54 protein-coding genes and 6 tRNA genes (1 of these 60 running past the window's edge) are annotated in these 55,979 nt (G+C 71.3%); 41 read left to right on the top strand and 19 right to left on the bottom strand.

The genetic code is table 11. The annotated features are described in order from the left end of the window. A protein-coding gene (locus ACIBNA_RS28480; RefSeq protein WP_399168046.1) for a hypothetical protein crosses the window boundary here: on the bottom strand, nt 1–1,851 show its 5' portion. The gene continues 150 nt to the left of window position 1, outside the view; the window shows 1,851 of its 2,001 coding nt (coding positions 1–1,851); it begins with the start codon at nt 1,849–1,851; its stop codon lies off the left edge, out of view. 111 nt (nt 1,852–1,962) lie between these two features. Between ACIBNA_RS28480 and argC the strand changes: the two genes are divergently transcribed. The 5 genes from argC to ACIBNA_RS28455 are packed head-to-tail and all read left to right on the top strand — an operon-like array spanning nt 1,963 to nt 6,808. Next, nucleotides 1,963–2,991 (top strand): N-acetyl-gamma-glutamyl-phosphate reductase, encoded by a 1,029-nt coding sequence (argC, locus tag ACIBNA_RS28475; protein ID WP_399168045.1) that lies wholly within the window; start codon nt 1,963–1,965, stop codon nt 2,989–2,991. Beyond that, nucleotides 2,988–4,139, top strand: a complete 1,152-nt coding sequence (gene argJ, locus ACIBNA_RS28470; RefSeq protein ID WP_399168044.1) for a bifunctional glutamate N-acetyltransferase/amino-acid acetyltransferase ArgJ — start codon at nt 2,988–2,990, stop codon at nt 4,137–4,139. The genes argC and argJ overlap by 4 nt, the downstream gene beginning before the upstream one ends. Further along, nucleotides 4,136–5,059, top strand: a complete 924-nt coding sequence (gene argB, locus ACIBNA_RS28465) for an acetylglutamate kinase (protein WP_274815099.1) — start codon at nt 4,136–4,138, stop codon at nt 5,057–5,059. The genes argJ and argB overlap by 4 nt, the downstream gene beginning before the upstream one ends. Further along, nucleotides 5,056–6,255, top strand: a complete 1,200-nt coding sequence (locus ACIBNA_RS28460; protein WP_399168043.1) for an acetylornithine transaminase — start codon at nt 5,056–5,058, stop codon at nt 6,253–6,255. Before argB ends, ACIBNA_RS28460 begins: the two co-directional genes overlap by 4 nt. Before the next feature lie 7 nt (nt 6,256–6,262). After that, entirely contained in the window at nt 6,263–6,808 is a 546-nt protein-coding gene (locus ACIBNA_RS28455; protein ID WP_399168042.1) for an arginine repressor, read from the top strand. A gap of 165 nt (nt 6,809–6,973) precedes the next feature. On the opposite strand, the gene ACIBNA_RS28450 is transcribed toward ACIBNA_RS28455, so the two are convergent. The 6 genes from ACIBNA_RS28450 to ACIBNA_RS28425 form a co-directional block, all read right to left on the bottom strand. Then, nucleotides 6,974–7,777 carry an FAD:protein FMN transferase gene (locus ACIBNA_RS28450; protein WP_399168041.1) on the bottom strand — a complete coding sequence of 268 codons (804 nt, stop codon included), beginning with the start codon at nt 7,775–7,777 and terminating at the stop codon, nt 6,974–6,976. Beyond that, the gene (locus ACIBNA_RS28445) at nt 7,770–8,828 is read right to left on the bottom strand and encodes an FMN-binding protein (RefSeq protein WP_399168040.1); all 1,059 of its coding nucleotides are present in this window, start codon (nt 8,826–8,828) and stop codon (nt 7,770–7,772) included. The genes ACIBNA_RS28450 and ACIBNA_RS28445 overlap by 8 nt, the downstream gene beginning before the upstream one ends. A gap of 40 nt (nt 8,829–8,868) precedes the next feature. Continuing rightward, a complete protein-coding gene (locus ACIBNA_RS28440; RefSeq protein ID WP_399168039.1) occupies nt 8,869–10,251 on the bottom strand; it encodes a ferric reductase-like transmembrane domain-containing protein in 1,383 nt (460 codons plus the stop codon). Between the two features lie 134 nt (nt 10,252–10,385). After that, nucleotides 10,386–11,084 (bottom strand): L,D-transpeptidase, encoded by a 699-nt coding sequence (locus ACIBNA_RS28435; protein WP_399168038.1) that lies wholly within the window; start codon nt 11,082–11,084, stop codon nt 10,386–10,388. A gap of 3 nt (nt 11,085–11,087) precedes the next feature. Then, entirely contained in the window at nt 11,088–11,675 is a 588-nt protein-coding gene (locus ACIBNA_RS28430) for a pyridoxamine 5'-phosphate oxidase family protein (RefSeq protein ID WP_399168037.1), read from the bottom strand. 129 nt (nt 11,676–11,804) lie between these two features. Beyond that, nucleotides 11,805–12,752 carry a hypothetical protein gene (locus ACIBNA_RS28425; protein WP_399168036.1) on the bottom strand — a complete coding sequence of 316 codons (948 nt, stop codon included), beginning with the start codon at nt 12,750–12,752 and terminating at the stop codon, nt 11,805–11,807. Between the two features lie 219 nt (nt 12,753–12,971). Here ACIBNA_RS28425 and ACIBNA_RS28420 point away from each other — a divergent pair, with 219 nt between their 5' ends. From ACIBNA_RS28420 to ACIBNA_RS28390, 7 genes are all read left to right on the top strand, one after another. Then, nucleotides 12,972–14,168 (top strand): argininosuccinate synthase, encoded by a 1,197-nt coding sequence (locus ACIBNA_RS28420; RefSeq protein WP_399168035.1) that lies wholly within the window; start codon nt 12,972–12,974, stop codon nt 14,166–14,168. Nucleotides 14,169–14,238: 70 nt separating this feature from the next. Beyond that, nucleotides 14,239–15,672: an argininosuccinate lyase gene (gene argH, locus ACIBNA_RS28415; RefSeq protein ID WP_399168034.1), complete on the top strand. Its 1,434-nt coding sequence runs from the start codon at nt 14,239–14,241 to the stop codon at nt 15,670–15,672. Nucleotides 15,673–15,836: 164 nt separating this feature from the next. After that, complete coding sequence (locus ACIBNA_RS28410; protein ID WP_399168033.1) at nt 15,837–16,808, top strand: aldo/keto reductase; 972 nt, start codon at nt 15,837–15,839, stop codon at nt 16,806–16,808. A gap of 85 nt (nt 16,809–16,893) precedes the next feature. Beyond that, nucleotides 16,894–17,445: a TetR/AcrR family transcriptional regulator gene (locus ACIBNA_RS28405; protein ID WP_399168032.1), complete on the top strand. Its 552-nt coding sequence runs from the start codon at nt 16,894–16,896 to the stop codon at nt 17,443–17,445. Further along, entirely contained in the window at nt 17,442–18,974 is a 1,533-nt protein-coding gene (locus ACIBNA_RS28400) for an MFS transporter (protein WP_399168030.1), read from the top strand. The genes ACIBNA_RS28405 and ACIBNA_RS28400 overlap by 4 nt, the downstream gene beginning before the upstream one ends. Before the next feature lie 157 nt (nt 18,975–19,131). Continuing rightward, entirely contained in the window at nt 19,132–19,749 is a 618-nt protein-coding gene (locus tag ACIBNA_RS28395; RefSeq protein ID WP_399168029.1) for a hypothetical protein, read from the top strand. A gap of 16 nt (nt 19,750–19,765) precedes the next feature. Next, complete coding sequence (locus ACIBNA_RS28390; protein ID WP_399168099.1) at nt 19,766–20,143, top strand: sensor histidine kinase; 378 nt, start codon at nt 19,766–19,768, stop codon at nt 20,141–20,143. Nucleotides 20,144–20,327: 184 nt separating this feature from the next. On the opposite strand, the gene ACIBNA_RS28385 is transcribed toward ACIBNA_RS28390, so the two are convergent. Further along, nucleotides 20,328–21,002, bottom strand: coding sequence for a 1-acyl-sn-glycerol-3-phosphate acyltransferase (locus ACIBNA_RS28385; RefSeq protein WP_274815076.1), 675 nt, complete (start codon nt 21,000–21,002; stop codon nt 20,328–20,330). Nucleotides 21,003–21,405: 403 nt separating this feature from the next. Between ACIBNA_RS28385 and ACIBNA_RS28380 the strand changes: the two genes are divergently transcribed. The 3 genes from ACIBNA_RS28380 to ACIBNA_RS28370 all read left to right on the top strand — a co-directional run bounded on the left by ACIBNA_RS28380 (nt 21,406) and on the right by ACIBNA_RS28370 (nt 23,713). Then, nucleotides 21,406–22,575, top strand: coding sequence for a glycerophosphodiester phosphodiesterase (locus tag ACIBNA_RS28380; RefSeq protein WP_399168028.1), 1,170 nt, complete (start codon nt 21,406–21,408; stop codon nt 22,573–22,575). Between the two features lie 88 nt (nt 22,576–22,663). Continuing rightward, nucleotides 22,664–23,158 carry an RNA polymerase sigma factor gene (locus ACIBNA_RS28375; protein WP_399168027.1) on the top strand — a complete coding sequence of 165 codons (495 nt, stop codon included), beginning with the start codon at nt 22,664–22,666 and terminating at the stop codon, nt 23,156–23,158. Nucleotides 23,159–23,215: 57 nt separating this feature from the next. Continuing rightward, nucleotides 23,216–23,713: a GNAT family N-acetyltransferase gene (locus ACIBNA_RS28370; RefSeq protein WP_399168098.1), complete on the top strand. Its 498-nt coding sequence runs from the start codon at nt 23,216–23,218 to the stop codon at nt 23,711–23,713. Between the two features lie 68 nt (nt 23,714–23,781). On the opposite strand, the gene ACIBNA_RS28365 is transcribed toward ACIBNA_RS28370, so the two are convergent. Together ACIBNA_RS28365 and ACIBNA_RS28360 are read right to left on the bottom strand one after the other, a co-directional pair. Continuing rightward, nucleotides 23,782–24,210, bottom strand: coding sequence for a hypothetical protein (locus ACIBNA_RS28365; RefSeq protein WP_399168026.1), 429 nt, complete (start codon nt 24,208–24,210; stop codon nt 23,782–23,784). Beyond that, the gene (locus tag ACIBNA_RS28360; RefSeq protein WP_399168025.1) at nt 24,191–24,550 is read right to left on the bottom strand and encodes a hypothetical protein; all 360 of its coding nucleotides are present in this window, start codon (nt 24,548–24,550) and stop codon (nt 24,191–24,193) included. Before ACIBNA_RS28360 ends, ACIBNA_RS28365 begins: the two co-directional genes overlap by 20 nt. 69 nt (nt 24,551–24,619) lie before the next feature. On the opposite strand from ACIBNA_RS28360, the gene ACIBNA_RS28355 reads away from it, so the two are divergent. The 10 genes from ACIBNA_RS28355 (at nt 24,620) to ACIBNA_RS28310 (ending at nt 37,631) form a co-directional block, all read left to right on the top strand. Further along, complete coding sequence (locus ACIBNA_RS28355) at nt 24,620–25,270, top strand: HAD family hydrolase (protein ID WP_399168024.1); 651 nt, start codon at nt 24,620–24,622, stop codon at nt 25,268–25,270. Nucleotides 25,271–25,655: 385 nt separating this feature from the next. Beyond that, nucleotides 25,656–26,690: a methionine ABC transporter ATP-binding protein gene (locus ACIBNA_RS28350; RefSeq protein WP_399168023.1), complete on the top strand. Its 1,035-nt coding sequence runs from the start codon at nt 25,656–25,658 to the stop codon at nt 26,688–26,690. After that, nucleotides 26,687–27,394 (top strand): methionine ABC transporter permease, encoded by a 708-nt coding sequence (locus ACIBNA_RS28345; protein ID WP_399168022.1) that lies wholly within the window; start codon nt 26,687–26,689, stop codon nt 27,392–27,394. Before ACIBNA_RS28350 ends, ACIBNA_RS28345 begins: the two co-directional genes overlap by 4 nt. A gap of 62 nt (nt 27,395–27,456) precedes the next feature. Then, nucleotides 27,457–28,275, top strand: coding sequence for a MetQ/NlpA family ABC transporter substrate-binding protein (locus tag ACIBNA_RS28340; protein ID WP_399168021.1), 819 nt, complete (start codon nt 27,457–27,459; stop codon nt 28,273–28,275). A 140-nt stretch (nt 28,276–28,415) separates the two neighbouring features. Continuing rightward, complete coding sequence (locus ACIBNA_RS28335; RefSeq protein WP_399168020.1) at nt 28,416–29,048, top strand: GNAT family N-acetyltransferase; 633 nt, start codon at nt 28,416–28,418, stop codon at nt 29,046–29,048. Nucleotides 29,049–29,202: 154 nt separating this feature from the next. Continuing rightward, nucleotides 29,203–30,423, top strand: a complete 1,221-nt coding sequence (cbiE, locus tag ACIBNA_RS28330) for a precorrin-6y C5,15-methyltransferase (decarboxylating) subunit CbiE (RefSeq protein WP_274815067.1) — start codon at nt 29,203–29,205, stop codon at nt 30,421–30,423. A 367-nt stretch (nt 30,424–30,790) separates the two neighbouring features. Continuing rightward, the gene (gene cobT, locus ACIBNA_RS28325) at nt 30,791–34,945 is read left to right on the top strand and encodes a nicotinate-nucleotide--dimethylbenzimidazole phosphoribosyltransferase (protein ID WP_399168019.1); all 4,155 of its coding nucleotides are present in this window, start codon (nt 30,791–30,793) and stop codon (nt 34,943–34,945) included. A gap of 159 nt (nt 34,946–35,104) precedes the next feature. Then, nucleotides 35,105–36,346: a uroporphyrinogen-III C-methyltransferase gene (gene cobA / locus ACIBNA_RS28320; protein ID WP_399168018.1), complete on the top strand. Its 1,242-nt coding sequence runs from the start codon at nt 35,105–35,107 to the stop codon at nt 36,344–36,346. Nucleotides 36,347–36,410: 64 nt separating this feature from the next. Further along, on the top strand, nt 36,411–37,229 hold the full coding sequence (locus ACIBNA_RS28315; protein WP_399168016.1) for a TrmH family RNA methyltransferase: 819 nt from the start codon (nt 36,411–36,413) through the stop codon (nt 37,227–37,229). A gap of 9 nt (nt 37,230–37,238) precedes the next feature. Further along, nucleotides 37,239–37,631 (top strand): NUDIX domain-containing protein, encoded by a 393-nt coding sequence (locus tag ACIBNA_RS28310; RefSeq protein WP_399168015.1) that lies wholly within the window; start codon nt 37,239–37,241, stop codon nt 37,629–37,631. Between the two features lie 16 nt (nt 37,632–37,647). On the opposite strand, the gene ACIBNA_RS28305 is transcribed toward ACIBNA_RS28310, so the two are convergent. Continuing rightward, a complete protein-coding gene (locus tag ACIBNA_RS28305; protein ID WP_399168014.1) occupies nt 37,648–39,123 on the bottom strand; it encodes a protein kinase in 1,476 nt (491 codons plus the stop codon). A gap of 195 nt (nt 39,124–39,318) precedes the next feature. On the opposite strand from ACIBNA_RS28305, the gene ACIBNA_RS28300 reads away from it, so the two are divergent. From ACIBNA_RS28300 to ACIBNA_RS28285, 4 genes are all read left to right on the top strand, one after another. Continuing rightward, nucleotides 39,319–39,558, top strand: a complete 240-nt coding sequence (locus ACIBNA_RS28300) for a hypothetical protein (RefSeq protein ID WP_399168013.1) — start codon at nt 39,319–39,321, stop codon at nt 39,556–39,558. 234 nt (nt 39,559–39,792) lie between these two features. Further along, the gene (locus tag ACIBNA_RS28295; RefSeq protein WP_086565651.1) at nt 39,793–39,999 is read left to right on the top strand and encodes a hypothetical protein; all 207 of its coding nucleotides are present in this window, start codon (nt 39,793–39,795) and stop codon (nt 39,997–39,999) included. A 356-nt stretch (nt 40,000–40,355) separates the two neighbouring features. After that, a complete protein-coding gene (locus ACIBNA_RS28290; RefSeq protein WP_399168012.1) occupies nt 40,356–41,297 on the top strand; it encodes a phosphotransferase family protein in 942 nt (313 codons plus the stop codon). A 79-nt stretch (nt 41,298–41,376) separates the two neighbouring features. Beyond that, nucleotides 41,377–41,667, top strand: a complete 291-nt coding sequence (locus ACIBNA_RS28285) for a zf-TFIIB domain-containing protein (protein WP_351416600.1) — start codon at nt 41,377–41,379, stop codon at nt 41,665–41,667. Between the two features lie 92 nt (nt 41,668–41,759). Here the strand turns inward: ACIBNA_RS28285 and ACIBNA_RS28280 are convergent. The 5 genes from ACIBNA_RS28280 to ACIBNA_RS28260 all read right to left on the bottom strand — a co-directional run bounded on the left by ACIBNA_RS28280 (nt 41,760) and on the right by ACIBNA_RS28260 (nt 42,228). Then, nucleotides 41,760–41,831 (bottom strand) — tRNA-Val (locus ACIBNA_RS28280). 43 nt (nt 41,832–41,874) lie between these two features. After that, nucleotides 41,875–41,946: transfer RNA gene (locus ACIBNA_RS28275), tRNA-Val, on the bottom strand. A 25-nt stretch (nt 41,947–41,971) separates the two neighbouring features. Continuing rightward, nucleotides 41,972–42,043, bottom strand: a tRNA-Val gene (locus ACIBNA_RS28270). Nucleotide 42,044: 1 nt separating this feature from the next. Further along, nucleotides 42,045–42,118 (bottom strand) — tRNA-Cys (locus ACIBNA_RS28265). A 37-nt stretch (nt 42,119–42,155) separates the two neighbouring features. Continuing rightward, nucleotides 42,156–42,228: transfer RNA gene (locus tag ACIBNA_RS28260), tRNA-Gly, on the bottom strand. 178 nt (nt 42,229–42,406) lie between these two features. Here ACIBNA_RS28260 and ACIBNA_RS28255 point away from each other — a divergent pair. From ACIBNA_RS28255 to ACIBNA_RS28245, 3 genes are read left to right on the top strand one after another with little or no spacing between them, the layout of a single operon-like run. Next, a complete protein-coding gene (locus ACIBNA_RS28255; RefSeq protein ID WP_399168011.1) occupies nt 42,407–43,450 on the top strand; it encodes a chorismate-binding protein in 1,044 nt (347 codons plus the stop codon). Further along, entirely contained in the window at nt 43,447–44,268 is an 822-nt protein-coding gene (locus ACIBNA_RS28250; protein ID WP_399168010.1) for an aminotransferase class IV, read from the top strand. Before ACIBNA_RS28255 ends, ACIBNA_RS28250 begins: the two co-directional genes overlap by 4 nt. Nucleotides 44,269–44,322: 54 nt before the next feature. Beyond that, nucleotides 44,323–45,147, top strand: coding sequence for a GNAT family N-acetyltransferase (locus ACIBNA_RS28245; protein WP_399168009.1), 825 nt, complete (start codon nt 44,323–44,325; stop codon nt 45,145–45,147). Nucleotides 45,148–45,190: 43 nt separating this feature from the next. Here the strand turns inward: ACIBNA_RS28245 and ACIBNA_RS28240 are convergent, their stop codons facing one another. Next, nucleotides 45,191–45,715, bottom strand: a complete 525-nt coding sequence (locus ACIBNA_RS28240) for a DsbA family protein (protein ID WP_399168008.1) — start codon at nt 45,713–45,715, stop codon at nt 45,191–45,193. Between the two features lie 163 nt (nt 45,716–45,878). On the opposite strand from ACIBNA_RS28240, the gene ACIBNA_RS28235 reads away from it, so the two are divergent. Continuing rightward, nucleotides 45,879–46,316, top strand: coding sequence for a hypothetical protein (locus tag ACIBNA_RS28235; protein ID WP_399168007.1), 438 nt, complete (start codon nt 45,879–45,881; stop codon nt 46,314–46,316). A gap of 153 nt (nt 46,317–46,469) precedes the next feature. Next, a complete protein-coding gene (locus ACIBNA_RS28230) occupies nt 46,470–46,646 on the top strand; it encodes a hypothetical protein (RefSeq protein ID WP_020272479.1) in 177 nt (58 codons plus the stop codon). A gap of 83 nt (nt 46,647–46,729) precedes the next feature. Here the strand turns inward: ACIBNA_RS28230 and ACIBNA_RS28225 are convergent, their stop codons facing one another. Further along, nucleotides 46,730–47,290, bottom strand: a complete 561-nt coding sequence (locus ACIBNA_RS28225; RefSeq protein ID WP_399168006.1) for a CGNR zinc finger domain-containing protein — start codon at nt 47,288–47,290, stop codon at nt 46,730–46,732. Nucleotides 47,291–47,625: 335 nt separating this feature from the next. After that, nucleotides 47,626–48,039, bottom strand: coding sequence for an SsgA family sporulation/cell division regulator (locus ACIBNA_RS28220; protein ID WP_004002642.1), 414 nt, complete (start codon nt 48,037–48,039; stop codon nt 47,626–47,628). Between the two features lie 191 nt (nt 48,040–48,230). Here ACIBNA_RS28220 and ACIBNA_RS28215 point away from each other — a divergent pair, with 191 nt between their 5' ends. From ACIBNA_RS28215 to ACIBNA_RS28185, 7 genes are all read left to right on the top strand, one after another. Further along, nucleotides 48,231–48,689: a TIGR02611 family protein gene (locus tag ACIBNA_RS28215; protein ID WP_399168005.1), complete on the top strand. Its 459-nt coding sequence runs from the start codon at nt 48,231–48,233 to the stop codon at nt 48,687–48,689. A gap of 78 nt (nt 48,690–48,767) precedes the next feature. Further along, a tRNA-Val gene (locus ACIBNA_RS28210) sits at nt 48,768–48,839 on the top strand. A gap of 414 nt (nt 48,840–49,253) precedes the next feature. Continuing rightward, nucleotides 49,254–50,543, top strand: a complete 1,290-nt coding sequence (locus ACIBNA_RS28205) for an ABC transporter substrate-binding protein (protein ID WP_399168004.1) — start codon at nt 49,254–49,256, stop codon at nt 50,541–50,543. Beyond that, nucleotides 50,543–51,544, top strand: a complete 1,002-nt coding sequence (locus tag ACIBNA_RS28200) for a carbohydrate ABC transporter permease (protein WP_399168003.1) — start codon at nt 50,543–50,545, stop codon at nt 51,542–51,544. Before ACIBNA_RS28205 ends, ACIBNA_RS28200 begins: the two co-directional genes overlap by 1 nt. Continuing rightward, complete coding sequence (locus tag ACIBNA_RS28195; protein WP_399168002.1) at nt 51,541–52,422, top strand: carbohydrate ABC transporter permease; 882 nt, start codon at nt 51,541–51,543, stop codon at nt 52,420–52,422. The genes ACIBNA_RS28200 and ACIBNA_RS28195 overlap by 4 nt, the downstream gene beginning before the upstream one ends. Nucleotides 52,423–52,434: 12 nt before the next feature. Next, nucleotides 52,435–53,025 (top strand): hypothetical protein, encoded by a 591-nt coding sequence (locus ACIBNA_RS28190; RefSeq protein ID WP_399168001.1) that lies wholly within the window; start codon nt 52,435–52,437, stop codon nt 53,023–53,025. A gap of 115 nt (nt 53,026–53,140) precedes the next feature. Then, nucleotides 53,141–55,876: a Tat pathway signal sequence domain protein gene (locus ACIBNA_RS28185; protein ID WP_399168000.1), complete on the top strand. Its 2,736-nt coding sequence runs from the start codon at nt 53,141–53,143 to the stop codon at nt 55,874–55,876. The last annotated feature ends 103 nt before the right edge of the window (nt 55,877–55,979 follow it).

The following is a 55,979-nucleotide window of genomic DNA, read 5'->3' as shown; positions in this document are numbered from 1 at the left end:
CCGGGCCAGGTAACGCACCGCGGGGAGCATGACCGGCAGATAGTGGCCCTCGGCCAGTCCTCGGACCGCCGTCAACAGGGCCCGGACGGGGATATCGGTCTCGCCGGTCGCGGCCCACAGGGCGTGCGCAGCCTCGACGCTCGTCCAGTCGTCCTCGCTTCGGGCCAGTGCCCGGAGGCGGTCCGCGAGGCCGGCGGCGTGCGGGCCGAGGTCGGCCAGTTTGCGCAGGTCGGGGTGGTGGGCGGCGGGGCCCAGCACTTTCAGGGCTTGCTCCGGGTCGCCTCCCGTCCGCCAGTGGGCCCACGCGGCAAGCGGGGCATGAGCATCGCCCACCGCCGACCGCGCGAGCAGGAGTTCCCGCGCCCCGGCATCCTCGACCCCGATCCCGCCCAGGGCCGTCGCCGCCGCGGCCCATCCGGCGTCGTGCTCCAGCAACGGCACCAGCCGGGCTACGGCCGCCCGCGCACCGGGGCCCCATCCGGCGAGCACCTCGCACAGGCGGATCAGCTCTCGTTCGTCACTGGTGGCGTTGATCCGGTCGCACACCGCCGGGAGCAGCGGCCCCGTGTGGTCCGGAAGGAGCGCGAGCACCTCGTACAGGGCGGGCAGGACGGGAAAGTGGTGGTCACCGGCGGAGTGGATGCCGTACTTCGAGAAGGTGGACGGCGCCCCGGCCAGGCGCTCGACCAGGCCCGGCACACACCGCTCGTCGTTCATCCGGGCCAGCGCCCACAGCGCCGCGTCGGCGACGGTCTCGCCGTTGTGGGCGCTGCCGCTGCCGCTGTCGTCCAGGAGTGCGGCGACCGCGTCGGCGTGGGCGGCGGCCGCCGGTCCGAGGCAGGCCAGCAGCTCGGTCGCCCGGAAACGGACCTCGGGGTTCGGGTCGTCCAGACGTGCGGCGACGGCGGGCAGCAGGCCGTCGACCGGCGAGTGCCGGCGGCGCAGAACCTCGGCCGCCTGGGCCAGGGCGCCGATCCGCTGCTCGTCGTCGATGAGGGTCCCCCCGGTCGAGTCCCGTCGAGACCGGGGGAGGTCGGCGAGCAGGCCGAGGACGTACGAGGTGTGCGAGGCGGGGGAATCGGCGAACAGCGTGCCGGCCCGGTACTGGACGGCCTGCACGCCACCCTCCACGGCACTGGTGTGCCGCCACACCTCCGCGCCGGGGTCCCGGACGGCGTCCAGCACAAGATCCATGCTGCGCTCGGCGAGCCCCGGGCAGCCGGCCGCCAGTGCGTGCACCGCCGCCAGGCGCAGCTGCGGCTCCCGGTCGTCCAGCAGCTCACGCAGCAGTGCGAGGGCCTCTGCGGCCAGGGGACCGGCAGGCTCCCGCCGGCCCGCCGAGCCGAGGGCGACGACCAGGTCGAGGCGGGTCGCGAGGTCGGACTCCGTCCGCCAGCGGTCCAGCAGGGCGGGCAGGATCAGCTCTCCGGGGCTCGCGCAGTCGGCGAGGATGTCGGCCGCCGCCCGCCGGATCTCCGCCTCGGGGGCGGCGAGCAGGGCGAGCACCTCGGGCACGGCCTGATCCCAAGCCGGCGCCCAGGCCGGGGCCAGGAACTTCCCGGCGACCCGTCCGGCCTCCGCCGCCAGCACGGAGACGAGGTCGAGCACCGTACGCCGGCACGGCACTTCCGCTCGCGCTCCCAGGCGCAACAGAAACGGCAGCGCGGCCGGGGCGGCCGGGCAGATCCAGCCGCCCTGATGGAAGAGCAGGTTGAACAGGTCGTCCGCCGCGTCTTGCGCGTCCATCGCGTCCGGTCCCGCACAGCGGCGCAGCAGAGCGGGGACGTCCTGCGCCGTCCCGTAGCTGTGCTCCAGCCCCGCCCAGTGGACCGCGTCGAGTCCCTCCCACATGTGCGGGACCCTACTACCGCCATGATCGACAGTCCCTGTGCATACCCACTCACCGAGATTGCATAAACGTGCATGGAAACGTATAGTCATGCCGTCTAGGAGGAGGATTCCATGGCGGTACGTGCGGCAGTGGCCGGAGCGAGTGGATACGCGGGCGGGGAACTGCTGCGTCTGCTCCTGGCGCACCCCGAGGTCGAAATCGGCGCCCTGACCGGCAACTCCAACGCGGGGCTAAGGCTCGGTGCGCTCCAGCCGCACCTGCTGCCCCTGGCCGGGCGAGTGCTCCAGGAGACCACACCCGAGGTCCTCGCCGGGCACGACGTCGTGTTCCTCGCACTGCCCCACGGGCAGTCCGCCGCCGTCGCCGAAAAGCTCGGGCCGGACGTGCTGGGGATCGACATGGGGGCCGACTTCCGGCTGACGGACGCCGCCGCCTGGGAGCGGTTCTACGGTTCCCAGCACGCCGGAACCTGGCCCTACGGCCTTCCCGAACTGCCGGGCGCCCGCGCCGCGCTGGAGGGGTCCAAGCGCGTCGCGGTGCCCGGCTGCTACCCCACGGCCGTGTCGCTCGCGCTCTTCCCGGCGTACTCCGGCGGGCTCGCCGAGCCCGAGGCCGTGATCGTCGCCGCGTCCGGCACCTCCGGCGCGGGCAAGGCACCCAAGCCGCACCTGCTGGGCAGTGAGGTCATGGGCTCGATGTCCCCGTACGGCGTCGGCGGCGGGCACCGGCACACCCCCGAGATCACCCAGAACCTCAGCGCGGCCGCCGGCGAGCCGGTCTCCGTCTCCTTCACGCCGACCCTCGCGCCGATGCCCCGCGGCATCCTCGCCACGTGCAGCGCGAAGGCGAAGGACGGGGTCACCGCCGACTCGCTGCGCGCCGCCTACGAGAAGGCCTTCGCAGACGAGCCCTTCGTGCACCTGCTGCCCGAGGGACAGTGGCCCGCCACGGCGTCCGTCTACGGTTCGAACGCCGTTCAGGTGCAGGTCGCGTACGACGCGGCCGCCGGACGGATCATCGTGATCAGCGCCATCGACAACCTCACCAAGGGCACCGCCGGCGGTGCCGTCCAGAGCATGAACATCGCCCTGGGGCTCGACGAGACCACCGGACTGACGACGATCGGAGTTGCGCCGTGAGTGTGACGGCAGCGAAGGGATTCACGGCGGCGGGCATCGCCGCCGGGATCAAGGAGAACGGCAACCCCGACCTGGCCCTGGTGGTCAACACCGGGCCCCGCCGCGCCGCCGCCGGCGTCTTCACCTCCAACCGTGTGAAGGCCGCACCGGTCCTGTGGTCCGAGCAGGTACTCAAGAGCGGTCAGGTCTCCGCCGTCGTCCTCAACTCCGGCGGCGCCAACGCCTGCACGGGCCCGAATGGCTTCCAGGACACCCATGCGACGGCCGAGAAGGTCGCCGAGGTCCTCGGGCGGGGCGCCATCGAGGTCGCCGTCTGCTCGACCGGCCTCATCGGCGTCCTGCTGCCGATGGACAAGCTGCTGCCGGGCGTGGAGAAGGCAGCCGCGTCCCTGAGCGAGCACGGTGGCGAGAAGGCCGCCATCGCCATCAAGACCACCGACACCGTCCACAAGACGTCCGTCGTGACCAAGGGCGGCTGGACCGTCGGCGGCATGGCCAAGGGCGCGGGCATGCTCGCCCCCGGCCTCGCCACCATGCTCGTCGTCCTCACCACCGACGCCGACCTGGAGAGTGACGTCCTGGACAAGGCCCTGCGGGCGGCCACCCGGACGACCTTCGACCGGGTCGACTCCGACGGCTGCATGTCCACCAACGACACCGTGCTGCTGCTCGCCTCCGGCTCGGCCGAAGTCACCCCGGAGTACGCCGAGTTCGCCGAGGCCGTCCGGCAGGTCTGCGACGACCTCGGTCAGCAGCTGATCCGGGACGCCGAGGGCGCCAGCAAGGACATCAAGGTCGAGGTGATCAACGCCGCGAGCGAGGACGACGCCGTCGAGGTGGGCCGCTCCATCGCCCGCAACAACCTCCTCAAGTGCGCCATCCACGGCGAGGACCCCAACTGGGGCCGGGTGCTCTCCGCGATCGGCACCACGCAGGCCGCCTTCGAGCCCGACCGGCTCAACGTCGCCATCAACGGTGTCTGGGTGTGCAAGAACGGCGGCGTCGGCGAGGACCGCGACAAGGTCGACATGCGCTACCGGGAGGTGCACATCGTGGCCGACCTCGCCGCCGGCTCCGAGACCGCCACCATCTGGACCAACGACCTCACCGCGGACTACGTCCACGAGAACAGCGCGTACTCGTCGTGAGCACTACCCGCAAACACACCGCCCTGCCCAAGGCCCAGATCCTCATCGAGGCGCTGCCCTGGCTGGTCCGGCACAACGGCAAGACGGTCGTCATCAAGTTCGGCGGCAACGCCATGGTCGACGAGGACCTGAAGGCCGCCTTCGCCCAGGACGTGGTGTTCCTGCACCACGCCGGCCTCAAGCCCGTCGTCGTGCACGGCGGCGGCCCGCAGATCAGCGCCGCCCTCGACCAGCACGGCATCGTCAGCGAGTTCAAGGCGGGCCTGAGGGTGACCACCGAGGACGCCATGGACGTCGTACGGATGGTGCTGGCCGGCCAGGTGCAGCGCGAGCTGGTCGGGCTGCTCAACCAGCACGGCCCGCTCGCCGTCGGCCTGACGGGCGAGGACGCGCACACCATCACCGCCACCAAGCACCAGCCCGAGATCGACGGCGAACTCGTCGACATCGGGCGGGTGGGCGAGATCACCGCGATCGACACGGGCGCGATCGAGGCCCTGCTCGCCGACGGCCGCATCCCGGTCGTCTCCTCTATCGCCCGCTCCCAGGACGACGGACATGTCTACAACGTCAATGCTGATACGGCGGCTGCGGCACTCGCTGCTGCACTGGGCGCCGAAACCCTCATGGTCCTCACGGACGTCGAGGGACTGTACGAGGACTGGCCGAACAGCGACGAGGTGATCAGCCGCCTCACCGCCTCCGAGCTGGAGCGGCTGCTGCCGGATCTGTCCTCCGGCATGGTGCCGAAGATGGAGGGCTGCCTGCACGCCGTACGGGGCGGCGTCACCACCGCCCGGGTCATCGACGGCCGGGTCCAGCACTCGATCCTGCTGGAGATCTTCACCGACGAGGGGATCGGCACGATGGTCGTGGCCGACGAGAAGCCCGAGGGACCGGGCGAACAGGGGGAGTCGTGAGCAACCAGGAACTGACCGCGCGGTGGCAGGGCGCGATCATGAACAACTACGGCACCCCGCGGCTCCCGCTCGTCCGCGGCGAGGGCACCAAGCTGTGGGACGCCGACGGCAGGCAGTACCTGGACTTCGTCGGCGGCATCGCGGTCAACGCGCTCGGCCACGCCCACCCGGCCGTCGTCGAGGCCGTGAGCCGGCAGATCGCCTCCCTCGGCCATGTCTCCAACCTGTTCGTCGCCGAGCCGCCGGTCGCGCTCGCCGAACGGCTGCTCCAGCTCTTCGGCCGCGACGGCAAGGTCTACTTCTGCAACTCCGGCGCCGAGGCGAACGAGGGCGCCTTCAAGATGGGCCGGCTCACCGGGCGGACCCACATGGTCGCGACCCAGGGCGGCTTCCACGGCCGCACCATGGGCGCCCTCGCGCTCACCGGCCAGCCCGGCAAGCAGGAACCCTTCCTGCCGCTGCCGGGCGACGTCACGCACGTTCCGTACGGCGACGCGCAGGCACTGGCCGCCGCGGTGACGCAGGAGACGGCCCTCGTCGTCATCGAACCGGTCCAGGGCGAGAACGGGGCCGTGGTCCCGCCCGCCGGCTACCTCAAGGCCGCCCGGGCCATCACCGCCGCCACCGGCGCGCTGCTCGTCCTCGACGAGGTGCAGACCGGCGTCGGCCGGACGGGTCACTGGTTCGAGTACCAGGCCCACGAGGGCGTGCTGCCCGACGTCGTCACTCTCGCCAAGGGCCTCGGCGGCGGACTGCCGCTGGGCGCGACCGTCGCCTTCGGACGCGCCGCCGAGCTGCTCCAGCCCGGCCACCACGGCACGACCTTCGGCGGCAACCCTGTCGCCTGCGCCGCCGGGCTCGCCGTCCTCGACACCATCGAGAACGAGGGGTTGCTGCAGAACGTCAAGCGGCAGAGCGAGAAGTTGCGGGACGGTATCGAGGGCCTCGGTCACGACTTGATCGATTTCGTCCGGGGCGCGGGTCTCCTCCTGGGTATCGTGCTCACCGAGCCGCTCGCGCCCCAGGTGCAGCAGGCGGCTCAGGACGCCGGCCTCCTGGTGAACGCGCCCGCTCCCGATGTCGTACGGCTCATGCCGCCGCTGAACATCGCCGACGACGAGGTGGACGCCTTCCTCCGGGCGTTGCCCGGCGTCCTCGACGCAAGTGCCGACGGGGACGGACGATCCGGGGAATGAGACGACGATGAGCCAGGCGCAGGACCACGAGCAGCCGGGGGCGAACGGGCCCGCCGTGCCGCAGACCCGCACCGCACGCCACCGCCGGATCGTGGACATCCTCAACCGGCAGCCGGTGCGGTCGCAGAGCCAGCTGGCGAAGCTGCTCGCCGACGACGGGCTGAGCGTCACACAGGCGACGCTCTCCCGGGACCTGGACGAGCTGAACGCGGTGAAGATCCGCAACTCCGACGGCGACCTGATCTACGCGGTGCCGAGCGAGGGCGGTTTCCGCACGCCGCGCGCTCCGCTGGGCGGGTCGGCGAAGGAGGATCGGATGCGGCGGCTGTCGCAGGAGCTGCTGATCTCCGCGGAGGCTTCGGCGAATCTCGTGGTCCTGCGGACCCCTCCGGGGGCTGCGCAGTTCCTGGCGTCGGCGATCGACCAGGCCGAGCTGCACGACATTCTCGGGACCATCGCGGGTGACGACACGTTGCTGTTGATCAGCCGGAACCCTGACGGGGGGCAGGCGCTGGCCGACCATTTGCTGAGGTTGGCGCAGAACGGGCATTGAGCGCCGTGTTCGGGTGCGGGTGAGCCGTGGCTGGTCGCGCAGTTCCCCGCGCCCCTGAGTCACTTGGCCGCGGGCATTCGTGCCGCTGAGGGCGGCACCCGTCCCAAAGAGGGAGCGGCACCCCACAGGCGCGGGTTGAGCGACCGCCCCGTCCCCAGCCCCAACTCACCCCAGTCGCGCGGCCAACCCCCCGGTACAGCGCACCTCATCGCCAGCGGTAATCAGCAGCGCCTCAACACCCGGCAGCGACTCGAGCCACGCCAGCCCCTCCCGCGACCCCATCGCAAACGCCGCCGTGGCCCAGCAGTCCGCCCACGTCAGCCGAGGCCCCACCACGGTCACTGCGACCAGGTCGGTCACGGCCGAACGCCCCGTACGCGGGTCGACGATATGCGCGCCCCGCTCGGCGGTCCCGGACGTGGCCACGGCCAGCTCATCCACCCCGGCCGCGGAGATCACCGCCGCGAGACCTCCCGGCCGCAGGGGATCCGAGATCCCGACCCGCCAGGGCCGCTGCGAGCCCGGGACCCCGAGCAACTGCACATCGCCGCCGCCGTTGACGCTGACCCCGCTCACCCCGGGCACCGCGGCCAACCGCCGCGCCGCCCGCTCGACCGACCAGCCCTTCACGATGCCGGTCGGATCGAGGCGGCCCCCGTACGACGTGCTGAACCAGCCGTCACTCAGCCGCTCCGCCTCGGCCGCCAGTTCCAGGACCTCGGCGACCTCCGGATCACACTCCTCGACCGTCAGCTCACCGCGGTGCAACCGGGAGATCTGGCTGTCCTCGCGGTAGGTGCTGAACACCTCGTCGACCCGGTGCAGCCCGGCGACGGCCTCGTCGACCGCCGCGCGCACGGCGCCGGGTTCCCCGCCGCGGACGTCGAAGGAGAAGACGGTCCCCATCGTCTCCTGCGCATGACGTACCGCGGCGGGAGCCTGTGCGGAGTCGGCCACCGTGTCAGCCACCGGCCTGGTCCAGCGCCGACTGGAGGGACTGCTTGTAGCCGGCGCTGGTGTAGGTGGCGCCCGAGACGGCGTCGATCTGTGCGTTGCCGGCCGCGACCGCCGCTTGGTTGAGGCGGGGGACGGAGCTGGCGGTGATCTGGTCGCTGCGGCCGCCCTTGGGGGCCTGGACGGCTTCGGCGTTGGTGATTTTCCCGCCGGCGACGGTGATACGGACCTGGACCGGGCCGTACTGCGTCTGCGTCACGCTGCCGGTGAGCGTCTGAGTCTGGGCCTGGCCGCCCCCGGAGCCGGCGGCCTGGGAGGAGCCGCCCCCGGCCGGAGCCTTGTCCAGGGCGGACTGGAGCGACTTCTTGTAGCCCGCGCTGGTGTACGTGGCGCCCGAGACCGCGTCGATCTCGGCGCTCCCCGCCGCGACGGCCGCCTGGTTGAGGCGGGGGACGGAGCTGGCGGTGATCTGGTCGCTGCGGCCGCCCTTGGGGGCCTGGACGGCTTCGGCGTTGGTGATTTTCCCGCCGGCGACGGTGATACGGACCTGGACCGGGCCGTACTGCGTCTGCGCGACATCGCCGGCCACGGTCTGGGCGTTGCCCGAGCCCTGCGCGCCGCCGGCCGAGGCCTTGGCCCTGTCCAGGGCCGACTGGAGGGACTTCTTGTAGCCGGCGCTGGTGTACGTCGCCCCGGACACGGCGTCGATGTCCGCGCTCTGGGCGGCGACGGCCGCCTGGTTGAGGCGGGGGACGGAGCTGGCGGTGATCTGGTCGCTGCGGCCGCCCTTGGGGGCCTGGACCGCCTCGGCCTGAGTGATCTTGCCGCCGCTCATGGTCAGGCGCACCTGCACCGCGCCGTACTGCGTCTGCGCCGCGTCACCGGTGACCGCGCCGTTCACGCCGCCCTGCGGGGCCTGCCCGGCGGCCGCGGGCGGGAGCTGCCCGCCCGCGGCCTGGGCGGAGCCCGGGTCGGAGGCCGGCTTCAGTGACAGCAGCAGCACGATCCCGGAGACGGTGGCTGCGCCGGCGAGCACGGCACGCCGGACGGGGTGAGACTTCCTCATCGTTTCTCAAGCTCCTGAAGGGCCGTTGATGTCCCGTCGCTCACATCTCGAACGACTCGTGATGGATGCGGCGGGCGGGGACTCCCGCGCCGCGCAGTGCCTCGTACACCGACTGCGCGAAGCCGGGCGGCCCGCACATGAAGACGTCGTGGTCGTCGATGTCCGGGATCTTCCGCCGGAGGGACTCCGCGGAGATGTCGGGGCGTTCCCCGTCGGGGCTGTTGACCGCGTACATCAGCCGGGCACCGCGCTCGTCGGCGATCTTGGCGAGCTCGCCCCACAGGGCCAGGTCCTGGGTGCTGTTGGCCCGGTAGAGCAGCGTGATGTCGCCGGACGCGCCCGGCAGGGTTTCGAACAGGGCCCGCATCGGGGTGATGCCGACACCGCCCGCGACCAGCAGTACCTTGCCGCGACTGCGGCGCTGCGCGGTCATCGCGCCGTACGGGCCCTCCGCCCACACCTTGGTGCCGGGCTTGAGCTCGCGCAGCCGGGAGGTGTGGTCACCGATCGCCTTGACGGTGATCCGCAGCATGTCCGGGCGGGGCGCAGCCGACAGCGAGTACGGGTGCGAACTGAAGCGCATGCCGGGCGCCTTGAACCGCCAGCGGAAGAACTGGCCCGCCTCCGCGCCCATCCGGTGCAGCTTGCGCCCGCCGATCAGCACGGACACGATGCCCGGGGTCTCCTCGATGACCGCCTCGACCCGCATCCGGTGCCGCAGGTTCAGCCGGATCGGGGTGAGGATCCGGAACCAGAGGACGAGCGCGGTCACCGCGCCGTACAGCCCGTACCAGAAGGTCTTGGCGGCGGGCTCGACGGCGAACTCGTTGCCGGCCGCGATCTGGTGCCAGAACGTCAGGTACACCGCCGCGTAGGTGAGCAGGTGCACGTGGTACCAGGTGTCGTACCCGATCAGCCGGCGCACCCCGCCGATCGAGAGGATCCCGATGACGAACAGCAGGCCCGTGCCGATGGCGGCCTTGCCCATGTCCGGCAACTGGTTGATGGAGTCGGTCGTCTGCTGGACGATGGCGCCGAGCCCCTTGCCCGCCTGCAGGGCGTAGCCCCACATGGTGAGGAAGACGTGGGCGAGGACCAGGCAGAGCGTGTAGCGGCCGGTCATGGCGTGCCAGCGGGCGACCCGGTCGGTGCCCACCCGCCGCTCCAGCGCCGGCACCCGGGCCATCTGGAGCACCACCAGCGCCATGAGGTAGCCGGCGAGCAGGCCGGTGATCCGGCCCGCGGCCAGGATCTTGCTCGTGGTGTCCGCGAGGGACGGTGTGTTGTCCCACCACAGCCACAGCACGGCCGCCGCACCCGCCCACAGGGCGATCAGCAGCGGTACGGCCGGGGAGCGGCGCGGGCGGATGCGGCGCATCGTCTGGCGGCGGGCGGCACGGCCGCCTGCGAGCGTGGTGGTCACGGTTCCTCCGTGGGGACTTGACCCTTGGCCCACAGATACGTGCCGGGACACGGGAGTGTTCAGCCGTGCACCGAGTCGTGTGCACGGGAGTGACCGGCGGTAACCCGGAGAACTGCCGGGGCGGCCTCCCGGCGCTAGTAGCGGGTGACGGCGGTGGCCCCGCCCGCCGTCCCGACGGCGATGTGGGGACGCTTCGCCGGGTCGGCCCAGGTGAGGATCGTCCGCATCGCGCCCTGCGGCACGGAGACGCAACCGGCCGTCGCCCCACGCCCGTCGACATGGAGAAAAATGCCCGCGCCGCGTCCCCGCACCGGACGCTCGTAGTTGAAGCCGATGACGAGCGCGTGCGCGTACCGCGCGCCGTAGGTGATCAGGTGCTCGGACTCGGCGGCCCGGCAGTCGGCCGCGCGGGGCTCGGTCCAGCGGTTGTAGGAGCGGGAGTCGTTGTCCTGGCACCACCAGGAGTCCCGGTGCACCCGGCGGTACTTGTACGCCGTCCCGCGCGGCGGCGCCTTGATGCCGAAGGCGTACGGCAGGCCGTAAAGACCCGTGGGTGTGGTGTTCGTGCCCTGCTTGCGGGACGCTCCCTCGACCAGCCCGTTCGCTCCGAAGCGCGCGGGCGCGGAACCCGTCCGCACCCACCGCCCGTCCCTGAGGTCCCACCAGGTGACCGTGCCCGTCGTCGAGGCGGTCCCCGGGGCCACCGCGGTGATCAGCTGGGTGCCGCCGCCGGTGTCCGCCATCCGGGCCGGCAGCGCAGGCGAGGGGGCGGGCGGCCCGGCGCCGAGCACGACGAGGCAGGAGACGGCGAGGGCGACGGCACCGGGGCGCATGCCTCAGACCGTAGAGGGAGGCAGTGGCAACGGCAGCCCGGGTAGTCCGTCCAGGCTCGTCGCGATGTGCTCCTTCTTGGTGAAGTAGGCGCTGAGCGACGCGTCGTCCTCGCGAGCGAAACGCTTGCCGTGCAGGTCGCGGTCCGCCTCGTACGCCATGAAGGGCACGGCGTAGCCGCAGGTGTCGCGGACGAGTTCGGCCGTGACGACGATGATCGCGCGCAGTCCGTGCTGTGCCGGGTCGATGTCTGGGAAGTGGCCGAGCAGTTCCATGAAACGGGGGTCGTCGCGGAAGACCGGCTCACCGCGGCCGTGCACACGGACGATGTTCGGCGGGCTCTGGAAGGCGCACCACATCAGGGTGATCCGCCCGTTCTCCCGCAGATGGGCGATGGTCTCGGCGTTGGAGCCGGCGAAGTCGAGGTAGGCCACGGTGCGGTCGTCGAGCACCGCGAAGGAGCCCTTGAGGCCCTTGGGGGAGAGGTTGACCGTGCCGTCGGCGGACAGGGGAGCGGTGGCAGTGAAGAAGACCGGCTGCGCCTCGATGAACGAGCGGAGCCGGCCTTCTATGCATGCATAAGTCTTTCCCATGTCTAAAGATTATGGGCGAAGATCGAGTGCCTAAGGAATTCCGGTCACCTCTGCCGGACCCCGCCCCCGGGCGTCTGCCGTGGCCGCCCCGGCCGGCGCTCACGCGGGGCGGCCACAGCGCCTGTCACCTCACTTGGTGAGCGTGCAGGCGGCCAGGGAGTCCAGGCCCGCCGGACGCTCGGCCGTGCGGCCGATGGCGGTGGCGATGCGGTTGATCGCGGCGACGCGCTTGTCCTCCAGCGGGCCGAGGATGGCGTTCTGGACGAAGTTGGGTCCGCCCTGGCCGACGGTGTCGACGAGGCGCTTGTTGGCCTCCTCGATCTGGGTGTCCAGCTGGCCGAGATTGCGGTCGACCTCGGCCTGGGCGGAGGCCGGGATCGCCGGCAGCTCGGAGGCGACGTCCGGGCAGGTGATCGTGCCGGCGCCCGCGTTCCCCGCCTCGCCCGCACCCGCGCCCGCGTCCTGTCCGGCGCCCGCACCGGCTTCCTCGCCCGCGCCCGCTTCGGCGCCCGCACCGGCCTCGGCACCCGATCCTGCCTCGGCACCGGCACCGGCACCGGCACCGGCACCGGCCTCCGCACCGGCGCCCGCCTCCTCTCCACCCGCAGCCTCGCCCGCTCCGGCGCCGCCGTCGGCGTTGAGCTGGCAGGCGGCGAAGGTCTCCAGCCCCTCCGGCTTCTCGGCCGCACGCCCGATGGCGGTCTCGATGCGGTTCAGGGCGGCGACGCGCTTGTCCTCCAGGGGGCCGAGGATGGCGTTCTGGACGAAGTTGGGTCCGCCCTGGCCGACGGTGTCGACGAGGCGCTTGTTGGCCTCCTCGATCTGGGTGTTCAGCTGGGCGAGGTTGCGGTCGACCTCCGCCTGCGCCGAGGCGGGGATCGCCGGCAGCTGGCCGGTGACGTCCGGGCACGTGATGGTGCCGGGGCCCGCCAGTGTCCGGGCGTTGGTCCCGCCGCTGTCAGGCGTCTCCCCGGCGAGGGCGAAGCCGGCGATCACCGTGCCGGACAGTGCCACCGCGGCGGCGCCGCCGATGAAGCCGACGCGACGCTTGTTGTACTTCGGAAGAGCCCTGGACATGCGGATGCCTCACTAGGGGGTCGGGGGTGTCGTCGGTGTCAAAACGCGGCGCCTGCGTTCGGCGAGAGGTACGGGTAAGCGGTTGCGCGCGTTCAAAGGATCTTCAAAGTCATCTCGGTATGGCCGGAATGGGGCCCTCGATCCGAGGTGCATTGACGAATCATGCGGAGGTCTGCATAATCATGCAGGTCAGTGATCGCAGTGTGAGGGGAAGAACCCGTGACCGAGCGCGTCGTACTCGCCTACTCCGGCGGTCTTGACACCTCCGTCGCCATCGGCTGGATCGCCGAGGAGACGGGCGCCGAGGTCATCGCGGTCGCGGTGGACGTCGGCCAGGGCGGCGAGGATCTGGACGTCATCCGCAAGCGCGCCCTCGCGTGCGGCGCGGTGGAGGCCGAAGTGGCCGACGCCAAGGGCGAGTTCGCCGAGGAGTACTGTCTCCCGGCGATCAAGGCCAACGCCCTCTACATGGACCGCTACCCGCTGGTCTCCGCCCTGTCCCGGCCGGCGATCGTCAAGCACCTCGTCGCCGCCGCCCGGAAGCACGGCGCCTCGACCGTCGCCCACGGCTGCACCGGCAAGGGCAACGACCAGGTCCGCTTCGAGGCCGGCATCGCCGCCCTCGCCCCCGACCTGAAGTGCATCGCCCCGGTCCGTGACTACGCCATGACCCGCGACAAGGCCATCGCCTTCTGCGAGGACAAGGGCCTGCCGATCGCGACCACGAAGAAGTCGCCGTACTCCATCGACCAGAACGTCTTCGGCCGCGCCATCGAGACCGGCTTCCTCGAGGACATCTGGAACGCGCCGGTCGAGGACATCTACGAGTACACGCAGAACCCGGCGGTCGCCCGCGAGCCCGACGAGGTGGTCGTCTCCTTCAAGGAGGGCGCCCCGGTCGCCATCGACGGCAAGCCCGTCACCGTGCTCCAGGCCGTCCAGCAGCTCAACGAGCGCGCCGGAGCCCAGGGCATCGGCCGGATCGACATGGTCGAGGACCGCCTCGTCGGCATCAAGTCGCGTGAGGTGTACGAGGCTCCCGGAGCGATCGCCCTGATCACCGCCCACCAGGAGCTGGAGAACGTCACCGTCGAGCGCGAACTCGCCCGCTACAAGCGGGGCGTCGAGCAGCGCTGGAGCGAGCTGGTCTACGACGGCCTGTGGTTCTCCCCGCTCAAGCGCGCCCTGGACGGCTTCGTCGACGAGGCCAACCTGCACGTCACCGGCGACATCCGCATGACCCTGCACGGCGGCCGCGCGGTCGTCACCGGCCGGCGCTCGGAGCAGTCGCTGTACGACTTCAACCTCGCGACCTACGACACGGGCGACACCTTCGACCAGTCCGCCGCCAAGGGCTTCATCGACATCTACAGCCTGTCGTCGAAGATCGCGGCGCAGCGTCACCTGCGGGCGTAGCCCGACGGGAACCGGGCGTAGGCATATAAAGGTCTGCGTCACATTCATACCTCTCTAGGAGCAACGCAAAGTGAGCAGCAACAGCGGTGACGTACGGCTCTGGGGCGGCCGTTTCGCCGACGGTCCCGCCGAGGCCCTGGCCAAGCTGTCCGCGTCCGTCCACTTCGACTGGCGGCTCGCGCCGTACGACATCGCCGGTTCGCGTGCGCACGCGCGCGTGCTCCACAAGGCGGGCCTGCTCACCGAGGACGAGCTGACCCGGATGATCGCCGGGCTCGACCAGCTGGAGGCGGACGTCGCCGACGGCTCCTTCGTGGGCACCATCGCCGACGAGGACGTGCACACCGCCCTGGAGCGCGGCCTGCTGGAGCGGCTCGGCCCCGACCTCGGCGGCAAGCTGCGCGCGGGCCGCTCCCGCAACGACCAGGTCGCGACCCTGTTCCGCATGTACCTGCGCGACCACGCCCGGGTCATCGGCGGCCTGATCGCCGAGCTCCAGGACGCGCTGATCGGCCTGGCCGAGGCCCACCCGGACGTGGCGATGCCCGGCCGCACCCACCTCCAGCACGCCCAGCCGGTCCTCTTCGCCCACCACGTCCTCGCCCACGTCCAGGCACTGTCCCGGGACGCCGAGCGGCTGCGCCAGTGGGACGCGCGCACGGCGGTGTCGCCCTACGGCTCGGGCGCGCTGGCGGGCTCCTCGCTGGGCCTGGACCCGGAGGCGGTGGCGAAGGACCTCGGGTTCGAGCACGGCTCGGTCGGCAACTCCATCGACGGCACGGCTTCCCGGGACTTCGTCGCCGAGTTCGCGTTCATCACGGCGATGATCGGCGTCAACCTCTCCCGGATCGCCGAGGAGGTCATCCTCTGGAACACGAAGGAGTTCTCCTTCGTGACCCTGCACGACGCGTTCTCGACGGGCTCGTCGATCATGCCGCAGAAGAAGAACCCGGACATCGCCGAGCTGGCGCGCGGCAAGTCCGGCCGTCTGATCGGCAACCTGACGGGCCTGCTGGCCACGCTCAAGGCCCTCCCGCTCGCGTACAACCGCGACCTCCAGGAGGACAAGGAGCCGGTCTTCGACTCCATCGACCAGCTGGAGATCCTGCTGCCCGCCTTCACCGGCATGATGGCCACGCTCACCGTCCACCGCGAGCGCATGGAGGAACTGGCCCCGGCCGGCTTCTCCCTCGCCACGGACATCGCCGAGTGGCTGGTCAAGCAGGGCGTACCGTTCCGCGTCGCCCACGAGGTGGCCGGTGAGTGCGTGAAGGTCGCCGAGGCGGAAGGCAAGGAACTGGACGAGCTGACGGACGAGCAGTTCGCGAAGATCTCCACCCACCTGACCCCCGAGGTCCGCTCGGTCCTCAACGTCCCGGGCGCGCTCGCGTCCCGCAACGGCCGGGGCGGCACGGCCCCGAGCGCGGTGGCGATCCAGCTGACAGAGGTGAAGGCGGACGTGGTTGCCCAGCACAACTGGGCAACAGCGCGACAGCAGGCCTGACAGGGGCGCGGGGCTGTATCGATTTGCGGCTCCGCCGCGTGGGCGCGACAAGTCACAGGCGACCCGCACCCGCCCCAAAACACAGCAAGATCCGGGCTCTCGGGCGAAGGTCATCCCGGGGGTTACGTTGGTCGAAAGCCGCAGCCGACCGAACGGAGCCCCCGATGCCCTTCGCCCGCCTGGCCACAGCGACAACCCCCACCTGCCACATCGGCCTCGGCCTCGCCGCCGTCGGACGCCCCGGCTACATCAACCTCGGCCGAGACGAAGACCTCGGAGACGACCGCAGCGTCGAGACGCTGCGCAACCGCACACATGAACTCCTGGACGCCGCCTACGCCCAAGGCGTCCGCTACTTCGACGCCGCCCGCTCCTACGGCCGCTCGGAAGAGTTCCTCGCCGACTGGCTGAACACAAGGCCCGGCCTCGATGACATCGTCGTAGGCAGTAAGTGGGGGTACACCTACACCGCCGACTGGTCCACCGACGCAGAGAGGCACGAGGTCAAGGAACACACCGTCGCCACCTACGAACGGCAGCGCGCCGAGAGCGACGCCCTGCTCGGCGACCGGCTCGACCTCTACCAGATCCACTCGGTGACCCCGGACAGCCCGGCCCTCACCGACAAGGAACTGCACGCGAGGCTCGCGGAAGCCGCCGTCCAGGGACTCACCATCGGCTTCTCCACCAGCGGTCCCGCCCAAGCGGACGCGATCCGCGCCGCCCTCGCCGTGACGGTCGACGGCGAACCCCTCTTCCGTACCGTCCAGTCGACGTACAACGCGCTGGAGACCTCCGCCGCGCCCGCCCTCGCCGAGGCACACGACGCCGGGCTCACCGTGATCGTCAAGGAGGGCATGGCCAACGGCCGGCTCGCCGGGCCGCACGCCCCGGACGTCCTGAAGGAGATCGCCGAGGAGACCGGGCTGGGCTGTGACGCCGTCGCCCTGGCGGTGATCCTGCGGCAGCCCTGGGCCGGCGTCGTCCTCTCCGGCGCGGCCACCACCACCCAGCTCTCCTCCAACCTGCACGCGGCGGTCGTCGACCTCGACGACGACCAGCTGACCCGCCTCGCCACGCTCGTCGAGGAACCGCAGGCGTACTGGGAGCGGCGCGGCCAACTGCCCTGGCACTGATCACCACCTCTTCGTGGACCGGCAGTCGTGAGGCACGCATGCCCAGCATGAGACGTTCATGTCTCATATGGAGTATGTTCGTCTCATGGCTGTCGATCCTGACCACGTGCTGCGCACCGCCGCGGCCCTGCTGACCCGCAAATCCACCGCGACCATGGACGAGGTCGCGAAGGCCGCCGGGATCAGCCGCGCCACGCTGCACCGCCACTTCGCCGGGCGGGACGCGCTCGTCCGCGCGCTGGAGTCGCTGGGCATCGCGGAGTGCGAGGCCGCGCTGGACGCCGCCCGGCTCGACGAGGGCACGGCGAGCGAGGCCGTACGCCGGCTGGTCGGGGCCATCGAGCCCGCCGCCGGACTGCTCGGGTTCCTCTACACGGAGAACCAGCTGTTCGAGGGCGAGGAGCAAAACCCGGGCTGGACCCTGATCGACGACCGGATCTCCGCCCTGTTCCGGCGCGGCCAGCTCAGCGGCGAGTTCCGCATCGACCTCACGCCGGCCTGGCTCACCGAGGCGCTCTACGGCCTGCTGGCCTCCGGCGCCTGGATGGTGCAGAGCGGCAAGGGCGCCCCCAAGGACTTCCAGCACATGATCGTCGAGCTGCTGCTCGGCGGCGCACTACGGAGAGAGGAATCATGACCAGCACCCTGCAGCCGGCTGAGACGGCCGAGACGGTGAAGCGCCCGGGCCGCTGGCTCGCGCTCGGCGTCCTCGTGCTCGCCGTGCTGCTGGTGGCCGTCGACGCGACCGTCCTCGGTCTCGCGACCCCCTACATCAGCGAGGACCTCAAGCCCTCCGGCACGCAGTTGCTGTGGATCGGCGACGTCTACTCGTTCGTCATCGCCGGTCTGCTCGTCTCCATGGGCAGCCTCGGCGACCGGATCGGCCGCAAGCGGATCCTGCTGGTCGGTGCCACGGCGTTCGGCGCGATATCCGTGTTCAACGCCTACGCCACGACACCGGAGACGCTGATCGTGGCGCGGGCGCTGCTCGGCGTCGCCGGCGCGACCCTGATGCCGGCCACGCTCGCCCTGATCCGCAACCTCTTCCACGACCCGCGCGAACGCAGCCTCGCCGTCGGCATCTGGGGCGCCACCGCCTCCGCCGGTACGGCCGTCGGCCCGATCGTCGGCGGGTTCCTGCTGGAGCACTTCTGGTGGGGCTCGGTCTTCCTGATCAATCTGCCCGTGATGGCCGTCCTGGTCCTCGTCGGCATCAAGCTGCTGCCCGAGTCGCGGACCGCGAACCCCGGCCCCTGGGACCTGGCCAGCGTCGTGCTGTCGCTGGTCGGCATGGTCGGTGTCGTGTACGCGATCAAGGAGGCCGCCACGCACGGCTTCGCGTGGGACACCCTGGCCGTGGGTCTGCTGGGCGTGGCCGCCCTCTACGGGTTCGTACGCCGCCAGTTCACGCTTCCGGCCCCGCTGCTGGACATGCGGCTGTTCAGCAACCGCGGCTTCAGCGGGGCGGTGCTGGCCGATCTGCTGACCATCCTCGGACTGTCCGGGCTGGTGTTCTTCCTCTCCCAGTACCTGCAACTCGTCCAGGGCAGGCGCCCGTTGGAGGCGGGGCTGGCGGAACTGCCCGCCGCGATCGGCGCGGTGGTTGCCGGTCTGGTCGCCGGGCGCGCGGCCCGGCGCTTCTCGGTGCGGGCCGTCGTCTCCGCAGGGCTCGCGGCGATCGGCCTCGCCCTGGCCGCTCTCACGGTGATCGACCAGTCCACCGGCTACCCGCTGCTCGGTGCCGCGCTGCTGGTGGTCGGCGTCGGAGCCGGTTTCTCGTTCACCGTGACCGCCGACGTGATCCTCTCCAGCGTGCCCAAGGAGCAGGCCGGTTCCGCGTCCGCCGTGTCCGAGACGGCGTACGAACTCGGCGCGGCCCTCGGCATCGCCGTGCTCGGTTCCATCGTGACCGGCGTCTACCGCGACTTCACCGGTCCGGCAGGCACACCGGCCGCGGCCCACGAGTCGCTGGGCGGCGCCGTGGAGGCGGCCGCGAGCATGCCCGCGCACACCTCCGCGGTGATGCTGGACGCGGCCCGCACGTCCTTCGTCGACGGCCTGGCCCTCGCGGCGGGCGTCGGCGCGGCGGTCCTCCTGGCCGCCGCGGTGGCGACGTGGTTCCTGTTGCGGGGGCAGCGGCTGGAGGACGGGGCGGAACACCCGTAGCCCGCCGCGGCCGAAACGGCGAGATGCCGCCGCTGAACAGCACGGCACTCAGCTGGGGACCCCTCCCGGGGAGGGACGCATATCCTCCTGCCGCTCAGATCCCCTACGAGACTTCGCCAGGTGACAGATGACACCGAGTGGACGACTGCCTCGTCCGGTGCCGACCGCCTCCATCGCGCTGCTCATGGCCCTTGTGGGGCTGGTCGCGTGCTCGTCCGGCGGCAGCAGCGACGGCGGTGCGCCCGACCCGTCCGGCGGCGGCCCGTCCAGCGCGCCGGCTCCCACCCGGGCCATGAGCACCTGGGTGGGCAAGGTGTGCACCGCCGACAAGGACCTCCAGGCCCAGCAGGGCGCGGCGCGCGTCGCGGCCCTGAGCTACGTGCCGCGCAAGCCCACCCGCGAGCAGCTCGCTCACTTCGTCAGGGCGTCCCACGAAGGGCTCCAGGAGAAGGCCAAGGAGTTCCTGGAGATCGGCCCGTCACCCGTCGCGGGCGCAGACGAGGTCACCGCCGCCTACGTCGCGGCACTTCAGGGCGCTGCCGCCGAGGTCGGAAAGGCGCGGAAGACCCTGGCCGGCGCGTCGTCGTCGGACGTGTTCACCTCCACGTTCCCGATGGCAGTGGCCGACGACGTGAACTCGGCCGTGCCGAAGGACGCCGACCTGCCGAGCCTGCTCTCCCGCAACCCGGCACTCGAACAGGCCTACAAGGCTTCCCCGGATTGCCAGGGCCTGACTCCACTCACCCTCGACCCCGCGCCCACGCCCTCGGCCTGAAAGCGATGATCTCTTCCTGGCGGTCGATTGCCGTTCGGCCCGCTCTCTGACGCCGCCTTCAAGCCCGTTTTCGCCCTCGCCTGATGGTCTTGGCTCCGTACCCGACGTCGTTCCCCACGGCCGAAGGAGCCACCGATCGGTCATCGGCGACCACGACGCCCTGCGCCGGGCCGTCGGCAACCTGCTCTCGAACGCGGTCCGGCTGGCCCCACCGGGTTCCCGCATCACCGTCGCGGCCGGCCGGGACGGCTCCTGGCTCTGGACGGCGGTGCGGGACGAGGGCCCGGGCATAGGCGACGACGACCGGGCGAGGGTCTTCGACCGCTTCTGGCGAGCCAAGGGCAACGGCGGCGGCCGCGACCGCCCTGCCGGCCTGGGCCTGGCCATCGTCTGACAGATAGTCGAATCACACGGCGGCCAGGTCCGCCTGTTCTCACGGGTGGGGGAGGGCTCTACGTTCGTGCTGTGGTTCCCGGCGTCGGGAGAGAGTCAGACGAACGGCGGCCCGCCGGATACGGCGCCCCTTTAGCGGCGCGGGGAACTGCGCGACAAGCCCCCACCAAGCCGCACCCGAAAAGCTACGCCGCTTCCTTCGCCTTGCTCGCGTACATGTCCACATACTCCTGCCCGGACAACCGCATGACCTCACTCATCACCGAGTCGGTCACGGCCCGCAGCACATACCGATCCCGGTCCATCCCTTCGTACCGGGAGAACTCCATCGCCTCACCGAACCGGACCGTGACCTTCCCCGGCCGGGGAAGACCCGCCCCACCCGGCTGGAGCCGGTCCGTCCCGATCATGGCGAACGGCACCACGGGCGCACCCGTCATCAAGGTCAGCCGGGCGATGCCGGTCCGCCCCCGGTACAGCCGCCCGTCGGGCGACCGCGTCCCCTCCGGGTAGATCCCGAACACCCGGCCCTCCTCCAGCACCCGGCGCCCGGTCATCAGCGCGGCGACACCACCCCGGCCACCGTCACGATCCACCGGGATCATGCCGACGCCCGTGAAGAACCAGGCCATCAGCCGGCCCTTGAGGCCCTTCCCGGTCACGTACTCGTCCTTGCCGATGAAGAAGACCTGCCGGTCGCAGACCAGCGGCAGGATCATCGAGTCGATGAACGTCAGGTGGTTGCCGGCCAGGATGACCGGACCGTCGCCGGGAATGTGCTCCGCACCTTCCACCTGAGGGCGGAACATCAGGCGCATGATCGGGCCGAGCACTGCCTTGATGAGCGCGAAGCGGGACAACGGGCCCTCCGTGTCAAGGGATGCGGTATGAGTCTGTGCAGGTGAGGACGATACTCGTGGCCCCGGGGGTCGCGCACATCGGGCACGGGGACTTAACCGAGGTCTTACGCACCAATGACGCGGGTTCACCTGCGGTGACCTGCCGTGGACGATGCGTAACCCGGCCGCCACATGTGACGGACGTCGCTCCCCGGGCGTATCGGACGCGTTCCCAGAACCGCCGCACCGAATCGCCGGGACGCCACGAACCCGACGAGCCGTCGACGCGCCGTCAGTTCCCCGCCCCCACCGGCCACTACGACATCCGTCGTCACCCACGTGTTCCGCCCGGCGTCTCCCACCCGTCATGTACGCGCCCGTACGATCGGCCCGCACTGACGAGCCGACGGCAGGGAGGGCGCTCATGGGAACGCAGAGGCCGAACGAGGAAACGGATGGAACCGGACGGCGGGCCCTGCTCGGCGCGGCGGTGCTGCTCGGCGCCGGGGGAGCGGTCCTCGGCATGACCGGCACGGCGAGAGCCGAAAGCATCCGCGGCGGGCATGGCGGTCTGAAGAGCCTGCCCAAGCCGACGATCGTCGGCCACCGCGGGGCCAGCGGTTACCGCCCGGAGCACACCTTCGGCTCGTACCAGCTGGCCCTCGACATGGGTGCCGACATCGTCGAGGCGGGCGACCTGGTGCCGACGAAGGACGGTCACCTCGTGTGCCGTCACGAGCCGGAGATCGGCGGAACCACGGACGTCGCCGAGCACCCCGAGTTCGCCGACCGCAAGAAGACCAAGCTCCTCGACGGTGTCTCCACCACCGGCTGGTTCACCGAGGACTTCACGCTCGCGGAGCTGAAGACCCTGCGGGCGATCGAGCGCATCCCGGCCAACCGCCCGCACAACACCCTCTACAACGGCCGCTGGGAGATCCCCACCTTCGAAGAGGTCCTGAAGTGGCAGGACCAGCAGACCCGCGAGCGCGGCAAGCAGGTCTGGATCTACCCCGAGCTCAAGCACCCCACCTACTTCCGCAAGCAGGGCCTCCCCCTGGAGGAGCGGGTCGCCAAGCTGCTGCGCAAGTACCGCAAGGACCGGCGCACCTCCCCGGTCATCCTCCAGTCCTTCGAGCCGACCAGCATCGAGCGCCTCAATAAGCTCGTCGACAACCCCCTGGTCGTCCTGCTGTCCTCGGCGAACACCCGCCCCTGGGACTTCGTCGAGACGGGCGACCCGCGCACGGTCGCCGACCTGGTGAAGCCGGCCGGCCTGCGGGAGATCGCCTCCTACGCGCAGGGCATCGGCCCGACCCTGGACCTGGTCATCCCGCGTGACGCCAAGGGCGACCTCACGCAGCCCACGACGCTCGTCGCGGACGCGCACAAGGTGGGCCTGATCCTGCACCCGTGGACGCTGCGCAACGAGAACCCCTTCCTGCCGGCGAACTTCCGCAAGGGCACGGACGCGGACGCCTACGGTGACGTCTTCGGCGCGTACAAGGCCTACTTCGCGACCGGTATCGACGGCGTCTTCACCGACCAGCCCGACACGGGCCTGCTGGCCCGCGAGGACTTCGTCGGCAACTGAGCGTCAACATGTGAGCTCACACCCCACGGTCGAGTGGCCTTCGGCCGCCCGGGCAACCCGCAGCCCGGGCGGCCGCGTCGCTCCCCATATGACGCACGACCTGGTCGCCGCCCTGCGCCCGTTGCTCGCCGCTGAGGCCGCCGCGGAGGGATATGCCGCCGGAGCCGAGCCGGGTGACCTGGAGCAGGCGGTCTGGCTCCGCCTGCTGGAGCGCCTCGACGCCGAGGGTCCGCCGCTCGACCCGCAGGAATGGCTCCGCCGGGCCGTCCGTTCCGAAGCGCGCCGCACCCGCCGTACGAGCCGCCTCGAACGGCCGTACGCCGTCGAACCGGTCGACGACGGCGGTCGCGATCCGGAGCAGCTCGCCCTCGCCGCGGCCCGCGGCCGTGCCCTGCGCGAGGCCGTGCGCCGCCTCCCCGGCCGCTGCCCCCGGCTGATGGAGGCCCTGCTCTCTCCCGAAGACCTGACATACCGGGAAATCGCAGGGGAGTTGGGTATCTCACAGGGGAGTCTTGGCCCGGAACGTTCCAGATGCCTGGGATGTCTGCGCAGATTACTCACACCGGAGGTTGCGGCCTGCTGAGGACGGGGATAGGAGTGAGGAACGACAGGTGATCAGATGAGCGGGAGGCGTGCGCACATGGGCATGAGCGTGACCATCTCTGCGGCGGCCGAGCAGGACGCGGAGCAGATCTTCAGGCTGCAGTACCTGTGCTTCCAGCCGGAGGCGGCGCTGTACGGCAACTACCGCATCGACCCGCTCGTCCAAACCCTCGACTCGGTCCGCGAGGAGGTCGCCCGGGACTGCGTCTTCGTGGCCCGGCTCGGCGACGAGGTCGTCGGCTCCGTCCGCGGCTCGGTCACCGAGGACGGCACCGCCGCGATCGGCAAGCTCTGCGTCCACCCCCGCCTCCAGGGCCACGGCATCGGCGCCCGCCTCCTCCGGGCGGCCGAATCGGCCCTCGCCGACCAGCACGGCGCCACCCGCTTCCGCCTCCACACCGGCCACCGCAGCGAGGGCAACCTCCGCCTCTACCGCAAGGTCGGCTACGAAACGGTCGGCACGTCCCAGGGCGCGGACGGCGTACCGATGATCGTCCTGGAGAAACCGGCCGGAACCTACGCGACGACGGCTTGATTTCGCCCTTCAGGGGCGCGGGGAACTGCGCGATCAGCCACACGTGGCCCGCGGCCGCCTGACGAACCTCAGGCGGCACCCTCCCGAGGCGCACCCTTCCTCAGCCAGTGGATGGCGGTCAGCGGCAAGAGCACGGGAATGAAGACGTAGCCCATCCCGAAGTCCGACCACACGGTCGCATCCGGAAACGCCGACGGCTCGATCAACGTCCACGTCCCCACCGTCAGCACACCCACCAACTCGGCGACACAGCACGCCAACGCGGCCTTGCGCGCCGTTTCCCCGCCCCGCACCAACGAGTACGTGATGAACCCGTAGACCACACCCGCGACGGCGGACAGCGAGTACGCGAGCGGCGCCCGGTCGAACTCCGTCGCGATCTGAAACGCGGATCGCGACACCGCCCCGACGACCATCACGCCGTACAGCCACACCAGCAGCGTGCCCGGCCCACTGGTCAGCCGCCGCCGGCTCACCTCAGCCTCCCCAGATGTCATAGAGCCGCACCTCCAGCACAGCCAGCACCACACCGCCGGCGGCGACCGTCACCGAACCCCACCGGGTGCGCTCCGCCAGCGACATGAACCCCGCCGCCGGGATGCACGCGAACGCCCCCAGCAGATACGCCACGAAGATCGTCGTGCCCTGCTCCGGCTTCTCGCCCTGCGCCAGCAGCACGATCCCGGCCACGAGCTGGATCAGCGTCAGCAGCGTGACCACGGCCATCCCGATGAAGTGCCAGTCCTTCGTCGGCTGGTCGCGGTAGGCGGCCCAGCCGCACCAGGCGGCGAGCAGCAGCGCGGCGACGCCGGTCACCAGCGTCAGGGCATCAAGCATGCTGCGACCTTATTACGGCCGAAAAGGCCCGATGCCTGCGGCCCTGGCCCGCACCGTAGGGTCGAGGACATGAAGATCCACGCGCACGCCCTGCTGTTCGACAACGACGGAACCCTGGTCTCCTCCCTCGCCTCGGTGGACCGCTGCTGGACGCGGTGGGCCACGGAGTACGGGATCACGGCCGAGGAGTTCGCCCGGGTCGAGCTGCACGGCCGGCCGGCCGCCGAGATAGCCGCCGACCTGCTGCCCGCCGACCTGGTGCCGCAGGCCGTCGCGCGGATCGAGGACCTGGAGGTGGAGGACGTACCCAACGGCGGGGTGCACCTGCTGCCGGGGACCAGTGCCTTCCTCGACTCCCTGCCCGCCGAGCGCTGGGCCGTCGTCACCTCCGCCACCCGGCGGCTGGCCGAGGCCCGGCTCGACGCCGTCGGCATCCTGCCCAAGACGCTCGTCGCAGCGGACGACGTGACCCGTGGCAAGCCCGACCCCGAGCCCTACCTGCTCGCCGCCCGCACCCTCGGCGTCGACCCGGCCCACTGTGTCGTCTTCGAGGACGCCCCCGCGGGTCTCAGCGCCGGCCGGGCCGCCGGCATGACCACCGTGGCGTTGACCACAACCCACCAGGCCCATGAGCTCCAGGCCGACCTGGTGGTCGAGAACCTGTCGGCCTTGTCCGCACTGGTCACCGAGCAGGGTGTGGAGATCTCCCTCCGCGGCTGACGAAAGCCGGCCGAGTCCGGACCCTGTCCACCGCTGTCCAGCATCCGGACAGCGGCGGCCGGTCAGGACCGTACGCGTGTTTTACTGACGGCATGACCACGACGAGCGACCGCATCCCCGCGACCGAGGCGACCATGACGCCCGGTGCTCGTTGTATGTGTCGAATGTGCGCCTTCTAGAGGGCCCCTGCACCACCCCTGAGCTCGCGCCCCGAAGCGAGACCGCGGCATGTCCGCACGCCCTGAGCCGTGCGTGACGCCAAGCCGCCCGCGCACATGTTCTCCCCGGTTCCACGCCCCTGCGAGAACCGTGTCGCGTCCCTGAACGAATGCACCTGTGCCCGGGCACACCCACGCCCGCGCACTCGACAGTGACGGAAACCCACGTGATCACCACAACGGACCTGACCAAGGTCTACCGTTCGCGCGGCCGCGAGGTCACCGCCCTGGACGGCGTCGACCTGCACGTCCGCGAAGGCGAGGTGTACGGCGTCATCGGCCAGTCCGGCGCCGGCAAGTCCTCGCTGATCCGCTGCGTCAACCTCCTGGAACGCCCCACCTCCGGCACCGTGACGGTCGCCGGGCGGGACCTCACCGCCCTGGCCGGCCGCGGCCCGCGCGCCGGAAAGGAACTGCGGCAGGCGCGCAGCCGGATCGGCATGGTCTTCCAGCACTTCAACCTGCTGTCTTCCCGGACCGTCCAGGACAACGTCGAACTGCCGTTGGAGATCCTCGGCAAGTCCGGCAGGGAACGCTCCCGCAAGGCATTGGAGCTGCTGGACCTGGTCGGCCTCGCCGACAAGGCGGGGGCCTACCCCGCCCAGCTCTCCGGCGGCCAGAAGCAGCGCGTCGGCATCGCCCGCGCCCTGGCCGGCGACCCCAAGGTGCTGCTGTCCGACGAGGCCACCAGCGCCCTCGACCCGGAGACCACCCGCTCGATCCTGGCACTGCTGCGCGACCTGAACCGGCAGCTCGGCCTGACCGTCCTGCTCATCACGCACGAGATGGACGTCGTGAAGTCGGTCTGCGACTCGGCCGCGCTCATGGAGGACGGGCGCATCGTCGAGTCGGGCACCGTCAGCGAACTCCTGGCCACCCCGGGCTCGGAACTGGCCGCCGCGCTGTTCCCGCTCGACGGCGAGGCCTCCGGCGAGGATCGCACCGTCGTCGACGTCACCTTCCAGGGCGAGAGCGCGACCCAGCCCGTCATCTCGCAGCTCGCCCGCACCTACAACATCGACATATCGATCCTCGGCGCCGCCATCGACACCGTCGGCGGCCTCCAGGTCGGCCGGATGCGCATCGAACTGCCCGGCCGCTACGAGGACAACGTCGTGCCGATCGGCTTCCTGCGCGAACAGGGCCTCCAGATCGACGTCCTCGGTCACGAGTCCGTTCTGGTGAAGGAAGGTGTCAAGTGACCTGGTCCGAGATGCAGCCCCTGCTGGAACAGGCGTGCTGGGACACGCTCCACATGGTCGGCTGGTCCACCCTCATCGCCGTCGTCGGCGGACTGCCGCTCGGGATCCTGCTGGTCCTCACCGACCGCGGCGGCCTGCTCCAGAACGTCATCGCCAACAAGGTCATCGGGCAGATCGTGAACATCGCCCGCTCGCTGCCGTTCATCATCCTGATGGTCGCGCTGATGACCTTCACCCGCTGGATCACCGGCACGACCATCGGCCGCGAGGCCGCCATCGTGCCGCTCGCCGTCGGCGCCATCCCGTTCTTCGCGCGTCTGGTCGAGACGGCCGTCCGCGAAGTGGACCACGGGCTCGTCGAGGCCGTGCAGGCCATGGGCGGCAACACCTGGACCGTCGTCCGCAAGGTCCTCGTCCCCGAGTCCCTGCCGTCGCTGATCTCCAGCACCACGACCACGGTCGTCGCCCTCATCGGCTACTCCGCGATGGCGGGCACCGTCGGCGCCGGCGGCCTCGGAGACATCGCCATCCGCTACGGCTACCAGCGCTTCGAGACCCAGATGATGTGGATCACCGTCGCGATCCTCGCGGTCGTCATCTCGGTCATCCAGTTCGCCGGCGACTACGCGGCCCGCTCCCTGCACCGCCGCGGCGCCCACTCGGGCCCCGCCCCGAAACTGCGGCTGCTCAAGGCCGCCTCCTGAACTCCCCGTCCACCCACAACGGGGTCGCACCACCCGCAAGGCCATAAGGAAAGGCACTTTTCGTGCGTAACACCGCCAAGATCACCACCGCCGTCCTCGCCGCCGGAGCCCTCACCCTCGGGCTCGGCGCCTGCGGCGCGGGCACCTCCGGCTCCGACGGACCCCTGATCGTCGCCGCGAGCCCCGTCCCGCACGCCGAGATCCTCACCTACGTCAAGGACAACCTGGCGAAGAAGGAGGGCCTCGACCTGGAGGTCAAGGAGTTCACCGACTACACGTCGCAGAACCCCGCGACGCAGGACGGCTCCGTGGGCGCCAACTACTTCCAGAACAAGCCGTACCTCGACGACTACAACAAGAAGAACGGCACCGACATCGTGCCCGTCGTCACGGTCCATCTGGAGCCGCTCGGCCTCTACTCCCACAAGGTCAAGAAGGCCGACGACCTGAAGAGCGGTGCGACCGTCGCCGTCCCCAACGACACGGTCAACGAGGCCCGCGCCCTCAAGCTCCTCGCCGCCCACGGGCTCATCACCCTCAAGGACGGCGTCGGCAACGAGGCGACCCCCTCCGACATCACCAAGAACCCCAAGAACCTCAAGTTCAAGGAGCTGGAGGCGGCCCAGACGCCGCGCTCCCTCGACGACGTGGACGCCGCCGTCGTCAACGGCAACTACGCCATCGAGTCCGACCTCAAGCCGGCGAAGGACGCCCTCGTCCTGGAGTCCCCGAAGAACAACCCGTACGGCAACTTCCTCGCGGTGAAGAAGGGCCAGGAGGACGACCCGCGCGTGAAGAAGCTCGCGAAGCTCCTCACCTCGCCCGAGGTGAAGAAGTTCATCCAGGACAAGTACGCCGGCTCCGTGCTCGCCTCCTTCTGAGCCCACGCCCGGCACCCGTCACGCACGGGGTCCTCCCTCATCCGGTGGGGAGGACCCCGTGGTGCGGATCAGTGCTTTCATGCTGCATGCTGGGCAGTTCAGCAGGCCCTGAAGGTTCACCGAAGGTAACGGAGCGGCGCATGACGAGCACCTTTCCCAACGTCTCCATCAGCACGGAGCGGTTGGTCCTGCGTCCCTTCGAGGAGCCGGACATCCAATCGTTCGCCGACATGATGAACGACGAGCTCGTCACCGCCTGGACCTCCGTCCCGCACCCCTACACCGAGGCCCACGCGCGCTCCTGGATCACCGAACTGGCCCCCGCCGAACGTGCCGAGGGACGCGGCATAGTCTTCGCCGTCACCGAGTTCCTCACCCAGCGCCTCGTCGGCGTCGTCCACCTTCGCAACACCGACTGGCGGATCCGCTCCAGCGAGATCTCCTACGTCATCGCCCCCTGGGCCCGCGGCGAGGGCTACGCCTCCGAGGCGGCGCTCATCACCGCGCAGTGGCTCTTCAACGACCAGAAGTTCGAGCGCCTCGAACTGCGCACCCCGGCCGACAACACCGCCTCCCAGCAGGTTGCCCAGAAGATCGGCTGCATCAGCGAGGGAGTGCTGCGCGGCGCCTGGATAGCCCGGGCACGCAGGGACGACGGCGAATGGACCGAGGTGCGCACCGACCTGATCGTCTGGAGCCTGCTCCCCGAGGACCTCGAAGGCGTGGGCGACCAGCTGCCCGGCGGCTTCACGTCCTTCGGCGACTGGAACTGACGTCGGTGACGTGAACTGACCGAACGGACACGGCGCGCGACGGCACCGCCACCCCCTCCGCCGGCTTCACCGGGTACTCTCACGAAGCCCACCTGCGGGCCGCTCATCACGCGGCACACAGACGACCTGCGCAAACCCCTGGAGACTGACGACGATGGCCGACCGGGTCACGGTGATCGGCTGGGACGGTTCGCCGCTGACCGCCGCGGCACGCGCCGCCCTGGGTGCCGCCACGCTCGTGGCGGGTGCCGCCCACCATCTGGCGCTCCCCGAGGTACCCGCCGGTGCCGAGCGCATCCGCCTCGGCAGTGTCGCCCTCGCCGCCCGCCGCATCGCCGCCCACCGCGGCACGGCCGTCGTGCTCGCCGACGGCGACCCGGGCTTCTTCGGTGTCGTACGCACCCTGCGCGCCCCCGAGTTCGGCCTCGAAGTCGAAGTCGTCCCCGCCGTCTCCTCGGTCGCCGCCGCTTTCGCCCGCGCCGGCATGCCCTGGGACGACGCACAGGTGGTCGTCGCACACCGCCGCACCCTGCGCCGCGCGGTGAACGTATGCCGCGCCCACACCAAGGTGGCAGTCCTCACCTCACCCGGCGCCGGCCCCGCCGAACTCGGCCTGCTCCTCGAAGGAGTCCACCGCTCCTTCGTCATCTGCGAGGAACTCGGTACCTCACACGAGCGGGTCAGCGTCGTCACCTCCGACAAGGCCGCCGACTACACCTGGCGCGACCCCAACGTCGTCATCGTCCTCGGTGGCCCGGCCGGACCCGGCACCGCGGGGGAGACCGGCGGCTGGATCGCCGGCCGCGACCCGTCCGCCGGACCACGCGGCTGGTCCCTGCCCGCCGAGGCCTACGGCGGTGACCTCGGCGAGGGCGAGACCCAGTTGCTGCGCGCCTCCCAACTCGCCCGCCTCGGACCGCGGATCGGCGACCTCGTGTGGGACATCGGCTGCGGCAGCGGTGCCTTCGCCATCGAGGCCGCGCGCGCCGGCGCCGCCGTCATCGCCGTCGACCACGACCGGGCGGCCTGCGCCCGCACCGACGCGGCGGCCCGCCGCCTCGGCGTCCAGCTCCAGATCGTGCACGGCACCGCCCCGCACGTCCTGGAGAACCTCCCCGAACCCGACGTCGTCCGCGTCGGCGGCGGGGGAGCGGCCGTCGTCTCGGCCGTCGCCGACCGCCGCCCGCAGCGCATCGTCACGCACGCCGCCACCCGGGACGCCGCCGAACTCGTCGGCCGGGACCTGACGGAGCACGGATACGGCGTCGAGTGCGCCCTGCTCCAGTCCGTCGAACTCGACACCCGGGCCTGGACGGAGAAGGAACGGAGCGTCGCGTTCCTGCTCAGCGGGGTGCTGCCCCGCCGCAGCACCTGACCCCGCCGCCGTCCCCGTGATCGGGTTGTCGTACTGCGCGCGGTAGGCTGGCCGATCGCTGCACCGCACGCGGACGTCCGGCAGATCGTCGGTCAATGTCCGGAAAGCCCGCCCGTTTTGGGGTGAGTGTGGTACGGCAGAACCGGAGGACGCGCAACGTGGCGCAGTCCACAGCGGAACCGTCGCGGATCAACGTGCCGTGACGGTGGTTCGGCCGCAACAATGCCAGTGAGTGGCTTTGTCGCCTTTTACGGGCGGGCCGTTCGTGCCGCTGGGGACGCACGCTCGTTCTTCACTGTGGGGCGGTCGGTGCGCCGTTCCGGGTGAGCTGGTCGTAGGAGCACTAACCGATGGGCGAGGGGTACGCATGACCGACACCGGCCAGGTCCCGGGCGAGGGACTGCCGGAGAACGCAGGCATGGTGGAACAGCCGGGCGCCCCCGCGCACGGTGCGTACGCCTACCTCTCCGAGAACACCGCCGAGGACGAAGACCTGCTGCTGCCCGGCTCCCACGGCGCCTGGGGCAACGAGGTCGCCCCGCCCGCGCCGGAGCCGGTCGTGGAGGCCGTGCACCAGCCGGGCCCGCACGAGCTCTCGGGCCGCGACAGCGGCTCGGTCGACCTCGGCGGCGTCCGCCTGCCCGACCCGCCGCCGATCCCGCCCATCACCCCGCGTCGGCCGCTGCATCTCGGCCCGCCCCTCCCCGACAGCTCCGCCAGCCCGGTCCGCTCGCTCGCCGACCGCGGCCCCGCGGAAGCGCCGGCACGACAGCCCGCAGCGCCGGCGCCCGGCCCCGAGTACCTCGACGCCCCGCGTGCCCCGGAGGCGCCCGCGCAGCCGGCCGCGCCCTGGGGCGCGCAGGTCCAGCCCCAGGCCCCGGTGAGCGCCGGGGCGGCGCCTGCGGAAACGGTTGTTCCACAGGCAGAGCCGGCGGGCACGGCCCAGGCCGTCGCAACCCGCGTCGCCCCGGGACCGGCCCACGCGGCACCGGCGACGCAGGCCGCCTACGCCGAGCAGCCCGCGCAGGGCCCCTACGTCGAGCAGCCCGCACAGAGCACGGCGGCGCCCGGCGCGCCCGCCGGTGACCAGGTGGCTACCGGCGAGCCGGAGCAGGCCGTCCCCGCGCAGGGCGCGGAGGGTGCGGGTGAGCCGGTTGAAGCAGGCGTCGGCCCGGCTGGTGAGCAGGTGGCCGCCGCCGAGCCCGGGGTTGCGGGTGACCCGGCTGGCGCGGGCGTTGGCCCGGCCGGTGACCATGCGGCCGCCGCCCAGCCGGAGCAGGGCGTTTCGGCGCAGGGGGAGGGGGTTGAGGGCGACCCGGCCGGCGCGGTCGGTCCCGCGGCTGCCCCTGCGGTCACCGCCCAGCCGGAGCAGGGTGTTTCGGCGCAGGACCCGGGCGTTGCGGGTGAGCCCGCTGCCGGGGGCGTCGGTCCGGACGCCGCGCAGGTGGCTGCCGCCGAGGCCGGGGCCGTCCCCGTTTCGGGATCGGTTCCGGCGGACGCGCCGGGGCCGGTCGTGGACGGTTCCGGTCAGGACGGTGAGCCGGCACTTGCCGATGGTTCTCCCGAGGTGCCCGGGCCGGGTGCCGCGGGCGAATCCGCCGACGGTGGTGAGCAGGCCCCGGCGGCTGCCGCGGAGCAGGGCGTGGCGCCCGCTCCCGTCCCGGAGGCCGCACCGGTGCCCGAGGTAGTCCCGTCCCCGGAGGCTGCCGCCGCGCCCGAACATGCTGTCGTAGCTCCGTCCGAGGCGGATGCGGCGGAGACCGTCGCGGCCCAGGCGCCGGACGCAGTCGGCCCCGACGCGGCTGCACAGGCCCCCGCAGCGGAGACTGCCCCGGAGGCTGCCGCACCGGCCGTGCCGGCGACCGAGTCCGTCGCGCAGGAGCCGGAGGTCGGCGTCGATGAGACCGCGCCGCAAGCACAGTCCCCTGAGCCGATCGCCCAGGCCCCCGAGGCAAGTGACGCCGGGGCAGCCGCGCAGGAACCCGAGATGACGGCACCGCAGGCCGCCGCTGCCGCTCCCGAAGCGCCCGCCGAGGCCACCGAGGCGCCCGCGCCTGCCACGCCCGCCCCGGCCACCGGGACGGCCGCCCCGGAAGCCGGCGTTCCGACTGCCGAGGCCCCCGCGCCCACCGACGCACCCGCCCCCGAGGCGCCCGCCGAGGCACCAGAGGCGACAACACCGGCTCAGCCCCCCGCCGCGACAGCGCCCCCTCAGCCCACCGAGACGGCCACCCCCGACTCCGGAGCCGAGGCCCCCGCACCTGCCCAGGCCACCCCCGACGCGACCGCCGAGGCAGCGGCACCGGCTCAGGCCCCCGAGACAGCCGCGCCGGACGCGTTTGCCGACCCGACTGCCGAGGCGGCGGCGCCGGTCCCCGAGCCGGTAGCCGCCACGCCCGAGAACGCCGAAGCCATCCCGGCCCCCGCGGCACCGCAAGCCCCCGAGACCTCCTCCCACACCCCGGAAACCCCGCAAACCCCCCAGCCCCCGGAGAGCACCCCGGCATCCGCCGAGGACGTCACCGTCGTACTCCCCGGCCCGGCCCCGGACGAGCAGGCCGGACAGCACGTCCAGGGCCCGCAGCAGTCCCAGGCCGCCGTCCCCCAGCCGGCACAGCCCGAGGCGGAACCCGTGGTCATCGTCCCCGCACCCCGCGAAGGCGACGCCGAACTCGCACAGAACGTCGACGACCTGGACACCCGGGGCGCCGAACAGGAAGACCTGGCGGACCAGGAACGCCACGAAACAGAGAGCGCGGCCGCAGTGGCAGAAGCACGACAGTCCACCGGCCCCGCCGCCCCCGGCTACGACCCCGCCGAGCGCGAGGCCGTGCTGAAGGTCATGCGCGAACGCCGCGACATCCGCAACGGCTTCCGCAGCGACCCCATCCCGCACGAGGTGCTGCTCCGCGTCCTGGAGGCCGCCCACCACGCGCCCTCCGTCGGTCACTCGCAGCCCTGGGACTTCGTCGTCATCCGCTCCGCCGACACCCGGCGCGCGATGCACGAACTGGCCATGCGCCAGCGCGACGCGTACGCGAAGTCCCTCCCCAAGGGCCGGGCGAAGCAGTTCAAGGAACTGAAGATCGAGGCCATCCTCGACACCCCGGTGAACATCGTCGTCACCGCCGACCCGACCCGCGGCGGCCGCCACACCCTCGGCCGTCACACCCAGCCCCAGATGGCGCCGTACTCGGCCGCCCTGGCCGTGGAGAACCTCTGGCTCGCCGCCCGTGCCGAAGGCCTCGGCGTCGGCTGGGTCAGCTTCTTCGACGAGCGCGAGATGGTCCGCGCCCTCGGCCTGCCCGAGCACCTCGAGGTCATCGCCTACCTGTGCGTCGGTTACGTCGACGAGTTCCCGGACGAGCCCGAGCTGCTGCAGGCGGGCTGGTCCAAGCGCCGCCCGCTGTCCTGGGTCGTGCACGAGGAGACGTACGGCCGTCGCGCCCTGCCCGGAGAGGAACCGCACGACCTGCTCGCCGAGACCGTGGCGCAGATCCGCCCGCTGGACGCCAAGGCGCTCGGCGAGGCGTGGGAGCGCCAGAAGCGAATGACCAAGCCGGCCGGTGCGCTGGGCATGCTGGAGATCATCTCCGCCCAGCTGTCGGGCCTTTCCCGCCAGTGCCCGCCGCCCATCCCGGAGCCCGCGGCCGTCGCGATCTTCGCCGGCGACCACGGCGTGCACGCGCAGGGGGTCACCCCCTGGCCGCAGGAGGTGACGGCCCAGATGGTGGCCAACTTCCTCGGCGGCGGCGCCGTCTGCAACGCCTTCGCCACCCAGGTGGGCGCCGAGGTCTGCATCGTCGACGTGGGCGTCGCCGCCGACCTCCCGGCCACGCCGGGCCTGCTTCCCCGCAAGGTCCGGGCGGGCACGTCCGACCTGACCACCGGCCCCGCGATGACCCGCGAGGAGGCCAAGCAGGCCATCGAGGTGGGCATCGAGACCGCCCGCGACCTGGTCGCCGCCGGCAACAAGGCCCTGCTCACGGGTGAGATGGGCATCGCCAACACGACCGCCTCCGCCGCCCTGATCTCCGTCTTCACGGGTGCGGACCCGGCCGAGGTCACGGGCCGGGGCACCGGCATCAACGACGAGACCCTCGCCCGCAAGACCGAGGTCGTCCGCCGCGCCCTCGAACTCCACCAGCCGGACCCGGCCGACCCGGTCGGTGTGCTCGCCGCGATCGGCGGCTTCGAGCACGCCGCCATCGTCGGCCTGCTCCTCGGCGGCGCGTCCCTGCGCACGCCGGTGATCCTGGACGGCGTCAGCGCCGGCGCCGCCGCCCTGGTGGCCCGCGCCATCGCCCCGGAGGTCCTGGCGGCCTGCATCGCCGGTCACCGCAGCGCCGAGCCCGGCCACGTGGCCGCCCTGAACAAGCTCGGCCTGCGCCCCCTGGTCGACCTCGACCTCCGCCTGGGCGAGGGCACGGGCGCCCTCCTGGCCCTGCCGTTGGTCCAGAGCACGGCCAGAGCGATGCACGAGGTGGCGACGTTCGATTCGGCGGGAGTGACTGAGAAGTAAGGCTCCTGTGGTCCGCGTGGGTGCGTGGGCACGGACCCACGCACCCGCACCCGGCGATCACGCCCAGCCACCGGACACCTGTGCCACCCCGAACACCCGCGCCGTAAAATCCGCACGTCAGGGCTACCGAACCACCGCCGCAACAGGAGCCGCACCTTCATGGCCGAACACCCCGCCTACCCCGTAGGCCTCCGCCTCACCGGCCGCCGCGTGGTCGTCCTCGGCGGCGGCCAGGTCGCCCAGCGCCGTCTCCCGGCCCTCATTGCGGCGGGCGCGGACATCGTCCTCGTGTCCCCCGAGGTCACCCCCTCCGTCGAAGCCATGGCGGACGCCGGCGAAATCACCTGGCACAAGCGCCCCTACGGGGAAGGCGACCTCGCGGACGCCTGGTACGCCCTGATCGCCACCGGCGACACGGAAGCGAACACCAGGGCCTCCGCCGAGGCGGAACGCAACCGCGTCTGGTGCGTTCGCTCCGACGACGCGGACGAGGCGACGGCCTGGACCCCGGCCACCGGCCACAGCGAGGGCGTCACGGTTGCCGTACTGACCACGGACGCCCGCGGCCGCGACCCCCGCCACACCGCCGCCATCCGCGACGCGGTCGTCGAGGGCCTGCGCGACGGCACGCTCGTCGCCCCCCACCACCGCACCCGTACGCCCGGCGTCGCCCTGGTCGGCGGCGGCCCCGGCGACCCGGACCTGATCACCGTGCGCGGCCGCCGCCTGCTCGCCGAGGCCGACGTGGTCATCACCGACCACCTGGGCCCGCGCGACCTGCTCGCGGAACTGCCGTCGAGCGTCGAGGTGATCGACGCCGCGAAGCTGCCGTACGGCAGGTTCATGGCGCAGGAGGCCATCAACAACGCCCTGATCGAGTACGCAAAGCAGGGCAAGTCGGTCGTACGGCTCAAGGGCGGCGACCCCTTCGTCTACGGCCGGGGCATGGAGGAGGTCCAGGCGCTCGCCGAGGCCGGCATCCCCTGCACGGTCGTGCCCGGCATCTCCAGCTCCATCTCGGTCCCGGGCGCCGCCGGCATCCCGGTCACCCACCGCGGCGTCGCCCACGAGTTCACGGTGGTCAGCGGCCACATCGCCCCCGACGACGAGCGCTCCCTGGTCGACTGGCCGTCCCTCGCCAAGCTGACCGGCACGCTGGTGATCCTCATGGGGGTCGCCACGATCGGGAAGGTCGCCGAGACGCTCATCGCCCACGGCAAGGCCCCGGACACGCCCGTCGCCCTGGTCCAGGAAGGCACGACGGCCGGCCAGCGCCGCGTCGACGCCACCCTGGCGACGGTCGGGGAGACCGTACGGACCGAGGACGTGAAGCCTCCGGCGGTCATCGTCATCGGCGAGGTCGTGAAGGTCGGCCCCACGGTCGGCGCACCCCGCGAGTAACCCCGGGTAACACAGTCCGTCCCAAGCCGTTGGCACCGCACCCAGGACAAGGCAGTATCACCCTGTGGCCGATCTCATCACCATCGAGGATCCCGACGACCCGCGCCTGCACGACTACACCGGCCTGACCGACGTGGACCTGCGCCGCAAGCGCGAACCCGCCGAGGGCCTCTTCATCGCCGAGGGCGAGAAGGTCATCAGAAGGGCCAAGGAAGCGGGCTACGAGATGCGGTCCATGCTGCTCTCGGCCAAGTGGGTCGACGTCATGCGCGACGTCATCGACGAACTCCCGGCCCCCGTCTACGCCGTCAGCCCCGAACTCGCCGAGCAGGTCACCGGCTACCACGTGCACCGCGGCGCGCTCGCCTCCATGCAGCGCAAGCCCCTGCCCACGGCAGCCGACCTCCTCCAGGCCGCCCGCCGCGTCGTGATCATGGAGTCGGTCAACGACCACACCAACATCGGCGCGATCTTCCGCTCCGCCGCCGCCCTCGGCATGGACGCGGTCCTGCTCTCCCCGGACTGCGCCGACCCCCTCTACCGCCGCAGCGTGAAGGTCTCCATGGGCGCCGTCTTCTCCGTGCCCTACGCCCGTCTGGACACCTGGCCCAAGGGCCTGGAGTCGGTCCGCGAGGCCGGCTTCACCCTGCTCGCCCTCACCCCCGACGAGAAGGCCCGGCCCCTCGACGAGGCAGCCCCGCACACCATGGACCGCGTGGCCCTCATGCTCGGCGCCGAGGGCGACGGCCTGTCCACCCAGGCCCTGGTCGCCGCCGACGAGTGGGTCCGCATCCCCATGTCCCACGGCGTCGACTCCCTCAACGTGGGCGCGGCGGCGGCCGTGGCCTTCTACGCCGTGGCCACCGGCCGCCCTCAGACCTAGGGGCCGTACGTGGAGCAGCGCCAGGCGATCGTCGCCGTACTGCGCCGCGGGGACCGCGTCCTCGCGATCCGGCGCGGCCCGGCGGTCCCCCGTCCCGGCTACTGGCAGCCGCTGAGCGGCAAACTCGAACCGGGCGAGACCCAGGAGCAGGCGGTGGTCCGGGAGGTCCGCGAGGAGGTCGGCCTCACCGTCGTACCCCTGGCGAAGGTGTGGGAGTCGGAGACCGACGACCACCGTTTCCGCCTCCACTGGTGGACCGCCCGCGCGGACACGGGGGAGGTAGTCCCCGACCCCGGCGAGGTCGCCGAGACCCGCTGGGTCACGCCGGGGGAGTTCCTGACGCTGGACCCGGTCTTCGACGGCGACCGCGAGTTCTTCGAGCGCATCCTGCCGGAGCTGTGACGGCGGACCTGAGCCGCTACGGTTCGAACCCCTGCGGTTCGACGTCCTGCGGTTCGTAGCCCCGCTGGACGTGCTCCTGCCGGACACCGCCCCCGTCGCCGCCGAGTCCCCGCGCCGAGCCCTGACAGCCCTGCACCAGGGCGATGCCGACCGCCACCAGCAGCGTGACCACGACGAACACGAACAGTCGCTGCCGCAGCAGCCGCGGATTGGCGGGCCGCAGCCCGGTCCCCGTGTTCCTGGACGCCGGCCGCCCGGTACCGCTGGAGGCCGGGCGGCTGCCGCTGCCCGACCGGGTCCCGTTGCGTCCGGTGGGCGTCGGCCGTGATCCGGACCGCGACGGGGTGCCGTCGCGCGAGGCGCCGGTGCCGCGCACCGGAGTCCTGCCGCGGCTCCCGCCGCCCGTCGACCGGTTTCCGCCGCCCGTCGACCGGGATCCGCCCCGCGCGCCGGCGCTTCCCTGGGAAGCCGGACCGTCCGGCGACGGAACGCCGTCCCCGGGCCCCGAGGAGCGCCGCGGCGGGGGAGTTCCCCGGCCACGCTGCGCCCCGGACGCCCCCGCACCCTGCTGTCCCTGCGGACGCCGGGCGCGCTCGGGGTAGGTGTCGGCGGGCCGGTCCGTGTCGGCACCGCGCGGCGCGGGCGGCCGTACGCCGGCGAGGTCCTGCGCCTCCCGGGCCGCGATCTCCTTGAGCCGCATGGACAGTTGGAGCGTGCTGGGCCGTTCCTCGGGGTCCTTCGCCAGGCACGCCCGCACGAGCGGAGCCAACGCGTCGGGTACGCCGTGCAGCTGCGCTTCCTCGTGCACGACGCGGTACAGCATCACCTCGGAACTGCCGTGCCCGAAGGGCGAGTCGCCCATCGAGGCGTACGCGAGCGTGGCACCGAGCGAGAACACGTCCGTGGCCGGTGTGACGGCGGCCCCGCGCACCTGCTCGGGTGCGAGGAAGCCCGGCGAGCCGACCGCCGTACCGACGTGGGTGAGCGTCGAGGCGCCGGTGGCCCAGGCGATGCCGAAGTCGATGATCCGCGGCCCCTTCGGGGACAGCAGGATGTTGGACGGCTTCAGGTCCCGGTGCACGACCCCGGCCTCGTGCACGGCGACCAGGCCCTCCGACAGGGCGGCCCCGACGGCCGCGACGTCGGCCGCGCCGAGCGGTCCCTCGGCGGCGACCTTGTCGTGCAGGGAGGGGCCGGGCACGTACTGCGTGGCGAACCAAGGCCGGTCCGCGTCCAGGTCGGCGGCCACGAGCCGTGCCGTGCATCCGCCGCGGATCCGTCTGGCCGCCGAGACCTCACGGGCGAAGCGTGAGCGGAACTCCTGATCCTCCGCCAGGTCAGGCCGGATGACCTTGAGCGCGACCCGCTGCCCCTTCTTGTCGGAGCCCAGGTAGACCACGCCCATCCCGCCCGCGCCGAGCCGTCTGTGAAGCCTGAACGAGCCGACGACGCGCGGGTCCTCGCGCCTCAGGCGCATCATCGCCATGTTCATCCCCGCTGCCCGGTCCTGTGACGAGCCACAGCTTACGTTTCCACAGCCGCCCGCGCGCAGAGGCCGCGCCCTCTCGGGGCGACGGATTGTCAGTGGTGGGTGGGAGACTTGAAGAGTGGTCAGGGGGCGTGCGGACAGGCCGCGTTCGCGCGGGGGATGGCCCCAACCGCCTGCCACGGAAGGGGGATTGGGCCCGTGAAGGGTGACCGTGTGGAGATAGTCGTGGACGCCGGCGACACGACGCGCACGTATGAGGTGGTGGCGAGCAGGGCGGGCCGCAGGGTGGAGACGGCGGTACGCCGAGGTGTCGTGGAAGTGAGCGAAGTCACCCGAAGTGGGACGGTCGTACGGACTGCCCGTTTCATGGCGAACCGAGTGCTGGCCCTGGTGGAACAGCCCGTTCCACGGGAGGAAGGCTCGGACAAAGCGGGCTGAGCCGGGCGTCCCTTCGGGGAAGACCCTGAGACCTGGGGTCCCGTCTCCACCCAGGGGAGTACATCGCGGGTGACGGCTCATCCTCCGGGAGGCCCGGCAATCGGTACGAGGGCATGACGCCCTGGGAGGGCCCGGCGCCTAAATTTGAGGTCAAGCGGCGGGTGCAACACTCGTCCCCCGAGGTCAGACACCCGCCGCTGCCAACGACAACTGAGAACGGTCAGGAGAGGGACCATGGCCCACACGGCACCGCGGACACTGATCCGCGAGGAGGGACGCAAGGTGTACGCCGCCGCGTTCCGCCGCCGCCAGGGCCGTCGCCACCCCGTGGTGGCGACGCTGATGGCCCTTCCCCTGGCGGTCCTGCTCCTCCTCGTCTTCGACGGGTGGGAGACAGTGGCCACACAGGCGTCGTCCGTGGGAGAGATGCTGGGGCGCTGAGCGGCGACCCCAGGCCCGGAAGAGCGGTCCGGGCGGGGACATCCCACCCATGAAACCCCGTGGGGACGGGGGTGCGGCGGACGGCACAAATGCCGGCGCAGCTGGGGAGCTGCGCCGGCATTACTTTTGTGCGCGCGGGCGGCTGCGGGTCCGCAGAGCTGCGGGCTCTCAACTGCCGCAGGCCGCCGGTCTCGCCTAGCTGCGGGCCATCGTGCCGCTAAGGGCGGCACCCGTCCCAAAAAAGCGGCACCCCGCTCCGCCGGGCTGCGGACCCACCCGGCCCCGGCACCGCCGCCGAGCACCTGAACCCAACGGTGCCTTACAGCCCGGCCACACCTGCGCGTACGCTCGCCCCGGTGAAGCCCGCCCCCGCCCTGCTCGTACAGCAGCTCACCGCCAAGGCCCGAGCCACCGCCCACACACGCTCCTCGGCCTGCCCCTGTGGAGCAGCCACACTCGCGGACCACCCCGACGGCATCGTCGTACGGCACGCGGACACCGTCGCGAAGGCCCATCCCGAAGACACCGACCCCACGGAACTGACCAGCCGCCTCACCATCGCCACCCACCACCCCGGCATCCTCCTGCCCCCACTCGCCCCGACCCCGGCCGACCTGCACGGCCGCCTCGTGACGTTCTGGCCGTACGGCACCCCCGTGGACCCGGACACCCCCGACGCCGCCCCCTGGGAAGCCGCCGCCACCCTCCTCGCCCGATTGCACCGCGCCCCGGCTCCGCCGCAAGCACCCACCATGCGAGGCCCCGCCAAGGCAGCTCGCGCCATCGCCCGGCTCCGGGGCGCCGGCCCGCACCCCGCCGCCGTCCCCGTCCTGCGTGCCTGGGACACCCTCCCCGCCTGGGCCCGAGCCGAGGCCCCGATGCCGCACACCGCCACCTTGTGCCACGGCGACCTCCACCTAGGCCAGCTCCTACGCCACCCCGCCCCCGAGGGCCCCTGGCTGCTGATCGACGTGGACGACCTCGGCGTCGGTGTCCCGGCCTGGGATCTCGCCCGCCCCGCCGCCTGGTACGCCTGCGGACTGCTCCCGCCCGGCGAATGGGCCCGGTTCCTCGCCGCCTACCGTGCCGAGGGCGGCCCGGCGGTCCCGGTCGACGGCGATCCCTGGCCCGCCCTGGACGTCCCCGCCCGCGCCCTCACCGTGCAGACCGCGGCCCGCGCCGTCGCCAAGGCGGTCGCGGCCGGCCGTCCTCTGGACGAGGTGGAGCAGTCGGTCGTGGACGCCTGTGACCGAATGGCCACCGTCCCGGCGCAGTTGGCGCAGGAGCACGCGAAGTAGGGTGCAACCGACCACAGCCGGACAGAGTCTGTCCTGGCGACACACGAAGCAGGACCGACCGGCGAGGAGTTGAACCACCATGCAGTGTCCGAAATGCCGTGCTCCGATGCACACGTACAACCGCAACGGTGTCCAGATCGAGCAGTGCAGCGGCTGCCGCGGGATCTTTCTCGACTACGGCGAGCTGGAGTCGCTGACCCGTCTGGAGGCCCAGTGGTCCCAGTCCGCCCCGCCGCCCCCGCCCGCCCCGCAGGCCTACCCCGCCCCTCCGGCCCCCGCCTGGGGAGCCCCGCACGGTGGCCACGGACACCATGGCCACCACGGTCACCACCGGCAGAAGAGCTTCGGGCGCATGCTGTTCTCGTCCTGACACGAGGACCGCGACGCGAGGACCGCGGCATGACGATCGCGACACGACGAAGCCCCCGGCCGATGCGTACGGCCGGGGGCTCCGGTGTGGTGTGGACGATACTGGGATTGAACCAGTGACCTCTTCCGTGTCAGGGAAGCGCTCTCCCGCTGAGCTAATCGTCCTCGGGACCATGACCACTCGGTGCAACGGATCATGGGCACTGCGTGCGCGATACTGGGATTGAACCAGTGACCTCTTCCGTGTCAGGGAAGCGCTCTCCCGCTGAGCTAATCGCGCGGGTCGGATCTTCGAGCAGATCCAGTGGACGATACTGGGATTGAACCAGTGACCTCTTCCGTGTCAGGGAAGCGCTCTCCCGCTGAGCTAATCGTCCTTGGAGGTGGAGACGGGATTTGAACCCGTGTAGACGGCTTTGCAGGCCGTTGCCTCGCCTCTCGGCCACTCCACCAGGAGCGTAGGGGACCGGGAAGCCCCCTGTTCCTTCGAGCGGACGACGAGGCTCGAACTCGCGACCTCAACCTTGGCAAGGTTGCGCTCTACCAACTGAGCTACGTCCGCTTGTCGTTTCGGTCCGCTCTCGCGGCCCGGCGACGAGTTGAACTCTAGCGGATTCCGGGGCCAGCACAAAAACGCGTTTGTGCAGCGTGCTGCGCTTCCCCTGCTCAGGGCGGTCACAGGGCCTCACGAAGGGACATCCCCCGGTCACCCGCAGGACACCCGCCATAGACTCGACCGCGTGCTTGACCTCCCTGCTCTCGCTCGCTTCGGCGACCGTGTCGCCACCGGGCTCCTCGACGTCACCGATGATCCGCAAGCCCTGGAATCCCGCGGCTTCTGGGCCGTATGCGCCGACTTCGAGGGCCGTCTGACCTGCGCCCGCTTCCGGGACGTGCGGAAGGCGGCCGTGCCCGCCCCCGTGCCGGGCGCATGGCGGGGCCCGGCGGCGGGTGACTGGACGTCGTCACTGGACCGCGCAGCGTACACGGCGGCGGTACGCCGGATCCGCGAGCACATCGCGGCCGGCGAGGTTTACCAGGCGAACCTGTGCCGGGTGCTGTCCGCGCCCGTCGCGCCCGGCGCCGACGTGGACGCCCTCACCGCACTGCTGGGCCGCGGCAACCCGGCACCGTATGCAGGAACGATCCGCCTGCCCGGTCACGGCGTGGAGATCGCCACCGCGTCCCCCGAACTGTTCCTGCGGCGCGACGGACGCGTCGTCGAGTCGGGGCCGATCAAGGGCACCGGCCGCACCGAGGCGGATCTGCTGGAGAAGGACTACGCCGAGAACGTGATGATCGTGGACCTGGTCCGCAACGACATCGGGCGGGTCTGCGCCACCGGCAGTGTGAAGGTGCCCGACCTGTGTGCCGTCGAGAAGCATCCGGGGCTGGTCCATCTCGTGTCGACGGTCCGTGGTGAGCTGCGGAGCGGGGCCGGCTGGGCCGAGCTGCTCGCCGCCGCCTTCCCGCCCGGCTCGGTCACCGGCGCGCCCAAGTCGAGCGCGCTGCGGATCATCGACGCGCTGGAGACGGCGCCCAGAGGGCCGTACTGCGGGGGGATCGGGTGGATCGACGCCGACCGGCAGGCCGGTGAGCTGGCCGTCGGCATCCGTACCTTCTGGATCGACCGGGCCGACGGTGTGCTGCGCTTCGGCACCGGCGCCGGCATCACATGGGGCTCCGATCCCGAGGGCGAGTGGCGGGAGACCGAGCTGAAGGCGGCCCGGCTGCTCGCGATAGCGTCGGGAGTGTACGAGGTGAGTGGAGAGGACCTGACGTGAAGATCTGGCTCGACGGCGGCCTGCAGGACATCGAGTCCGCCCGCGTCTCCGTCTTCGACCACGGGCTGACTGTGGGAGACGGCATCTTCGAGACGGTGAAGGCCGTGGACGGCCGGCCGTTCGCGCTCACGCGGCACCTCGACCGGCTGACCCGGTCGGCGCGCGGCCTCGGCCTGCCCGACCCGGACCACGACGAGGTACGCCGCGCCTGTGCCGCCGTCCTCGAGGCCAACCCCATGCCGCTCGGCCGCCTGCGCATCACCTACACCGGCGGCCACGGCCCGCTGGGCTCCGACCGCGGCGAGCACGGCCCGACCCTCGTCGTCGCCCTCGGCGCGACGACCCGCCGCCCCGACTCCACCGCCGTGATCACGGTCCCCTGGACGCGCAACGAGCGCGGCGCGCTCACCGGCCTGAAGACCACCTCGTACGCCGAGAACGTCGTCGCCCTCGCCCGCGCCCGCGAACAGGGCGCCTCCGAGGCCCTGTTCGGCAACACCGTGGGTCAGCTGTGCGAGGGCACCGGGTCCAACGTCTTCGTCGTCCTCGACGGCGAGATCCACACCCCGCCGCTCGCCTCGGGCTGCCTCGCGGGCATCACCCGCGCGCTGGCGATTGAATGGACCGGCGCCGAGGAGACCGACCTGCCGCTGGACGTCCTGGAGCGGGCCGACGAGGTCTTCCTCACCTCCACGCTGCGGGACGTCCAGGCCGTGCAGCGCGTCGACGACCGCGAGCTGCCCGGCGCGCCGGGGCCGGTGACCGCCAAGGCCATGCGGATCTTCGAGGAGCGGTCCGGGAACGACCTCGATCCCTGACAGCCCCCGCTTATTCGGCTGACCAGGGCCGTGGTTGCGGGTAGAACACCCCTGATGACCACGACCCTGCGGCCGACCGAGCCGCTTCAGCAGAACGCCGACGGGACGCGCTCGCGCCGCTACCAGGTGTGCGTGAACAGCCGTCCCGTCGGGGCGATACACCTCGGCACGCATCCCGTGTTCGGCGACGCCGTGGCCCGGATCACGAAGCTGCGCATAGAGGAGCCGGACCGCAGACGCGGCCGGGGCACGGTGGCCGCGCTCGCCGCCGAGGAGGTGGCGCGCGGCTGGGGGTGCCGCCGTATCGAGGCGACCGTGCCCGCCGACGCAGCCGCGGCGTTCCGGCTCGCCACCGCGCTCGGCTACGTCGTGCGCAACCGCGGCATGGAGAAGCCCCTCGGCGACACCCCGCCGGAGCTGCCGCAGGGCAGCCGTGCCCGGCCCATGACCGAGGCGGAGTTCGGCCCCTGGCTGGAGAAGAGCAAGGAGGACTACGCGCAGAGCTGGATCGAGCGGGGCGTCCCTGAGGCCGAGGCCCGCGCCAAGTCGGAGCGGGACAACGCCAACCTGCTGCCCGACGGCCTCGCCACCCCCGGCATGCTCATCAGCGTCCTGGAACACGAGGGGACGGCGGTGGGCGTGCTGTGGCTCGCGGTCCGCGAGGACAGCGCCTTCGTCTTCGACGTCGAGACCCACGCCGCTCACCGCGGCAAGGGACACGGCCGCACCCTCATGCTGCTGGCCGAGGCCCAGACGATCGTCGAGGGCAGGCGCGCCATCGGCCTCAACGTCTTCGCCGGCAACACCCCGGCCGAACGGCTCTACGCGTCGCTCGGCTACGAGACGAAGGGGTACGCGATGTACAAGCCACTGGTGTAGCGGCCGGGCAGGGGTCCGGGGGCCACGGGCGGGGAGCGTCGGGTCAGCCCTGCTCCTCCGGTTCCCGCCTGGGCAGCAGCCGGTCCGCGATCTGCTCGATCCGCTCGCGCAGCCCTTCCTGGCTCTTGCCTCCGTCGAGCCGCTCACCGCCGATGACGTACGTCGGGGTGCCGGTCACGCCGATCGCCTTGCCCTCGGCCTGGTCGGCGTCCACGATCAGGATGTGCCGGCCGTCGATCAGGGCCGTGTCGAACTCCTCGGCGTCCAGGTCCAGTTCGCGGGCCAGCTCGACCAGGAAGGGTTCTCCCTCACGGCCCAGCTCCTCGACCCGCCCCAGGAGCGCCTCGGCGTACTCCCAGCCCCGGCCCTGCTCCCACGCCTCCTCCGCGGCCTGGGCGGCTGCGAAGGCGTGCTTGTTCTTCTCCAGGGGGAAGTGCCGCAGCCGCAGCTCCAGACGGGCGCCGTAGCGGGCGCGCAGGGCACGGAGGTCGTCCAGCGCGGTGCGGCAGTCCGGGCACTGGAGGTCGCACCAGACCTCGAGGACGGGGGCAGGGGAGGAGTCGCTCATACCCACATTCTCCCAGGCCCTGCACCCGCACCGGCACCTGCGGAGGAGGCGACCCGGAGATGTCCCTGATGTCGGGCCGGGGCATGGCCCGCCGGGGTACGGCGGGTGCAGGATGGAAGGGACGAAGTGCCCCTGCTCGACCGCGCCACGCCTGGAGGACCGGATGATTGCCGAGACCGTCTGCTCCGCCGTGTCCGCGGCAGGCCTGGGCATCGCGGCCGTCACGGCGTACCGCAAGCGCTTCCTCGCGGCGACCCGTATCGCGGCGTACTCGCTCGTGCCGATCGGCCTGGTGATGACGGGCGTCGTCGAGTGGCTGGCCGACACCGCGTTCAGCCTGACCGCCTGGGCGGGCTTCGGGGTGCTCGGTGTCGCATGGCTGCTGTTCATGACCACGCGCGTGGTGGAGCGCCGCCGCGGCGGCACCCGCAAGGAACGCAAGGCGGCCCGCGCGGCTGCCCAGCAGGATGCGGTGGCTCCGGCGTCCTCGGCGCCCTCCCTGGGCCAGGGATCCCGCCCGGCCGCCCGGCCCGCGGCGGCGTCCCGCGGCGACGACGACTTCAGCGACATCGAGGCCATCCTCAAGAAGCACGGCATATGACGGCCGCGCCGCCCGGCGAATCGTCACAGTGGGTCCGAGGGTGCGCGCAAATGATCACAACCTGAACCGGACCTCGCGGAATCGGCGCACTCCCGCACGGAACGGGGCCGCTGATCGCCTCCGGCCCGGCGACTGCGTCATCATCGCGGCGAGATGCTGGACACGACGGAACAGAGCGACCCCGCGCCGCCGCAGGACGAGCCACGTCCCCGGCAGGACGAGCCACGTGGTTGCCTCTTCGCCCTTTCCCAGCCACCGCTGATGATCTTCCTTGCGGTGATCGGGAGTCTGCTGCTCATGGCCTCGTTGCACGATCTGCTGTTGCTGTGAGCCGTACCCGCGGTACCCGGCGTCACCCGCCGGGACCGCGTCGGCATCGACGATCCGCCCGCCACTCGCCCCCGCGGTGGCGGTCAGCCCGCCGCCTCCTTGCGACGCGCCCGGTACGCGGCCACGTGCAGGCGGTTCCCGCAGGTGCGGCTGTCGCAATAGCGCCGCGAGCGGTTGCGGGACAGGTCGACGAAGGCCCTCCGGCAGTCGGGCGCCTCGCACCGTCGCAGCCGCTCCTGCTCCCCGGCGACCACGAAGAAGGCCAGTGCCATCCCGCAGTCGGCGGCCAGGTGGTCGGCGACGGAGGCACCGGGCGCGAAGTAGTGCACATGCCAGTCGTAGCCGTCGTGGTCCGTGAGCCGGGGTGTGGTGCCGGCGGCCGCGACCAGCTCGTTGATCAGCCCGGCGGCGCTCCGGGCGTCGGGGGCGGCGAAGACGGCGGCGAACCGCCCGCGGACCTTGCGCACCGCGGACAGGTCGAACTCCGAGAGCACTCCGACATCGCTGATCTCGTGGTTTCGTACGAAGTCCGCGAGTGTCGCCACGTCCGGCAGCCCGTCCGCTGCCGTGTCGTCCTCCGGTGCGGTGTTCACCAGATCGACCACGGTCTCGAGGGCGCACCGGGTGTCGTGGGTGATCAGCACGATTCGCTCCCTGGCCTGGGGGTCGGGCAGGCGCCCGCCGATGCTGGCCGATGGTAACGGCTCCACCACCGCCGGACCGGCCTCATGCCCGCACATGGCTTCGAATACAACGCCGCCCGGCAAGCCATGGTTCCCGCCCGCCCTCAGGGCGGCGGCAGACCGGCCGCTGCGGGCTTCCGCCCGGCGGCACGGGCGAGCCGAACGGCGGCACACGCGAGCCGGCGCCGCCCCGCGTGATCCGCGGTGCCGGCGCCGGTGTATCCCGTATGCGGTTGTCCAGGCCCGAGCCGTCTCCCCGAGTCGACGGCGCCGGGCGGCTTTGTGAGGGCCTCGCCCTAGCTTTCCGCCAGGATGTGCGAGAGCTCCTGATCGAGGTCGAAGTGCCGGTGCTCCGTGCCGGGCGGCACGGCGGCGTCGGTCCGCTTCAGGAAGGACTCCAGGGCCCGTGCCGGGGCCTCGAGCAGGGCCTCGCCCTCCGGTGAGCTCAGGGCGATGCACACGACGCCCTGACCGTGGCTGCGCGACGGCCAGACGCGGACGTCGCCGGTGCCCGTAGGGCGGTGAAGTCCCTCGGCGAGGAGGTCGCGGGCGAACACCCACTCGACGGTCTCCTCGGCTCCGGTGTGGAAGGTGGCGTGCACGGCGTAGGGGTCGGCCGTGTCGTACCGCAGGCCTGCGGGGACAGGCAGGGAGGACTCGCTCGACACAACGAGGCGCAGGTGCAGCTCGCAGCTGACCGTGGTGTTCATAAGCGCCAGGGCCTTTCGCTCAGTGTGCGCTCGGGGATTCGCACGTCGGCGAAATCGACATGCCACCTACGGTGCCGTTGTAAACCCCTCTGAGTGTTTTGCGTGCCTTTATGTAACTCGTCCGGCCGAGAGATCGTTCGCGCCGTGCGTCCATTCCGGTGACTGGTTTCGCTCGGGTAGTGTTTGGCCGTATGAATACGGGGAGTGACGAGCCGGGCGAGGTGGCCGTGGCGTCGGAAGAGACGGGTACGGACGAGGTGCGCAGCGAGCAGGACAGGGGGCTCGGCTCGCGGGCGCCCGAATTCATCAAGGCGCGTCGCCTGCTGCACGTGAGCTGGCAGGTCGGCGTCTTCATCATCGGGCTCGCGGTCGTCGTGACGGGCATCATCATGCTGCCCCTGCCGGGACCGGGCTGGGTCGTGATCTTCGGCGGCATGGCGATCTGGGCCACCGAGTTCGTGTGGGCCCAGCTGGTGCTCCGCTGGACCAAGCGGAAGGTCACGGAGGCCGCGCAGCGCGCCCTCGATCCCAAGGTGCGGCGCCGGAACATCATCCTGACGGCCATCGGGCTGGTGATCGTGGCCGTACTGGTCGGTATTTACGTGTGGAAGTTCGGCATCGTCATGCCGTGGAAGATCAAGAACCAGTGAGCCCCGGCAGGTGTGCCGGTGCCGGCCGGCGCTGGTCACAGGCACCCCCTGACATGCGGTAATGTTCTTCCTGCGTCCGGGCGATTAGCTCAGTGGGAGAGCGCTTCGTTCACACCGAAGAGGTCACTGGTTCGAACCCAGTATCGCCCACCCGGATCGGCGGCCCACCTGCGAGTACGCAGGTGGGCCGCCGTCGTGCGGGTATCCGTCGTCACGGCTGCCGAACGCCCCGCGTGCCGTTCTCCTCCAGGGTTCCGCTGACGGAAACCGGCCGCCTTGTGAGCGGCTCCACGCCAGCCACCCCGGCGTCGTCTTTCGGTCGCTCCCGAAACCCGTGTGAGCGGCCCGGCCGCGTTCGGTCGGCCGACCACCCCCGTCCGACCAGTGACGTCACCCTGGCGGACCCGGCGCGCCCCCGCCCCGCCCGGCCTCGCCTCCGGCCCGCTCGGTAAGAAAATCTTGTCCGAATCATTGACGCACCCTCAGCCCCTCCGTAACTTGTGCCAGCAAGCGCTTACTTGAAACGATTCATGCGAGCGGGACGACGTGCGGGGAGGTCCAACCGTGGTGAACGGCGGGAATGTTGAGAGACGTACGATTCTGAAGGTGGCCGGGGCCACGGCGGCCACGCTGGGGCTGGCCGCGACCACCGGCTGCGGTGGCGACGGAGGGGCCTCCGCGGACGGGACGGTGACGATCCGTTACGCGTGGTGGGGCGCGGAGGACCGCGCCCAGCGCATCAACAAGACCATCGCGCTCTTCGAGAAGAAGTACCCGAAGATCAAGGTGAAAACGGACTTCCAGCAGTACATCGACTTCTGGAAGAAGTTCAATACCCAGGCTTCCGGGGGTAATCCGCCGGACGTCTTCCAGAACGCCGTTGGATTCCTGCGCAAATACGACGCGAAGAACGTGCTGCTCGATCTCGGCGAACAGGTCAAGGCCGGCAACCTCCGGATGGACGGATTCCGCGCCGGACTCGAGAAGTTCGGCGAGATCGACGGCAAGCTCCTCGGAGTTCCGGTCGGTTCCAACTCGATGGCTCTGGTCATCGACAAGCCCGTCTACACCCGGGCCGGTGTGAAGCCGGAGCAGGGCTGGACCTGGGACGACTACGACGCGGCGATGAAGAAGATCCGTGACAAGACGGGCCGCGCCGGCGACAGCGGCATGTACGGCACCATGTACCTCTACGACCTCTACCTGCGCCAGAACGGCAAGGCGTTCTTCACCGAAAACGGACTCGGCTTCACCGAGGCCGATCTGACGGACTGGTGGGCCAAGGCCAAGAAGGGTGTCGAGGAAGGCCTCTTCTCCGATCCCAAGAAGGTCGTCCAGATCAAGCCCAAGTCGGCGCTCGCCGGGGAGCTCTCCGGCGGCGAGTTCACCTGGGACAACTTCACCGTCCGCTACACCGCCGAGGGCAAGAGCGAGTACGCGCTGGCGCCGATTCCCACCACGGACGGCAAGAAGACCGGCCAGTACCTCGGCTCGCTCATGCTGAGCGCCTCCAAGCGCACCAAGCACCCCAAGGAGGTCGCCCAGTTCATCGACTTCATGGTGCACGACCCCGAGGTCGCCAAGATCATGGGCTACGACCGGGGTGTGCCCGCGACGCAGGCCCAGTTCGACGCGTACAAGCCGACCGATCCGGTCAACAAGGCGATCGCCGCCTACGAGGAGTCCCTCGTCGAGGCGGGTGTCCTGGAGCCCATCACCCCGCACCCGAACGGCGCGGACATCTGTGAGTCCGCCTTCCTGCGCATCGCCGAGGAACTCGGCCTGGGCAAGCGGTCGGTGGACGACGCCGTCAAGCAGTTCTTCACCGAGTCGAAGACGGCTCTCGGCAGCTGATGGGAACCACCGTGACACACGCCCCTGCGATGGAGGGCCTGTCCCAGGACTCCGAGCCGCGGCACGGTCCGGTGAAGCCCGCGCGCCCCGCCGCCCTCAAGCGGCGGCGGCGCCGGGAGAACCTGGCCGGCTATCTCTTCATGTCCCCCTGGATCGCCGGGTTCCTGCTGCTCACCGCGGGCCCGATGGTCGCCTCGCTTTACTTCGCGTTCACCGACTACAACCTGTTCGACGCCCCCAAGTGGATCGGCCTCGACAACTTCTCCGAGATGTTCGGCGATCCCCGCTGGCGCCACTCGGTGCAGGTGACGCTCTGGTACGTCGTCGTCGGAACGCCGCTCAAGCTGCTCGCGGCCCTCGGTGTGGCCCTGCTCCTCGCGCAGAAGCGGCGCGGACAGGCCTTCTACCGGGCCGCCTTCTACGCGCCGTCGCTGATCGGCGCCAGCGTCTCCATCGCGATCGTCTGGAAGGCGATCTTCTCGGACGACGCGATCGTGGACCGCGTGCAGAAGACCTTCGGGATCGACGTCGGCGGCTGGACCGGCGACCCGGACATGATCATCTACAGCCTGGTGGCGCTCACCGTCTGGCAGTTCGGCGCGCCCATGGTCATCTTCCTGGCCGGCCTCAAGCAGGTCCCGCGCGAGCTGTACGAGGCGGCCGAGGTCGACGGCGCGGGCAAGCTGCGGCGGTTCTGGAACATCACGCTGCCGATGATCTCCCCGGTGCTCTTCTTCAACGTCCTGCTGGAGACGATCCACTCCTTCCAGATCTTCAGCTCGGCGTACATCGTCGGCGGCGGCGCCGGAGGCAACGCCTGCGGCCCCGCTGACGGCTCGATGGTCTATACCTGCTACCTCTACGTCCAGGGCTTCGAGAACAGCCGGATGGGTCTGGCCTCCGCCATGGCCTGGATGCTGCTCGTCGCGGTCGCCCTGGTGACGGCGGTGCTGTTCTGGTCCCAGAAGCGCTGGGTGCACTACGAGGAGGGCGCCCGATGAGTGCGCAGGTCACCGACGCAACCCCACGAGCGGGCGGCCTTCGGCACAAACTGCCCGGATCCCTCGCCTGGCACATCGGGTCCCTGCTGATCCTCGCGGTGATCCTGTACCCGGTGATCTGGGTCATCGGCGGCTCCCTCAAGAAGAGCGAGGACATCGTCGGCAGCCTGGACCTCCTGCCGGGCGACCCGATCCTCGACAACTACAAGAGCCTCGCCGACGGCATCGCCGACATCTCGATCTCCACCTTCTTCTTCAACTCGCTCTTCCTCGCGGTCGGTTCGGTGATCGGGATCGTGGTGTCCTGCTCGCTGACGGCGTACGCCTTCGCGCGGATCAGGTTCGCGGGCCGCAACCTGCTGTTCACGCTGATGATCGGCACCCTCCTGTTGCCGTACCACGTGCTGCTGATTCCGCAGTACGTGCTGTTCCGCAACATGGAGATGATCAACACGTACACCCCGCTGCTGCTGGGGAAGTACCTGGCCACGGAGGCGTTCTTCGTCTTCCTGATGGTGCAGTTCATGCGCAACATGCCCAAGGAACTCGACGAGGCGGCCCGCCTCGACGGGTGCGGGCACTTCCGCATCTACTGGTCGATCATGCTTCCGCTGTGCCGCCCGGCACTGATCACCAGCGCGATCTTCACCTTCATCAACTCCTGGAACGACTTCATGGGCCCGCTGATCTACCTCAACGAGCCCGACAAGTACACGGTCTCCCTCGGCCTGAAGATGTTCGTCGACCAGGAAGGGCTGGCCAACTACGGCGGCATGATCGCCATGTCGCTGGTCGCCCTGCTGCCGGTTCTCGCCTTCTTCCTCGCCTTCCAGCGGTACCTGATCGACGGCATGGCGACGTCCGGTCTGAAGGGCTGAGGTGAGCCGGCCATGGCCCAGACGCGAGTGAAGGCACGGGGGGAGTCGGCTTTCGCCGAGCGGTTCGCGGTGTTCGCCGAGTGTCTGCTGACCGGTGTGTGGATCGCGGTGGCCTCGCTGGGTGTCGTGACGTACCCGGCGGCCTTCGCCGCCGGGGCGCGGCACCTGCGGCGCCGTACCGCGCACGAGGGCGGTGGCTGGCGGGAGTTCGTCGCCGACTTCCGTACGGCCGTGCGCGGCGGGTGGCTCGCCGGGCTCGCCGGGTGGGCGGCGGTGGCCGCGGTCTGGGTGGACGTGCAGGCGGTCCGGGCGGGGATCCCCGGCGGGCCGCTGGTCGGGGCCGTCGGAGTGTTCGCGCTGATCGGCCTGGTCGTGGCCGGGCTGCGTGCGGCGGCGGTCTGGGAGCCGGGCGCCCGCTGGCGGACCCTGCTCGCGGCTGCCTGGCGTCGGACGGTCCTCGACCCGGCCGGGTCCTTCCTGATCATCGCCGGGCTGGCCGTGGTGGCCCTGTCCGCCTGGTTCGCCGCGCCGCTGGCGGTCGCCGTCCTCGGGGCCGTCGCGGCGGCGGCCGTCGCCGTGGAGGAGCGGTACCGGCACCGCTGACCGGCGGTGCCCTCGTCCCAGGCCGGCGCCCCCGGGTGCCGCGTCTCTCACTGTCATGCCCCTGACCAGTCGCACGGATGTGCTTCCCGCACGGACAAGGAAAGGCAGTATCTCTATGTCTCCCATCCCCCGCAGGAACCTCCTCAAGGCGGCCGCCGTCGCCGGAGCCGCCGCCCAGTTCAGCTGGGCCCTGGGGACACAGGACGCGCAGGCCGTCCCCAGAGCCGAGCCCGCCGACGCCGATCCGGTGACCCTCGACTGGCTGGAGGACGGCGGTCTCGGCGCGGCCCCCGGCTCCACCGTCGGCGTCCCCTGGCCCAAGGGCGCCTACCGGAAGGACCAGACCTTCGCGCTGACGGACGCGGCCGGCAAGGCCGTACCCGTGCAGTCGTGGCCGATCGCCTACTGGCCCGACGGCTCCCTCAAGTGGACCGCCCACGCGGTCGGTTCGGGCGACGGCAAGCTCACCCTCACCGCCGGGACGCCCGCCGCACCGCAGAAGAAGGTCACCGTCGACAAGAGCGGCGGCACCATCGACATCTCCACAGGCGTCATCACCGCGAAGATCGGCAAGTCCGGCTCCACGATCGTCAAGTCGGTCACCCGGGGCTCCACGGAGATCGCCAGGAACGGCCGGCTCGTGCTGATCCGCCAGCCCGAGATCGAGGACGAGGACCAGGGCGCGGTCAAGACCGAGCGCTTCGACGGCGCCGTCGACAAGGTCACCGTCGAGCAGGAGGGGCCGGTCCGCGCGGTCGTCCGCATCGACGGCAAGCACCGCAAGGGCGGCCGCAGCTGGCTGCCCTTCTCCATCAGGCTCTACTTCTACGCGGGCGCCGAGTCGTTCCGCATGGTCCACACCATCACCTACGACGGCAAGCAGGAGCCCGGGAAGGCGAGCGGCGACTTCATCCGCGGGCTCGGCGTGCGCTTCCAGGTGCCGATGCGGGACGCCGCCTACGACCGGCACATCCGCATCGGCGGTGAGGGCACCGGCCTGCTGCGTGAGGCCGTCAAGGGCATCACCGGACTGCGGCGGGACCCGGGCGCGGCCGTGCAGGCGGCGCAGTACGAGGGGAAGAAGCTGCCCGACCCGGCCACCTGGGACCAGCGGGTCACCACCAGGCTCCAGTACATACCCGAGTGGGGCGATTACACCCTCTCCCAGCTGTCCGCCGACGGCTTCACCCTGCGCAAGCGCACCAAGAAGGGCTACGGCTGGATCGCGGCGGGCGGCGGCCGGCGCGCCTCCGGCTTCGGGTACGTCGGCGGGGTGAGCGGCGGCTTCTCCTTCGGCCTGCGCGACTTCTGGGAGAAGTTCCCCGCCCAGCTCGACATCCGGGACGCCCACACGAAGGAGGCCGAGGTCACCCTCTGGCTCTGGTCCCCCGAGGCCCAGCCCATGGACATGCGCTTCTACCACGACGGCATGGGCCAGGACACCTTCCCCGAGCAGATCGAGGGCCTCAACATCACCTACGAGGACTACGAGCCCGGGTTCGGTACTCCCTACGGCATCGCCCGCACCTCCGAACTGCTCTTCTGGGCCAACGAGTCCACCCCGAGCGCCGACCAGCTCGCCGAGCAGGTCGAGGCCGTCCGTGTGCTCCCGCAGCTCGCCGCTCCGCCCAAGCAGCTGATCAAGGCGGGCGTCTTCGGCAAGGGCCTGTACGCCGAACCCGACCGCTCCACCCCCGCCAAGGCCAAGATCGAGGACCACCTCGACTTCCTCTTCACCTACTACAAGGACCAGGTGGAGATGCGCCGGTGGTACGGCTTCTGGGACTACGGCGACATCATGCACACCTACGACACCGTCCGGCACCAGTGGCGCTACGACGTCGGCGGCTACGCCTGGGACAACTCCGAGCTGTCGCCCGACCTGTGGCTCTGGTACGCGTACCTGAGAAGCGGCCGCTCGGACATCTTCCGCTTCGCCGAGGCCATGACCCGGCACACCGGTGAGGTCGACGTCTACCACCTGGGCAAGTGGGCGGGCCTCGGCACCCGGCACGGCGTGCAGCACTTCGCCGACAGCGCCAAGCAGCAGCGCATCGCCAACACCACGTACCGGCGCTACTACTACTTCCTCACGGCGGACGAACGCGTCGGCGACCTCATGCACGCCAACGTCGACTCCGACGAGACGTTCCTCGCCCTCGACCCGCTCCGCAAGATCCGCACCGAGCCCTACACACCCGACCGGCACGCCCTGTCGATCGGCTTCGGCACCGACTGGAGCGGCCTGGTCTCGGCGTGGCTGACGGAGTGGGAGCGCAAGGGCCCCAAGTGGGAGAAGGCCAGGGCGCGCGTGCTGTCCACCATGGAGACCATCGCCGCCCAGCCCAACGGCTTCGTCCAGGGCAGCGGCCTGTACGACCTGGACACCGGCAAGTTCGCCGTCGCCGACAAGCCCAAGGTCGAGGTCTCGCACCTGTCGGCGGTCTTCGGCCTCAACGAGCTGTGCGCCGAGCTCATCGACCTGGTCGACATGCCGAAGTTCAACGAGGCCTACTTCGACTACTGCCGCTACTTCAACGCCACCAAGGCCGAACAGGCGGCCCGCTACGGCTCCAACTTCGGCAACCTGCTGCTCTTCCAGGGCCACTCGCGCCTCGACGCGTACGCCGCCGTCCAGACCGGTGACGAGAAGCTCGCGGGGCGCGCGTGGGACAAGTTCTACAACTCCGACGGCTACAAGGAGTCCGCCCCCTGGAAGACCGAGAAGCTCAGCGGCCCGCTCTCGCTGGTGCCGGGCAGCGAGGCGCGCTGGGTGTCCACGAACGACACCTCGCTGTACGGCCTCGCCGCCATCGAGAACCTGGCACTGCTGGGTGACAAGATGCCGTAGCCGACCCTTAGGGCCTGTCGTTTGGATCACGCCGCAGACGCGGGGTCTGGCACGCACCTCTGCGGCGTTGTCGTCGGTTGCCGACGCTCCGCGTCGACGCCCT

It is taken from the genome of Streptomyces sp. NPDC050164, from assembly GCF_044459945.1.
GTDB classification, from domain to species: Bacteria; Actinomycetota; Actinomycetes; order Streptomycetales; family Streptomycetaceae; genus Streptomyces; species Streptomyces coeruleorubidus_A.
This window is presented reverse-complemented; position numbering and strand designations above follow the sequence as displayed.

What these genes read in the sequence shown, in the direction of transcription:
- argC (WP_399168045.1), top strand. Translation starts at nt 1,963, where the DNA reads ATGGCGGTACGTGCGGCAGTGGCCGGAGCGAGTGGATACGCGGGCGGG.
- ACIBNA_RS28455 (WP_399168042.1), top strand. Translation starts at nt 6,263, where the DNA reads ATGAGCCAGGCGCAGGACCACGAGCAGCCGGGGGCGAACGGGCCCGCC.
- ACIBNA_RS28445 (WP_399168040.1), bottom strand. Translation starts at nt 8,828, where the DNA reads ATGAGGAAGTCTCACCCCGTCCGGCGTGCCGTGCTCGCCGGCGCAGCC.
- ACIBNA_RS28435 (WP_399168038.1), bottom strand. Translation starts at nt 11,084, where the DNA reads ATGCGCCCCGGTGCCGTCGCCCTCGCCGTCTCCTGCCTCGTCGTGCTC.
- ACIBNA_RS28430 (WP_399168037.1), bottom strand. Translation starts at nt 11,675, where the DNA reads ATGGGAAAGACTTATGCATGCATAGAAGGCCGGCTCCGCTCGTTCATC.
- ACIBNA_RS28425 (WP_399168036.1), bottom strand. Translation starts at nt 12,752, where the DNA reads ATGTCCAGGGCTCTTCCGAAGTACAACAAGCGTCGCGTCGGCTTCATC.
- ACIBNA_RS28410 (WP_399168033.1), top strand. Translation starts at nt 15,837, where the DNA reads ATGCCCTTCGCCCGCCTGGCCACAGCGACAACCCCCACCTGCCACATC.
- ACIBNA_RS28405 (WP_399168032.1), top strand. Translation starts at nt 16,894, where the DNA reads ATGGCTGTCGATCCTGACCACGTGCTGCGCACCGCCGCGGCCCTGCTG.
- ACIBNA_RS28400 (WP_399168030.1), top strand. Translation starts at nt 17,442, where the DNA reads ATGACCAGCACCCTGCAGCCGGCTGAGACGGCCGAGACGGTGAAGCGC.
- ACIBNA_RS28380 (WP_399168028.1), top strand. Translation starts at nt 21,406, where the DNA reads ATGGGAACGCAGAGGCCGAACGAGGAAACGGATGGAACCGGACGGCGG.
- ACIBNA_RS28375 (WP_399168027.1), top strand. Translation starts at nt 22,664, where the DNA reads ATGACGCACGACCTGGTCGCCGCCCTGCGCCCGTTGCTCGCCGCTGAG.
- ACIBNA_RS28370 (WP_399168098.1), top strand. Translation starts at nt 23,216, where the DNA reads ATGGGCATGAGCGTGACCATCTCTGCGGCGGCCGAGCAGGACGCGGAG.
- ACIBNA_RS28365 (WP_399168026.1), bottom strand. Translation starts at nt 24,210, where the DNA reads ATGACATCTGGGGAGGCTGAGGTGAGCCGGCGGCGGCTGACCAGTGGG.
- ACIBNA_RS28360 (WP_399168025.1), bottom strand. Translation starts at nt 24,550, where the DNA reads ATGCTTGATGCCCTGACGCTGGTGACCGGCGTCGCCGCGCTGCTGCTC.
- ACIBNA_RS28355 (WP_399168024.1), top strand. Translation starts at nt 24,620, where the DNA reads ATGAAGATCCACGCGCACGCCCTGCTGTTCGACAACGACGGAACCCTG.
- ACIBNA_RS28335 (WP_399168020.1), top strand. Translation starts at nt 28,416, where the DNA reads ATGACGAGCACCTTTCCCAACGTCTCCATCAGCACGGAGCGGTTGGTC.
- cbiE (WP_274815067.1), top strand. Translation starts at nt 29,203, where the DNA reads ATGGCCGACCGGGTCACGGTGATCGGCTGGGACGGTTCGCCGCTGACC.
- cobT (WP_399168019.1), top strand. Translation starts at nt 30,791, where the DNA reads ATGACCGACACCGGCCAGGTCCCGGGCGAGGGACTGCCGGAGAACGCA.
- cobA (WP_399168018.1), top strand. Translation starts at nt 35,105, where the DNA reads ATGGCCGAACACCCCGCCTACCCCGTAGGCCTCCGCCTCACCGGCCGC.
- ACIBNA_RS28305 (WP_399168014.1), bottom strand. Translation starts at nt 39,123, where the DNA reads ATGAACATGGCGATGATGCGCCTGAGGCGCGAGGACCCGCGCGTCGTC.
- ACIBNA_RS28295 (WP_086565651.1), top strand. Translation starts at nt 39,793, where the DNA reads ATGGCCCACACGGCACCGCGGACACTGATCCGCGAGGAGGGACGCAAG.
- ACIBNA_RS28285 (WP_351416600.1), top strand. Translation starts at nt 41,377, where the DNA reads ATGCAGTGTCCGAAATGCCGTGCTCCGATGCACACGTACAACCGCAAC.
- ACIBNA_RS28245 (WP_399168009.1), top strand. Translation starts at nt 44,323, where the DNA reads ATGACCACGACCCTGCGGCCGACCGAGCCGCTTCAGCAGAACGCCGAC.
- ACIBNA_RS28240 (WP_399168008.1), bottom strand. Translation starts at nt 45,715, where the DNA reads ATGAGCGACTCCTCCCCTGCCCCCGTCCTCGAGGTCTGGTGCGACCTC.
- ACIBNA_RS28235 (WP_399168007.1), top strand. Translation starts at nt 45,879, where the DNA reads ATGATTGCCGAGACCGTCTGCTCCGCCGTGTCCGCGGCAGGCCTGGGC.
- ACIBNA_RS28230 (WP_020272479.1), top strand. Translation starts at nt 46,470, where the DNA reads ATGCTGGACACGACGGAACAGAGCGACCCCGCGCCGCCGCAGGACGAG.
- ACIBNA_RS28220 (WP_004002642.1), bottom strand. Translation starts at nt 48,039, where the DNA reads ATGAACACCACGGTCAGCTGCGAGCTGCACCTGCGCCTCGTTGTGTCG.
- ACIBNA_RS28215 (WP_399168005.1), top strand. Translation starts at nt 48,231, where the DNA reads ATGAATACGGGGAGTGACGAGCCGGGCGAGGTGGCCGTGGCGTCGGAA.
- ACIBNA_RS28200 (WP_399168003.1), top strand. Translation starts at nt 50,543, where the DNA reads ATGGGAACCACCGTGACACACGCCCCTGCGATGGAGGGCCTGTCCCAG.
- ACIBNA_RS28195 (WP_399168002.1), top strand. Translation starts at nt 51,541, where the DNA reads ATGAGTGCGCAGGTCACCGACGCAACCCCACGAGCGGGCGGCCTTCGG.
- ACIBNA_RS28190 (WP_399168001.1), top strand. Translation starts at nt 52,435, where the DNA reads ATGGCCCAGACGCGAGTGAAGGCACGGGGGGAGTCGGCTTTCGCCGAG.
- ACIBNA_RS28185 (WP_399168000.1), top strand. Translation starts at nt 53,141, where the DNA reads ATGTCTCCCATCCCCCGCAGGAACCTCCTCAAGGCGGCCGCCGTCGCC.